This is a genomic window from Mucilaginibacter sp. (genome assembly GCF_041660805.1).
Classification (GTDB): Bacteria; Bacteroidota; Bacteroidia; order Sphingobacteriales; family Sphingobacteriaceae; genus Mucilaginibacter.
This window is the reverse complement of the sequence record NZ_JBAZVP010000007.1, coordinates 173014-215259: the sequence shown is the minus strand read 5'-3', so window position 1 is coordinate 215259 and position 42246 is coordinate 173014. Positions and strand designations below refer to the sequence as shown.

At 42.1% G+C, this 42246-nt stretch carries 38 protein-coding genes (1 of these 38 only partly in view); 12 read left to right on the top strand and 26 right to left on the bottom strand.

Annotation, left to right across the window (positions count from 1 at the left end; all coding sequences use genetic code 11):
* Both WC743_RS12430 and WC743_RS12425 read right to left on the bottom strand, forming a co-directional pair.
* Window positions 1–775, bottom strand: a 775-nt coding sequence (locus WC743_RS12430) for a c-type cytochrome (RefSeq protein WP_373012330.1), incomplete at its 3' end; no start/stop codon positions are given.
* A gap of 253 nt (window positions 776–1028) precedes the next feature.
* Window positions 1029–2009: a deoxyhypusine synthase family protein gene (locus tag WC743_RS12425; protein WP_373012329.1), complete on the bottom strand. Its 981-nt coding sequence runs from the start codon at window positions 2007–2009 to the stop codon at window positions 1029–1031.
* A gap of 113 nt (window positions 2010–2122) precedes the next feature.
* On the opposite strand from WC743_RS12425, the gene WC743_RS12420 reads away from it, so the two are divergent.
* The gene (locus WC743_RS12420; protein WP_373012328.1) at window positions 2123–3259 is read left to right on the top strand and encodes a polymerase; all 1137 of its coding nucleotides are present in this window, start codon (window positions 2123–2125) and stop codon (window positions 3257–3259) included.
* A gap of 60 nt (window positions 3260–3319) precedes the next feature.
* Here WC743_RS12420 and WC743_RS12415 read toward each other — a convergent pair whose 3' ends face one another.
* The gene (locus WC743_RS12415; RefSeq protein WP_373012327.1) at window positions 3320–4105 is read right to left on the bottom strand and encodes an O-methyltransferase; all 786 of its coding nucleotides are present in this window, start codon (window positions 4103–4105) and stop codon (window positions 3320–3322) included.
* 45 nt (window positions 4106–4150) lie between these two features.
* Here WC743_RS12415 and WC743_RS12410 point away from each other — a divergent pair, with 45 nt between their 5' ends.
* The gene (locus WC743_RS12410) at window positions 4151–5008 is read left to right on the top strand and encodes a transglutaminase-like domain-containing protein (protein ID WP_373012326.1); all 858 of its coding nucleotides are present in this window, start codon (window positions 4151–4153) and stop codon (window positions 5006–5008) included.
* A gap of 386 nt (window positions 5009–5394) precedes the next feature.
* On the opposite strand, the gene WC743_RS12405 is transcribed toward WC743_RS12410, so the two are convergent.
* From WC743_RS12405 to WC743_RS12395, 3 genes are all read right to left on the bottom strand, one after another.
* On the bottom strand, window positions 5395–6312 hold the full coding sequence (locus tag WC743_RS12405) for an alpha/beta hydrolase (RefSeq protein ID WP_373012325.1): 918 nt from the start codon (window positions 6310–6312) through the stop codon (window positions 5395–5397).
* An 18-nt stretch (window positions 6313–6330) separates the two neighbouring features.
* A protein-coding gene (gene prfB / locus WC743_RS12400) for a peptide chain release factor 2 (RefSeq protein ID WP_373012324.1) occupies window positions 6331–7423 on the bottom strand; the annotation gives its coding sequence in 2 pieces (ribosomal slippage) (window positions 6331–7362 and window positions 7364–7423; 1092 coding nt in all).
* An 89-nt stretch (window positions 7424–7512) separates the two neighbouring features.
* Complete coding sequence (locus WC743_RS12395) at window positions 7513–7950, bottom strand: hypothetical protein (RefSeq protein WP_373012323.1); 438 nt, start codon at window positions 7948–7950, stop codon at window positions 7513–7515.
* A 250-nt stretch (window positions 7951–8200) separates the two neighbouring features.
* Between WC743_RS12395 and pgi the strand changes: the two genes are divergently transcribed.
* The gene (pgi, locus tag WC743_RS12390; protein WP_373012322.1) at window positions 8201–9847 is read left to right on the top strand and encodes a glucose-6-phosphate isomerase; all 1647 of its coding nucleotides are present in this window, start codon (window positions 8201–8203) and stop codon (window positions 9845–9847) included.
* Between the two features lie 94 nt (window positions 9848–9941).
* Here pgi and WC743_RS12385 read toward each other — a convergent pair whose 3' ends face one another.
* Window positions 9942–10526, bottom strand: coding sequence for a dihydrofolate reductase family protein (locus tag WC743_RS12385; protein ID WP_373012321.1), 585 nt, complete (start codon window positions 10524–10526; stop codon window positions 9942–9944).
* Window positions 10527–10535: 9 nt separating this feature from the next.
* Window positions 10536–10703, bottom strand: coding sequence for a hypothetical protein (locus WC743_RS12380; RefSeq protein ID WP_373012320.1), 168 nt, complete (start codon window positions 10701–10703; stop codon window positions 10536–10538).
* A 132-nt stretch (window positions 10704–10835) separates the two neighbouring features.
* Here WC743_RS12380 and WC743_RS12375 point away from each other — a divergent pair, with 132 nt between their 5' ends.
* A complete protein-coding gene (locus WC743_RS12375; RefSeq protein WP_373012319.1) occupies window positions 10836–11807 on the top strand; it encodes a GlxA family transcriptional regulator in 972 nt (323 codons plus the stop codon).
* Between the two features lie 242 nt (window positions 11808–12049).
* Here the strand turns inward: WC743_RS12375 and WC743_RS12370 are convergent, their stop codons facing one another.
* The 4 genes from WC743_RS12370 to WC743_RS12355 all read right to left on the bottom strand — a co-directional run bounded on the left by WC743_RS12370 (window position 12050) and on the right by WC743_RS12355 (window position 16453).
* Window positions 12050–13138 carry a glutaminyl-peptide cyclotransferase gene (locus tag WC743_RS12370; protein WP_373012318.1) on the bottom strand — a complete coding sequence of 363 codons (1089 nt, stop codon included), beginning with the start codon at window positions 13136–13138 and terminating at the stop codon, window positions 12050–12052.
* Window positions 13139–13141: 3 nt separating this feature from the next.
* On the bottom strand, window positions 13142–13510 hold the full coding sequence (locus tag WC743_RS12365; RefSeq protein WP_373012317.1) for a YraN family protein: 369 nt from the start codon (window positions 13508–13510) through the stop codon (window positions 13142–13144).
* Window positions 13510–15438 carry a DNA primase gene (gene dnaG, locus WC743_RS12360; protein ID WP_373012316.1) on the bottom strand — a complete coding sequence of 643 codons (1929 nt, stop codon included), beginning with the start codon at window positions 15436–15438 and terminating at the stop codon, window positions 13510–13512. The genes WC743_RS12365 and dnaG overlap by 1 nt, the downstream gene beginning before the upstream one ends.
* A gap of 142 nt (window positions 15439–15580) precedes the next feature.
* Window positions 15581–16453 carry a DMT family transporter gene (locus tag WC743_RS12355; RefSeq protein WP_373012315.1) on the bottom strand — a complete coding sequence of 291 codons (873 nt, stop codon included), beginning with the start codon at window positions 16451–16453 and terminating at the stop codon, window positions 15581–15583.
* A 284-nt stretch (window positions 16454–16737) separates the two neighbouring features.
* Here WC743_RS12355 and WC743_RS12350 point away from each other — a divergent pair, with 284 nt between their 5' ends.
* The 4 genes from WC743_RS12350 (at window position 16738) to WC743_RS12335 (ending at window position 19868) form a co-directional block, all read left to right on the top strand.
* On the top strand, window positions 16738–17217 hold the full coding sequence (locus tag WC743_RS12350) for a DUF6252 family protein (RefSeq protein WP_373012314.1): 480 nt from the start codon (window positions 16738–16740) through the stop codon (window positions 17215–17217).
* A 107-nt stretch (window positions 17218–17324) separates the two neighbouring features.
* The gene (locus tag WC743_RS12345; protein WP_373012313.1) at window positions 17325–17810 is read left to right on the top strand and encodes a DUF6252 family protein; all 486 of its coding nucleotides are present in this window, start codon (window positions 17325–17327) and stop codon (window positions 17808–17810) included.
* A gap of 82 nt (window positions 17811–17892) precedes the next feature.
* Entirely contained in the window at window positions 17893–19329 is a 1437-nt protein-coding gene (gene asnS, locus WC743_RS12340; RefSeq protein ID WP_373012312.1) for an asparagine--tRNA ligase, read from the top strand.
* Window positions 19330–19379: 50 nt separating this feature from the next.
* Window positions 19380–19868: a cell division protein gene (locus tag WC743_RS12335; protein ID WP_373012311.1), complete on the top strand. Its 489-nt coding sequence runs from the start codon at window positions 19380–19382 to the stop codon at window positions 19866–19868.
* Here WC743_RS12335 and WC743_RS12330 read toward each other — a convergent pair.
* The 5 genes from WC743_RS12330 to WC743_RS12310 form a co-directional block, all read right to left on the bottom strand.
* Entirely contained in the window at window positions 19853–20782 is a 930-nt protein-coding gene (locus tag WC743_RS12330; protein ID WP_373012310.1) for a hypothetical protein, read from the bottom strand. The two genes, WC743_RS12335 and WC743_RS12330, sit on opposite strands and share 16 nt — an antisense overlap.
* A gap of 80 nt (window positions 20783–20862) precedes the next feature.
* Window positions 20863–22047, bottom strand: a complete 1185-nt coding sequence (locus WC743_RS12325; RefSeq protein WP_373012309.1) for a M20 family metallopeptidase — start codon at window positions 22045–22047, stop codon at window positions 20863–20865.
* Window positions 22040–22510 (bottom strand): SPOR domain-containing protein, encoded by a 471-nt coding sequence (locus WC743_RS12320; protein ID WP_373012308.1) that lies wholly within the window; start codon window positions 22508–22510, stop codon window positions 22040–22042. Before WC743_RS12320 ends, WC743_RS12325 begins: the two co-directional genes overlap by 8 nt.
* A gap of 162 nt (window positions 22511–22672) precedes the next feature.
* Window positions 22673–25981 carry a preprotein translocase subunit SecA gene (gene secA, locus WC743_RS12315; protein WP_373012307.1) on the bottom strand — a complete coding sequence of 1103 codons (3309 nt, stop codon included), beginning with the start codon at window positions 25979–25981 and terminating at the stop codon, window positions 22673–22675.
* A gap of 266 nt (window positions 25982–26247) precedes the next feature.
* Window positions 26248–26754 carry a hypothetical protein gene (locus WC743_RS12310; protein ID WP_373012306.1) on the bottom strand — a complete coding sequence of 169 codons (507 nt, stop codon included), beginning with the start codon at window positions 26752–26754 and terminating at the stop codon, window positions 26248–26250.
* A 76-nt stretch (window positions 26755–26830) separates the two neighbouring features.
* Here WC743_RS12310 and purD point away from each other — a divergent pair, with 76 nt between their 5' ends.
* Complete coding sequence (purD, locus tag WC743_RS12305; RefSeq protein WP_373012304.1) at window positions 26831–28105, top strand: phosphoribosylamine--glycine ligase; 1275 nt, start codon at window positions 26831–26833, stop codon at window positions 28103–28105.
* An 80-nt stretch (window positions 28106–28185) separates the two neighbouring features.
* On the opposite strand, the gene WC743_RS12300 is transcribed toward purD, so the two are convergent.
* The 3 genes from WC743_RS12300 to WC743_RS12290 form a co-directional block, all read right to left on the bottom strand.
* Entirely contained in the window at window positions 28186–29316 is a 1131-nt protein-coding gene (locus WC743_RS12300; protein WP_373012303.1) for a redoxin domain-containing protein, read from the bottom strand.
* A 105-nt stretch (window positions 29317–29421) separates the two neighbouring features.
* Window positions 29422–30597, bottom strand: coding sequence for a redoxin domain-containing protein (locus WC743_RS12295; protein ID WP_373012302.1), 1176 nt, complete (start codon window positions 30595–30597; stop codon window positions 29422–29424).
* Between the two features lie 51 nt (window positions 30598–30648).
* Entirely contained in the window at window positions 30649–31830 is a 1182-nt protein-coding gene (locus WC743_RS12290; RefSeq protein WP_373012301.1) for a formimidoylglutamase, read from the bottom strand.
* 158 nt (window positions 31831–31988) lie between these two features.
* Here WC743_RS12290 and WC743_RS12285 point away from each other — a divergent pair, with 158 nt between their 5' ends.
* Window positions 31989–32954, top strand: coding sequence for an NAD-dependent epimerase/dehydratase family protein (locus tag WC743_RS12285; protein ID WP_373012300.1), 966 nt, complete (start codon window positions 31989–31991; stop codon window positions 32952–32954).
* Between the two features lie 78 nt (window positions 32955–33032).
* On the opposite strand, the gene rlmD is transcribed toward WC743_RS12285, so the two are convergent.
* The 5 genes from rlmD to kbl all read right to left on the bottom strand — a co-directional run bounded on the left by rlmD (window position 33033) and on the right by kbl (window position 38043).
* Entirely contained in the window at window positions 33033–34454 is a 1422-nt protein-coding gene (gene rlmD / locus WC743_RS12280) for a 23S rRNA (uracil(1939)-C(5))-methyltransferase RlmD (RefSeq protein ID WP_373012299.1), read from the bottom strand.
* 327 nt (window positions 34455–34781) lie between these two features.
* The gene (locus tag WC743_RS12275) at window positions 34782–35363 is read right to left on the bottom strand and encodes a TetR/AcrR family transcriptional regulator (protein WP_373012298.1); all 582 of its coding nucleotides are present in this window, start codon (window positions 35361–35363) and stop codon (window positions 34782–34784) included.
* A gap of 2 nt (window positions 35364–35365) precedes the next feature.
* Window positions 35366–35764, bottom strand: coding sequence for a Rieske (2Fe-2S) protein (locus WC743_RS12270; protein ID WP_373012297.1), 399 nt, complete (start codon window positions 35762–35764; stop codon window positions 35366–35368).
* Between the two features lie 8 nt (window positions 35765–35772).
* On the bottom strand, window positions 35773–36807 hold the full coding sequence (gene pheS / locus WC743_RS12265) for a phenylalanine--tRNA ligase subunit alpha (protein ID WP_373012296.1): 1035 nt from the start codon (window positions 36805–36807) through the stop codon (window positions 35773–35775).
* 45 nt (window positions 36808–36852) lie between these two features.
* A complete protein-coding gene (gene kbl, locus WC743_RS12260; RefSeq protein WP_373012295.1) occupies window positions 36853–38043 on the bottom strand; it encodes a glycine C-acetyltransferase in 1191 nt (396 codons plus the stop codon).
* A 132-nt stretch (window positions 38044–38175) separates the two neighbouring features.
* On the opposite strand from kbl, the gene WC743_RS12255 reads away from it, so the two are divergent.
* Window positions 38176–40653: a DUF5686 family protein gene (locus WC743_RS12255; protein ID WP_373012294.1), complete on the top strand. Its 2478-nt coding sequence runs from the start codon at window positions 38176–38178 to the stop codon at window positions 40651–40653.
* A gap of 76 nt (window positions 40654–40729) precedes the next feature.
* Here the strand turns inward: WC743_RS12255 and WC743_RS12250 are convergent, their stop codons facing one another.
* Window positions 40730–41242 carry a GNAT family N-acetyltransferase gene (locus WC743_RS12250; protein WP_373012293.1) on the bottom strand — a complete coding sequence of 171 codons (513 nt, stop codon included), beginning with the start codon at window positions 41240–41242 and terminating at the stop codon, window positions 40730–40732.
* A gap of 331 nt (window positions 41243–41573) precedes the next feature.
* Here WC743_RS12250 and WC743_RS12245 point away from each other — a divergent pair, with 331 nt between their 5' ends.
* Window positions 41574–42246: the 5' portion of a rhodanese-related sulfurtransferase gene (locus tag WC743_RS12245; RefSeq protein ID WP_373012292.1), read on the top strand. It continues 278 nt past the right edge of the window; the window shows 673 of its 951 coding nt (coding positions 1–673); the start codon lies at window positions 41574–41576; the stop codon falls past the right edge of the window.

The window sequence follows — 42246 nt, the reverse complement described above, 5'->3', positions numbered from 1 at the left end:
CGTGTAATTTGTGTGAGTACTTAATAGGCTGTACCGGTTGGTATCCCTGGTGAACGTTAGTGTTCCACATGGTTATCCAGCTCCAGCTACCTAAAGCTATAGTACCGCACAGTATCACAAAGAATACCAGTTTTTTGTTCTTAGCAAGTTTTTTGAAAGTAGCTAAGCGGTCAACAGGTGCTTTCTCTTCGCCTGTTACTTCTTCTTCAATCAATAAACCCTTGTTACGTAATAACAAACGCTCAAGCGTTGCAATTACTTTGTTTAACACCAGGATAACGATGAATGCGATAACGATAACGCCGATAAGACCAAAGATCACCAAATTGCTTGGCGGGCCAGTTTCTGCAGCAGCACCGCCACCAGCAGGAGCTTTAGCTTTTTCGGCCTGCATGTTTTTCCATTCTGTACGCACGTAAGTTATTACGTTACCTACATCGGCATCACTCAACTCAGCAAACACAGTCATGTTTGACTGGTTGTACTCGTTAAATATTTTTAATGCCTTCGGATTTTTTGCAGCGATCAATGCCTGGTTGTCCTGGATCCATTTGGTCAGGTAGGCATCATCCGTTTCTTGTGTCAGCTGTGGCCCCAGTGCCGGGCCTGTAGCACGCGTGTCTATTTTATGACACGCTGTACATTTTGCTTTAAATATCGCTTCGCCTTTTGCTGCATCTGCCTGTGCGTGGGCCGAAAACCCGCAAACAGCCAAACCGGCAATTAGTAAAATCGATCTTGTAAACTGTTTAAAAAGTAATGAGATATTTCTCATAAAGTGTATTTATGCTAAATAATTATATTATTAATGTGTGAAACTGACGTAAAGAATTATGATTTTGCCACTTTTACAGCCACAAAAGTATAATTTATTACAGTATCGCTGACAAATTTATGACACCAATATCTAATTTATAATCGTTCTAAATTATTGAGAAATGCCCTTTAAATTGAATTAAAAGGCTTTTTTTTATATTGTAAGAGGATCTTGAAAAACGAGGATTGATATAGATACTTTTAAAATTGAATTATTGTTTTAATATCCAGGCAAATATTAGCGGTACAACTATTGTTGCATCACTCTCTACAATGAATTTTGGAGTATTGATGTCAAGTTTTCCCCAGGTTATTTTTTCATTTGGTACCGCACCCGAATAAGAACCATATGAGGTAGTTGAATCTGAGATCTGGCAGAAATAACTCCAGAAAGGAATATCTGTCATTTCCATATCCTGATAAAGCATTGGCACCACACAAATAGGGAAATCGCCGGCTATACCACCGCCTATCTGGAAAAAGCCTACGCCCTTGCCGCCTGAATTTTTTGGATACCAATCAGCCAGCCATGCCATGTACTCGATACCGCTTTTCATGGTAACAGCTTTTATTTCGCCCTTAATAACGTAAGATGCAAAAATGTTCCCCATGGTTGAATCTTCCCAACCCGGCACAACAATAGGCAGGTTCTTTTCTGCAGCGGCCAGCATCCAGGAGTTTTTAGGATCAATTTCATAATATTGTTCCAACTCGCCGCTTAATAATATTTTGTACATGTATTCATGCGGAAAATAACGCTCACCATTGCTATCTGCATCTTTCCATATTTTGTAAATATGTTTTTGCAGGCGACGAAAAGCTTCTTCCTCGGGGATACAGGTATCGGTAACACGGTTGTAGTGGTTCTCTAACAGGTCCCACTCATCCTGCGGACTTAAGTCGCGGTAGTGAGGGACGCGTTTGTAATGTGAATGTGCTACCAGGTTCATGATATCTTCTTCCAGGTTTGCACCTGTACATGATATAATATCAATTTTATCCTGGCGGATCATTTCGGCAAGTGAGATACCTAACTCCGCGGTGCTCATAGCACCAGCCAGTGTCACCATCATTTTGCCGCCTTCGGTTAGGTGTGTTTCATAACCTTTAGCTGCATCCATTAGTGCCGCCGCATTAAAATGCAGGTAATTTTTTTCGATAAATTGCGATATAGGGCCTCTTTCTGTGCTCATCTTTTTAATCAATATATTGATTGCAAAAGTAGGTATTTTGTGCACATCAGAATTTTAAATTCCAAATTCGATAAAACAATTGGTTATAATATACCTTTGGCATCATTATATATATGAAAAAACTCCTTACAATTTTACTTGTTTTAATAGCTCTTCAGCCGGTACACGCACAAAGGCGCATTTTACCAAAATTTTTGTACGACATGTATTTTAGTAAGGATAGTACTAAAAAAGCAAGTTTTGTATTGTTACCGGTGTTAAGTACCGCGCCCGAGACAGGCCTGGAAATAGGCGGGTCGGCCCTTTATTCTTTTTATACCGATACCATTAGCCGCAATACACGTGTATCAAACATATTTGCTTACGGCACACTTACTACTAAGGGCCAAAGCAGGTTAAACCTAAGCACCAACTACTGGCTACCTCAAAATAAATACCACTATACAGCATCCATCGGTTACATTAATTTTCCGTTTGATTTTTATGGAGTTGGCAATAACACAAATAAGAGTGATGCCGATCGTTTAGGCCAAAAAAGGGTAAGGGTAACCTTTACCGGCGAAAAGAAATTTGGTGATAATGTTTATATAGGACTGGTAGCCGGAGGCTATGATTACCGTTTTGATGATGTTAACACTACCGGTATTTTCGCTACCGACCCAAGCATTGAAGGCAGGCATGGCGGCTCTTTTTTATATGCAGGACCAAGCCTGGTTTTTGATAGCCGTAACAACAATACTTATACTACCAAAGGTATCCACATTACCAGCTATTTAAACCTGATGAAGGGGGTGTTTAGTAACAACAGTTACAGTGGCGGCCTGTTCAACCTGGAATATGCCCAGTATTTCAAATTAGATAAACACTTTGTTTTAGCTTTTGACGTGCAGGAACAAAGCCTTACCGGCAGCCAGTCGCCGTTTTACTTATTGCCTGCCCTGGGGAGTGACGAAATGATGCGGGGTTACTACAATGGCCGTTTCCGCGACCGCAACCTGCTTGCCGGGCAAACAGAACTGCGTTACCGCGTAAGTGACCGCATAGGTGTAGTTGGCTTTTTAGGGGCGGGACAAGTATTCAACAAAAACTTTAACCTAAATGAGTTTAAACCCAACTACGGTGGCGGTCTCCGCTATTTCTTCGATACCGAAAAAGGTCTCAGCATCCGTATAGATTATGGTGTAGGTGAAAAACGCCCCGGCGAAAGCAGGCAAAGTGGTGTATATATTGGATTAGGGGAAGCGTTTTAAATGTGCAGATTTTAAATTATAGATGTGCAGATTGAGCTCATTTGCATATTTGCACATTTACTAAAATCTTATCTTAAAATCTTCCTTAGCTTGTCCGGTTTTAAAGAAAACCAGCCCAATCCAAAACAGATCTACCGTGGCACTTACCTGCGGGTGGGTTTTTATTTGTTCCCAGGCTTGTTTCATACCGTCGCTCCAGTAAATATCGTCGAAGATCAGCATGGTATCTTCATGTACCTTGGGCAGGCACCATTCAAAATATCTTAAAGTGGCATCGCGCTGGTGGTTACCATCAATGTATACAAAGTCGAGTTTTTCCTGGCTATCCAGCACACCACCAAGGGTATCATCAAAATTACCGGTGATAATGTTTATATCATTTAACCCGGCCCTTTCAAACACCTCCTTTGCTACGCCTGCGGTTTGGGGGCAACCCTCCAGCGTATACACTTTTGCATTAGGCGCTGCCTGTTGCAGGTATATTGTGGTTATACCCAAACAGGTACCCAGCTCAATAATATTAGTTGGTTGGGTAAAGGCCGCTAAACGGTACAGAAGTTTGGCCAGTTTGGGCGGTTTTAAGGCATTAATAGTAATGTCGCTAATTTTCTTCTGCTTGTTGTTGTTTACGTGCGAGCCAGCGCCAAGATCGGCAACCGTGATCATCCGGTCATCTATCAGCAGGTGATCGCGCTGTTCTTCTACTATATCATAAACTTCTTTATGCTTGTTATCATATATAACCTCATCCACCAAGCGGTATATAAACGGCGAATGTAAACCATGACGGTTTTTTGACTTAAACCTGTGCAACAGAAAATCCTTTGCAAACGTTACATTAATCATAGCTGTAAAAATATATAAACGTTTAGTATTTTAGCGGGTAGAGATATGATAAATCCCACAGAAGTAAATTCCTTAATAAAATTACTTGATGATCCGGATGGTGAGATTTATAACCACGTACATCAAAAACTACTTTCTTATGGTGTAGAGGCCATACAATACCTGGAATCGGCCTTTGAACAGGCCTTTGACAGTATACTGCAGGAACGGATTGCCAACCTGGTTCATGAAATACAATTTAGCACAGTAAAAAACGATCTACAGCTTTGGTACCAGGGGGGCTCATTTGATCTGTTACAGGGAATATTGATCATAAACCGTTACCAATACCCTGATCTTGATGAGCAGAAAGTAATAAACCAGGTAGAAGCAATAAAGCGGGATATATGGCTGCAGATGATGAATGAGGCCAGCCCTGTTGAGCAGATAAAGCTCATGAACCATGTTTTTTACAGCATACATGGCTTTAGCGGTAACACCACCAATCACCGCGACCCGCAAAACAGCTATATAAGCCAGGTACTTGACACCAAAAGAGGTAACCAGATCTCATTAGCCATTATCTATTCTATTATTGCACAAAAACTGGATATCCCGGTTTATGGCGTAAACCTGCCACAACATTTTATACTGGCATACCTTGATGAAAGCCGCGAGGCTGAGTTTGAGGGCGGTATTTTATTTTATATAAACGCCTTTAATAAGGGCTTTATTTTTGGCCGCCGGGATGTAGATATGTTCCTGAAACAACTGAACCTTAGGTTTGATAAGCAGTTTTACGAACCCTGCTCTAACGCCGATATTATTAAACGCGTGATAAGAAACCTCATTAGCGCCTATGAGCATATGGGGTCATCTGAGAAGGTGGATGAACTGAATGAGCTATTGGAGATACTGGGGTAGGTTTCAGCATTCCAAAAATAAGCATACTCTATTCTTCGGGCGTTAATTTTGCTATAGCAAACAGGGTTTAGAACACGCATCTATCACTCAAGGGGTAACCCCTATGGGGTAAAATCACTTTTTACTTTTTTCTACAAAGCGTTATCCCCTACGGGGAATAAATATTGTACTATTCAACCCAACAGGCATGCTCCGTTAGGAGCTATAGCTTTTGTAGAAAATACGCACATCAAACGTTATCCCCTAGGGGAATAAATATTGTACTATTCAACCCAACAGGCATGCTCCGTTAGGAGCTATAGCTTTGTAGAAAATATGCACGCAAATGTTTGCTCCGTCAGGAGTTACCCTTCCCTCCTATGCTAATGTTGTAAAGTGGATTTAGCTTAAATCTTACCGTTCGCTAACCAACCATTTGCATCCATCCAATCTTTAGCCCAGTTAAACCAAAGTTCTTTACTGGTTGGGTTTTTTAACCCGAAACCGTGGCCGCCGGCCTGGAACAGGTGCATCTCGGCTTTTACTTTAGCGTTCAGTAATGCTTGGTACATCAGCAAGGCGTTTTGTACCGGTACTGTATTATCATCTTCGGCATGTACCAAAAAGGTTGGCGGGGTGTTAGCTGTAACCTGTTTCTCATTTGAGTATAGGTCTATTTGTGCCTGTGGGGCATTCTTTCCGATTAGATTTTCTTTTGAACCCACATGGGCTTTCTCGCCAAAACTAATAACCGGATATATCAGCATCATAAAATCAGGGCGAACGCTAATATTATCCTTATTATCTATTACTACTTTATCAAAATGGGTTCCGGCAGTAGAGGCAAGATGCCCACCAGCCGAAAAACCGATAATGCCGATCCTTTTTGGATCAACACCCCATGTAGCAGCACCTTGCCTAACCATTTGAATGGCACGCTGTGCATCCTGCAATGGGCCTATGGTTTTATCCATCATGATATTATCACTTGGCAACCGGTATTTTACAACAAATGCCGTTACACCAATTTTGTTAAATTCAAGCGCTATGGCTTTACCCTCATGTTCGGTAGCAAGGTGAACATATCCACCGCCCGGAAATATGATAACTGCGCAGCCATTAGCCTTTTCAGGCAAATAAGGCGTAATCATTGGTATGCTAACCTTGGTTAGGCTCCCCTTATCGTTTTTCTCAATATAAGCAGCAGGTGTTGGTTTTGAATTGGGTACACCATCAGGATACAAAGGAATAGGGCTTTGAGCCTGTCCAAAAACCACTTGCGATAAAAACATCATCATGAATAAAGATAATAACCGGATATGCATAAGTATAGGTATTGATTTTTAGTTTTTCGGTCCGCCGAATTCCATTAAGTACGATTTTAAAAACTCGTTCAGGTCGCCGTCAAGTACAGCCGCCGCATTAGAGGTTTCATGATCTGTACGCAGGTCTTTCACCAGCTTATACGGATGTAAAACATAATTACGGATCTGTGAGCCCCACTCAATCTTTTTCTTATTGCCCTCTACCGCGCTTGATGCCTCGGCGCGCTTGCGCATTTCGGCTTCATATAATTGCGATTTAAGCAAGCGGATGGCGTTTTCCTTATTCTGTAATTGTGAGCGCGACTCCTGGTTCTTGATAATAATGCCCGATGGCTTGTGGTATAAACGTACGGCGGTTTCTACCTTGTTCACATTTTGCCCGCCTGCACCACCTGCACGGAAAGTTTCAAACTCTATATCGGCATCTTTAACCTCAATATCAATGGTATCATCAACGAGCGGGTAAACGTATACCGAGGCAAATGAAGTATGGCGTTTAGCATTAGAGTCAAACGGTGATATACGCACCAGGCGATGCACCCCATTTTCTCCTTTTAAATAGCCGTAAGCAAATTCGCCTTCTATTTGCAGCGTAACCGTTTTAACCCCGGCTACATCACCTTCCTGGTAATCCTGCTCTGTTACTTTGTGCCCGTTCTTTTCGGCCCACATAATATACATGCGCATTAGCATACCTGCCCAGTCGCAGCTTTCGGTACCACCGGCCCCTGCAGTTATTTGTAATACCGCGTTAAACTGGTCTTCTTCGGCACTGAGCATGTTTTTAAATTCAAGCTCTTCAACAGCGGTAACCGCCGCATTATATTGCTCAAGCATTTCTGCCTCGGTAGCATCGCCACTCTGGAAAAATTCGAACAATACGTTTGTATCGTCAACTACCGATACTACCTTCTGGAAGGCATCGGTCCATACTTTTTTTGTTTTGATAGAAGCAAGCACCTTTTCGGCTTCTTTAGGATGATCCCAAAAATTCGGGCCAACGGTTATTTCCTGCTCTTTTTGCATTGCATCGAGTTTTTTATCGATGTCAAAGATGCCTCCTCAGGGAAGTTGTTCTATCCCTCAAATCCTGAATATTTTCTTTAGTCATGTGGCAAATATATAAAAATGCAAACAGGCAAATAAAAAAGGCCTGCAATTGATTTACAACTGCAGGCCTTTTTTAATATATTCTTTTATTTATGCTATCCTCAACTGATTTAAAAGAACACTCATATCAACAACGTTGCCGTTTAGTTTTGATAGCAGAGTGCTTAAGGCAAACTCTTTGTTTTGCTCTCCTTTTGATTGCTTTATCAGTTCCTGCATTACCGGCGGAATAAGAAGGTTGGCGGTTTCTAATGCATCTTTGGAGCCAATATTATAAAAATTGTTCAGCTTATTGGCAAACTTATTAACCACACTTGTAATAAGCGGGTTATTATAAATACCTGTAAACTGAAAATATTTTACCAGGTCTTTTAATTTACCACTTTCTAACTGACTTTTTAACACCTCAATTATCGAGCTTGAGGCATCGTTCAAAACAGCTTCGCGATATTTTTCAGGGATTACCGGGTTGTTCATAACAGCCGCTTCGGCGTTATTTTTCACAAGCAAAAAGAGTTTTTCAAACATAATTTTTATGCATTAAAATCAAATTACGAATTTGGTAAAAATAGTTGTTTTATTTACCAAGACAACAAATATAATAAATATCTGTTTTGAAATCCCAAAAAAATAAACAAAATTGTTAATAATATGACAATCCGACTGGTGTATTGTAAACACTATGTAGGCGTGTAAAAACAACACTATCGGGTCATAATTTCATATTTAATTTATACCTAAAAATTAACTTACTATTTTTACAAAAAACACATCAACTATGTTGCCAAATATTGATTTTACCAGCACCCAGTCATATAAATATTTAACCAATCATTATATTGACATTCTTACCAAAAGCTTAAAGGAATTATTTGAAGCTGACAACGAGCGATTTGATAAATTCTCTTTACAATTTGAAGATATACTGTTGGATTACTCCAAGAACCGTATAGATGAAGAAACACTTGCACTGCTTATACAACTGGCCCGCGAGTGTGGTGTAAACAAGGCAATTGAAGCCATGTTCTCCGGAGAAAAGATCAATGTAACCGAAGACAGGCCGGTATTGCATGTTGCTTTACGTAACCGCAGCAATAGCCCTGTTTATGTAGATGGTAAAGATGTAATGCCCGATGTAAACCGCGTACTGCAGCATATGAAGGAATTTAGTGAGGCCATTATATCTGGCGAATGGAAAGGCTATACCGGCAAACCTATAACCGATGTAGTTAATATAGGCATTGGCGGTTCTGACCTGGGCCCGGTAATGGTAACCGAAGCTTTAAAAGCTTATAAAAACCACCTGAACCTGCACTTTGTATCAAACGTTGATGGTACGCATATAGCTGAAACTTTAAAAGGCTTAAATGCCGAGACCACCTTGTTCCTGATAGCTTCAAAAACATTCACAACGCAGGAAACTATGGGCAATGCCCACAGCGCGCGCGACTGGTTCATTGAAAATGGTGGCAAAGACGAAGATGTAGCCAAGCACTTTGCAGCTCTGTCAACTAATAGCGAAGGTGTTGAGAAATTTGGCATCGATACCAAAAACATGTTTGAGTTTTGGGATTGGGTTGGCGGCCGTTACTCATTATGGAGCGCCATTGGTTTATCTATTGCCTTAAGTGTAGGCTTTGATAATTTTGAGGAACTGCTAGCTGGCGCACATGCCATGGACGAGCATTTTAAATCGACCGAACTGGAGCAAAACCTGCCTGCTATACTGGCGTTGGTTGGCATATGGCATAATAACTTTTTTGAGGCCGAGACCGAAGCTATTCTTCCGTACGACCAGTATATGCACCGTTTTGCCGCGTATTTCCAACAGGGAGATATGGAAAGCAACGGTAAACATGTTGACCGTAATGGCAAACATGTTGATTACCAAACCGGGCCGGTTATCTGGGGCGAACCGGGTACCAATGGCCAACACGCTTTTTACCAGTTGATACACCAGGGAACTAAACTGATCCCATGTGATTTTATAGCACCTGCACAATCACACAATCCACTGGGTGAGCATCACAATATGCTGTTATCAAACTTTTTTGCCCAAACAGAAGCTTTAATGAATGGCAAAACCGAAGAAGAGGTGATTGCCGAGTTGAAAAAAGCAGGCAAAAGCGATGAAGAGATTAGTAAGATAGCACCATTTAAAGTATTTGAAGGTAACAGGCCAACCAACTCTATCCTGGTTAAAAAAATAACCCCGCGCACATTGGGCAGTTTAATAGCCATGTATGAGCACAAAATATTTGTGCAGGGCGTTATCTGGAACATTTACAGCTTTGACCAATGGGGTGTTGAACTGGGCAAACAATTAGCCGGTAAAATACTACCCGAGTTGAAGGATAATGCCGAGGTAACCTCTCATGATTCATCAACCAACGGTCTGATCAATCAGTATAAAGCCTGGAGGTAATTACAGTTTAAGTTAAACGATTTGTCATGCTGAACGATAGTGAAGCATCTATTTGCCTATAGATCTTTTTCTATTGCTTAGCATGACAGATATTTCATCCGGTTTTGACTGCCCCATACTGCATCAACACTACCCCATTTCCAAATGCTTTTGCCTGAAAAGGCTTTAGACTTAGCCTATCCCGCAGATTTTCAAACAGTGGTCTGCCCTGCTCAATCAACACGGGGTACAGCCATATATGGTATTCATCCACCAAATCCTTTCGGATAAGGGCAGTTACTAAGCTGCCGCTACCATAAACCATAATATCTTTACCCGGCTGTTGTTTAAGCTGGTTAACTTCAAGGGCAATACTTCTGTTTGCCAGCTGAGAGTTACTCCAGTTGCTCACATTTGTAAGTGTTTGTGAGAATACCACCTTTGTATAGCTATTCATCATATCTGCAAAATCAACATCCCCGCGGGCGGCATAAGGGCCTGCCTGTTGTGCGGGCCAATAACGTGCCATGGCAGTATAGGTAACCCTGCCAAGCAGTATAGTATCGGCATTGCCTAATTGTTCTGAACTAACCCTGCTCATCTCCTCATCCCAATAAGGCATATGCCAGTCCAGCTCACCGTTTGGGCCGGCCATAAAACCATTTAATGTTACATTTATTGATACAATTAACTTTCGCATCGTAACTGTTTATACGTCAGCCGGCTTATAGCAGAGCACCGTTATTCCACACTCAAATGAGGTAGACTTTATCAGTTTAAGGGGCAGCTTATTGCTCAATTCCTGATATATGGGCGTATTTGGGCCGGCTACAAAACCGTCAAGGGAAACCTGAGCCTGTAATTTTAATTTTCTCATTTTGTGTAGTTTTATTGCTGATACAAATGTATAGCAAGCACATAAATCGCATACGGTGTAAAAAGGACTTAATAGGGGTTGTTTACGACTTTTTTGTTGTCTAAATTTACTTTACCAATTAATATACCTGATATGAAACATGTATCCATCCTCATCACTAACGACGCGGTGCTGGCCAGCATAGCCGATCCGCGTATTATGTTTACAGGGGTAAATGAGTTTTTAGAGGCCGCAGGCAAACCCCCGCTATTTAATGTACAGTTGGTTGGCCTGTCTAAAGAAGTTAAACTGCACAGCGGCTTATTTTCCGTTCATACCGATGAACTGATCAGCAATATATCAAAAACCGACCTGATCATTATACCGGCAATGGGTGGTGATATGAAGGCTGCCATAAAAAAGAACGAGGAATTTATTCCGTGGATAGCTAAACAGCATTACCAGGGCGCAGAGGCGGCCAGCCTTTGCGTTGGTGCATTTTTACTGGCGGCTACAGGCATGTTAAATGGCAAAGAATGTTCAACCCATTGGCGCTTTGCAGAACAATTCAGGGAGATGTTTCCGGAGGTAACCTTAGTAGATGACCGGATTGTAACCGAGCAGCAGGGCCTGTACTCCAGCGGGGGTGCAACATCATACTGGAACCTGCTTTTATACCTTGTTGAAAAATATGCCGGCAGGGATATGGCTATTACTGCATCGAAAGTTTTCGCGCTGGAGATTGACCGCAAGAGCCAATCGCCGTTTATAATGTTTAACGGGCAGAAAACCCATGAGGATGAACCCATAAAGAAAGCACAGGAATTTATTGAAGCCAACATAGCCGAAAGGATCTCGGTAGAAGATCTTGCCCTGAAATACGCTATAGGTAAGCGCCACTTTGAGCGCCGCTTTAAAAAAGCTACCAACAATACACCTGTTGAGTATATACAAAGAGTAAAGATAGAAGCTGCCAAAAAACAGCTGGAAAGCGGCCGCAAAAATGTAAATGAGGTGATGTATGATGTTGGTTACACTGATACCAAAGCCTTCCGTACGGTATTTAAAAAGATAACCGGGCTATCCCCGGCAGAGTATCGGAATAGATATCAGAAAGCGGCATAGTGTTCCGTTCCGCAAAAAGCGGAACACTTAAGCAATGTCATTGCGAGGAGCGTAGCGACGTGGCAATCTCGTAGCCAATGCATATTCGCTTGTCGCTACGAGATTGCCGCGGCTTTCCACTACACGACCTCCGCGTAAGCCTCGCAATGACATATTTAGTTATTGGGGCATCCTGAGCTTGTCATTTATCCTTCAGAGGCCAAACGGATTTTTAAACTCGCAATGACATTGCTTAACTGCTCCTACTTTTTCACAAACTTTACCTGATATAGCTTCGGCCATTTTTTGCCGGTTACAAATATGCGATTGGCGGCTTTATCGTAAGCTATACCATTTAATACATTGTTGCCATCGTCAAAATCTTCGTAACGGGCATTTGCCGGGTATAGGTTTTTCATATCTATCCTTTGCAGTACAGCACCCGTTTTAGTATCTATTACCATAATATCATCAGTTCCATATACATTGGCATAAATTTTCCCATCAATATATTCCAGTTCATTTAATTTATTTACCGGCCCCTTGTTGTCATATACATCTATATAACCGGTTGTGTGATAATTATCTTTATCTAAAAACCAAATGCGGTTGGTGCTGTCATCCATGTAAATTCTTTTGCCATCAAAGCACATCCCCCAGCCTTCAACACCTACATTGTTATCAAATTTGCTCAGTATCTCAAAGCTGTTTTTATCGTATACATAGCCAATTTTACTTGTCCATGTTATCTGTGTTATTTTATTACCTATAACCACCATTCCCTCTGCAAAAACTTTAGGGTCAACCAGTTTCTTTTTAAGGATCCTTCCTGTTGCAAGGTCTGTTTTGGCCAAAAACGATTGCCCATCTTTTACCATTCCAGGCGGCGGATCAAGATAGCCACCACTGCTTTCGTAAAATGAACCATTTTCGAATGTTAAAGCCTCAACGTATATACTGGTATCATGCGGAAAGGTTTTTACAACCTGATAGGTCAATTGCTCGGGTGCTTTACCGGCCAGCAATACAATATTGGTGGTAACATCCTGGCTTTTACCTGCCTGATAAACTCTTCCCGTTATAATCCTCGCGCCTAACGCAACGGTATCGGTTTTAATATTTACTGCTGATGAATCTTTTGTAGCACCTACCCGGGTAGAATCAAGCAAGTAAACAATCGAATCGGCTTTAATATCACCGGGCAAGCTTACTTTGGCGCTTATTACATCACCTGCTTTGTAGGAAGTCCCGGCATCCGGACTAATGGTTAAATCGCCTGCTTGTTTACTATTATCTTTACAACCATATGCCAGCAGGGCTATTAGTGCAAAAAACGCTATTCTTTTATTCATCTTTTAAATGGCTGAAGGCCAAAAGGCATCTTCAATGTGTTTGAGTTTATAGTTGTTATTACGGTCAAAAAGTACGGATATTATATCAAAGCGCACATCTCCCTGGTGGTTCATCAAATAAATATATTCATCGGCGGCCTGTACCAGTAATTTTTGCTTGCGGGCATCTACAAAATCTTCGGGTTCGCCAAAGCCATTTCCTGTGCGGGCCTTTACTTCGGTAAAGATGATAACGCCAGCTTTGTAGGCTATCAAATCTATCTCGGCTTTGCCGAAAACCCAGTTCTCGTCCATTATTTCATAACCGGTTACCTCTAAATGCGCTTTGGCTAATGCTTCGCCTTGCCGGCCGAGATCGTTATGGATTGCCATTATTTTAATATTACCGAACCTAAGTAATCAGAAATGGTTTTCTCTACCTTTTTCATGTGCATGTATTGGTTCAGCAATATTTCCTGGTCGGCTTCTGCAGGTGTGGTCTGTAATTCTTTGCGCAGCCCTTCCAATATCTTGCCCACCTTTTGTTTTTTAAGGTGAAATATTGCACCCAGGATAGTTGCCTTCATATTGGCCTGTTCATCAGGCACCATTATTTTGTGCATTTCGTACCAGTTTTCGCTCAGTGTATATTTTGTAGCCAAAAGGGTAACTACCAAATCAACTATACCCTTATCACGATGATGGATAAAATGCTGTTCCTCGGGGAGTACGCCGTTTTCTACCTCCTGCCTGTACATTTCCATGAACTGCTTACAGGTGGCATCCTCAAATTCAACATCACTCAGCTCGGCTATCATAAACGGACCGATATAGGTATTGGCTATGCCATCCCAATCAATCATTTTATTACCATATAATAATAACAGGCGGATAATCTCTTTCTCCTGCGATGATTCATCTTTTGTTGTCTCAACTATCGGCTCATCAAAAAAGTGCGGCTCATCGGGCATCTCTTGCTGCCTTGAATTTTGCTGGCTTTGATGATCTTTCTTTGCCTTAGCCTGCCGCATTTTGTTAAGCTCGGTAAGCAGGGCACGCTCATCAATCTGTAATATATAACTACATTCTTTGATAAAAACAGATGCCTTGATAGAATCCGGGATCTTGGCAATACTTTCCACTATCTCCCTTATCACCTCCGATTTTCTAATCGGATCATTCCCCGCTTCCTTTAAAAGGATACTGGTTTTAAACAGGATGAAATCTTTCTTATTATCGTCAATGTGTTTTTTGAACACACTTGTACCAAATTTTTGTACATAGGAGTCCGGGTCATGCCCATCAGGGAAAAGTACTACTTTAACGTTCAGTCCCTCCTCCAAAATCATGTCCAGTCCGCGCAACGAGGCTTTTATACCTGCGGCATCGCCATCATAAAGTATGGTTATGTTTTTGGTGAACCTGCCTATCAATCTTATTTGTTCGCCAGTTAAAGATGTTCCTGATGATGCCACCACATTCTCGATACCCGCCTGGTGAACAGACAGCACATCGGCGTAGCCCTCCACCAAATAGCAATTATCTTCTTCGCGGATGGCTTTCTTGGCAAAATATAAACCGTATAAAACGTTTGATTTATGATAGATATCAGACTCGGGCGAGTTAACGTATTTAGGAACGTTCTTATCGTTTTTGAGTGTGCGGCCACCAAAGGCTATCACCCGGCCTGTAAAGCTGTGGATAGGGAACATTACCCGGCCGCGGTAACGGTCATACAATGAGCCATTGTCCCGTTTAACAGATAAGCCGCTATCTACTAAAAACTCCTGCTGGTAACCTTGTTTTAAGGCTTCGCCGGTAAAGGCCTCCCATTGATCGGGCGAGTAGCCCAGTTCAAATTTCTTGATGGTTTCGTTATTAAAACCACGCTCTTTAAAATAGCTTAGTCCGATGTTTTTACCTTCATCGGTCTCCAGCATGGTTTCATGAAAATATTTGGCCGCGTATCCGCTTACTATCATAAGGCTTTCGCGGCGGTTATCTTCTTCCCTGTTCTCTGATGATTCTACCGTTTCCTCAACCTCGATACCGTATTTTTTGGCCAGCCATTTCAGCGCTTCGGGATAGGTGAATTTTTCCAGTTCCATCAAAAAAGTGATGGCGCTGCCGCCTTTGCCTGTTGAAAAGTCTTTAAAAATACCTTTAGCCGGCGATACCGTAAACGACGGTGTACGCTCATTAGCAAATGGCGAAAGGCCTATATAGTTGGCTCCACGCTTTTTTAATTGTACAAATTCGCCAATCACCTCCACAATATCTGTGGCTTCCATTATACGGTCTATGGTGGGTTTGGTGATCATGTGTTAAAAAATGTGCAGCTGCAAAAGTAATTCTTAAACGGCTTAACTTGTTGTTTAAATATATAAAAAATCCAATTAAATGGCGAAAGCCCCGGCCTAACCCGTTTATAAAGAAGGATTAAAACGGAATGAAGAATAATCTTTATATGCTTTCCTTTGGAAATAACCGGGGTGATACCTTCAAAAACGTTATGGCAATCCCCGCCAGCACAATCACGCTGCCTATTATCTCATTCACCTCTAATTTCTCATTTAAAAGAAATACAGCCAGTAAACCGGCAAATACAGTTTGGCTTAATAAAGCGATAGATACCTTGGTACTCTCCAGGTACCGTAACGAATAATTAATAGTAAGCCATCCGGCTAACTGGCACAGCAAACCCATACCAATAAAACATAACCAAACCCGCAAAGGGAAATTTACAATGTTAATACTCATAAACAGGCTAATAATGAACAGGAATGCTGCGGCACCCAACATGCTGTAAAACATAAAGGTGAAAACATCAATCCCGGCCATTATATTTTTGGTGATCATGATATAGCCTGCATAAAATAAACTGGCAAGTAATGCTAACAATATACCAGCGTTAAATTCAAGATGCAAAATATGCTGATAGCCCACCAGTATTACCATGCCTAAAATGGCAACGCAAGTGCCTATCCAAAATAACCTGCCGGATAGTTTCCTGAATAGCAGGAAACTCATTAACCCGACCCAAACGGGCGCAAGGTTGGCAATAAGGGTTGATACGGTAGCGCTGATCTTTAACAACGACATATTCCAAACCGCAACATCTGCCGCGAACACTACACCGGCAATAACAGCTATAATAAGCTGTTTTCTGTTTACGCGTAGCTTATTTTTGATGATACAATAAGGTATTAAGCATAACCAGGCAATAAATACCCGGTAAAATGCCGCGCCCAGGGGTGATGTACCCGCAAGCTTAACAAATATGGGCGAAAACGATATGCATAAAATACCTATTGCGAGGCTAAGCTTTGGATTCATTAAAATTTATTGAGCTGCAAACTTAATTAAAGTATGAACCTAAATTGCCGGAATTATGGAATTAAGCTATAGTTTATTTAACCACAAAGGTTACAAAGGCTTAGAACATCATTACCCACAAAACCTTTAAATTTTTGTGTGTTTTCTTTATGGCCTCTGTGGTTAAACTAATTAGGTTATATATTCTAATCTTGAATAAAACTTAAAGTTAATTAAAACCAAAATTTTCAACACCAACTGTAGCGATGGTTAAACTTATATCGTAATGTATAAAAAATACCATTATGAAAAAGCTATCACTAATTATTCTTGCTGCGCTTCCGTTGCTGCTAACTGCTTGTTTAAAAAATAATAACTGCTGTGATGTTTACTACAACCCGTATTTTGTTGCCGAACGCAACGGTACTGGTGTTGTTGCCCAGCCAGGCTCGGCAAAGGTGGGTACCGATTCTATTTCAGTATTTGGTGTAAGCAACCAGGCCGGTGTACGTATGCGTTTTAAATTTACCGGCAAAGGCGTTTATACTTTAACCGGCAACCAGTCTAAATACTACCAGGTTATTGGTAGCGATACCGTAAGCCGTTATAATTTAGGCATTGCCCCAGGCAGCTCTGTCGAGGTTGTCGACTACGATTCTATTAACCGCATCATCGGTGGTAAATTCACGCTTAACATGACAAGGACCTTCCCGGCAACGTCAAGTACATACCCGGATAGCGTTAAGTTTACCAATGGCAAATTTGTTATTGCCCTGCCGCGATAAATTATATATCCAAAGACCGGTAAAATGCTGGTCTTTGGGTATTTAAATAAGTTACCTTGTAGCAATCTTTGATGTAACTGCGTAATGATAAAAAAAACCTTATCACAATGAAAAACCTATCACTCATTGCCCTTCTGCTGTTATCGGTACTTACATTTTCGTGCACTAAAAGAATGGACTGCTGTTTATTAGCTTATCAGCCATTCATCACCGCAGAAAAAAACAATGTTAAATGGGATGCACAAGTTGGCACAACTAAAATTGCTCCTGATTCCATTGCTATTACCGGCACCCAAACGGAGGAGCGCCTCATCATGCGGATAAAATTTGCAGGTAAAGGCACCTATACTTTAACAGGCAACCAAGCTAAATTTTTCACTACCGTTGGCCAGGATGTTATAACAAGCGACTACTACGTTGATAATGCAGCCGCAAGCACTATACAAATTACCGAATACGATTATAACCAGGCAATCATAACGGGCACTTATTCGGTCGCTCTCAAAAAGACATCGGCTGACAAATACCACCCATCTTACCCTGAAAATGTTAAATTTTTAAGCGGCAAGTTTAGCACCTACCTTAAGAATTAACCGTTCCGCCTCCCGAAGTATTGGTTTGCAGCTAACAAGTTTTGGCAAATAATTGTATTTTTGCCGCTCAAATAATATTGTTATGAGCCAGCGAATTAAAATTAAGGCATTATTAGAAAGCGGGAGAACCGATGGAGATATTACGGTAAAAGGATGGGTGCGTGCATTTCGCCAAAATCGTTTTATTGCTTTAAATGATGGCTCAACCAATAGCAACCTGCAAATTGTTGTTGATTTTGAAAACACCGACCCCGCTTTATTAAAACGCATTACCTTTGGTGCGGCGGTAAGCATCAGCGGAACATTAGCCCCCTCTTTAGGTCAGGGCCAAACCGTTGAAGTAATTGCAACAGAAATTGAAATACTGGGTGATTCAAATCCGGAGGAATTTCCACTGCAACCCAAAAAACAATCATTAGAATTTTTGCGGGAGAATGCACACCTACGTTTCCGTACCAACACTTTTGGTGCTATTTTCAGGGTGCGTAATACGCTGTCGTTCGCAGTGCATCAATTTTTACAGGATCGTGGCTTTATTTACCTGCACACCCCTGTTATCACACAATCTGACGCGGAGGGTGCCGGAGAAGCTTTCCACGTAACTAATTTTGACCTGGATAACGTACCACGTACTGATACCGGCGAAGTTGATTACAAGCAGGATTTCTTTGGTAAATCTACCAACCTAACCGTATCCGGCCAGCTGGAAGGTGAGCTGGGTGCTATGGCGCTGAGCGATATTTATACTTTCGGCCCAACATTCCGTGCGGAAAATTCAAACACTACCCGCCACCTTGCCGAGTTTTGGATGATTGAGCCGGAGATGGCTTTTTATGACCTGAAAGACAACGCCGACCTGGCCGAAGCTCTTTTAAAATATGTGATCAAGTACGCTTTAGATAAGAACAAAGAAGACCTTGAGTTTTTGAACCAGCGTTTACTTGACGAAGAAAAACAAAAACCACAGAATGAACGCTCAGAACTGGCTTTGTTAGAGAAGCTGCAGTTTTGTTTAGATAACGATTTTGAGCGCCTTACTTACACCGAGGCTATTGAGATACTGAAGGAATCGACCCCGAATAAAAAGAAAAAGTTCCAGTACCCGGTTGAAGGCTGGGGAACCGACCTGCAATCAGAACATGAACGCTATCTGGTAGAAAAACACTTTAAGAAACCGGTTATTTTAACCGATTATCCTAAAGAGATAAAATCTTTTTACATGCGCCAAAACGATGACGGAAAAACCGTTGCCGCTATGGATATCCTGTTCCCGGGCATTGGCGAAATAATAGGTGGTTCGCAGCGTGAAGAGCGACTGGAAAACCTGGAACGCCGTATGGACGAGATGGGCATCCCTAAAGATGAGCTTTGGTGGTACCTGGATACCCGCAGATTTGGTACTTGTCCGCATGCCGGTTTTGGTTTAGGCTTTGAGCGTTTGGTGCTGTTTGTTACCGGCATGGGTAACATTCGTGACGTGATCCCTTTCCCAAGGTATCCGAAGAACGCTGAATTTTAGACCGCTGATTTAACTGATTTTTATGATTACGCTGATTATTCAGAAGTAAGATGTCTAAAATAGTACTCCTCACCGAAATAAATGCGCCCGTTCAAAGGTGTTTTGACCTGGCGAGGAGTATTGATTTGCATGTAGAATCTACAAAACAAACAGGTGAAAGGGTTATAGCCGGCCGTATGAGCGGACTAATAGAATTGGGAGAGACAGTAACCTGGAGAGCAAAACATTTCGGTATATGGCAAAATCTTACCTCAAAAATAACGGGCTTTGATAGTCCTACTTATTTTGAAGATGAAATGGTAACCGGAGCTTTTAAAAGCTTCACCCACAGTCATTATTTTTCAGGAAGTGCCGGGAAAACAAATATGCTTGATACTTTCGTTTTCGAGTCTCCGCTTGGGGTATTAGGAAAATTAGCCAACTATATCTTTCTAAAAAAGTATATGACCAAGCTATTGATCGAAAGAAACAAGGTGATCAAATCGGTCGCTGAAAGTGATAAAACTTCGTTTCCTTTAGGGGCTTACTCCTTCTTATAATCCTTTTGCACTATTAAAAAACTGGCGCGTTCTTCTTTGTGGAAGGGGACATCCCAATTACCCTGATAAGTGATCTTTGTGGGGAGCAGTTCGCCTTCGAAGTTATTTAGCTCGATGTTCATCTGCACATCAAAGTCAAAAAGCATGTTACTGTACTTCATATCCACATACCGGCCCAGGATCTGAAAACTGCGGGCATCAAATATAGTCGTCATTTCCCTTATCATCACATCATCGTCAGATGTACTTGGTTTTCTAATCACTTTAAAACGATATACCGGGATGCTGTCCACATACTTTCCACGGGCAAACTCGTAGTTGTAAAATTGGCGCATATCAGTCCCAAAAATTTCTGTTTTACCACTGATGAAAGGGATGCCACTTATTTTGCGCCCGGGTGTAAATATGAGGGCCTTTAACTTCGATTTATAAGAACCATTTTTACCGCCGGAGCCAGGCAAGCCCTCCGTTTTAGTAAACCCGGAATTGTAGGCGTTTGTAAATATATAATCAAACATCTCAACCGTGTAAAGCTGATACTTGCCATTCTTTTTCAGTACTGTTCCGCTATCCTGCCGGGCTAAATATTCAGTTTTAGGGGTATTGCCGTTAAGAGTATGCTTTATTTTACGGTAGATCTTACCGTTAACCTTATTCTTTTTATCGTAGGAAAAAATTCGGTTCTCGGCAGTAAAAGAATAACGCTTCATATTCTGGAACGCTTTATAAAAGCTGGTATCGGCCAGTACGGCATCAATAAAATCCTGCGCACGCAACCTGTGCGACCGTATATTCACCGGCGAATCTATCACAATGGTGCGGATGGTATCGGGATTAAAGCGCTGTATCTGTTGCCCTTGTGAGTAGAAAGCGAAAAGTAAAAAGCAGAAAGCTAATAGTGTTTTTTTAATCATAGAAAAGTTCGTGGTTCATAGACCATAGCAAAACGTTGTACAGTTTTGCTATGGTCTATGAACTATAGGCTATTAACTAATTAATTACCTAATTGTTTAATAGCCAGGTAAGCCATAAGGCCGGTGCTTATTTTAAATGCATCTTCCTCCACATCAAACGTTGGGGTATGTACCGATGAAGTTATACCGCGTTCCTCGTTGCGTGTACCTAAGCGGTAAAAACAGCTGTCAGCCACTTGTGAGTAGTAAGCAAAGTCTTCGGCAGCCATCCATATATCAAGGTCAAGCACGTTCTCTTTACCTAAATAATCTTCGGCATGTCCACGTGTTGCGGCGGTTAGTACTTCTTCATTTATCAGGAAAGGATAACCTCTCATAATATTGAACTCGCAGCTGCCACCCATGCTTTCGGCAATACCTTCGGCCATTTTTTTCATTTTGATATGGGCCTCACCGCGCCATTTTTCATCCATCGTACGGAAGGTGCCTTCCATATAAACCTCGTTAGGGATCACATTGGTAGCACCGTTTGCTATCACTTTACCAAATGATAATACTGATGGGCTCTTAGGGTCGGCAAAGCGGCTTACCACTTGCTGCAAAGCTGTTAATATATGAGCTGTGATGATCACCGGATCAACATTTTGTTGCGGCTGCGCGCCATGGCCGCCTTTTCCTTTTACAGTAACGTAAAGCTCATCTGTACTGGCCATATATTTACCCGCACGAAAACCTACTTTACCTGCATCAATCAGTGGCATAACATGCTGACCCAACACGGCAGCAGGCTTAGGGTTTTCCAGTACGCCTGCTTTGATCATGAGGCTGGCACCACCCGGCAATTTTTCTTCTGCCGGCTGAAAGATCAGCTTTATTGTTCCACCAAATTCGCTTTTCAGTTCTGTTAATATTTTGGCAGTACCTAACAATGATGAGGTATGCGCATCATGCCCGCAGGCATGCATTACACCGGTATTTTGTGATCTATAGGGCACATCGTTTGCTTCGGTAATTGGCAAAGCGTCCATATCAGCACGCAGGGCAATTACTTTATCAGAGGGTTTATCCCCTTTTATCAGCGCTACCAAACCGGTATCGGCCATCTTGTGATACTCTAACCCAAGCTCTTCCAACTTATTGGCAACAAATACCGATGTTTCCACCTCGTGAAAGGAAAGCTCGGGATGCGAGTGCAGATGCCTGCGATTGGCCACTACCTCATTAAAAATATCTTGTGATAGCTGCTGGATCTTTTCTTTAATCATTACTGATAACCGTTTTAGGTGGATTTATTTTTTCTGATATAATAAATATGCCGGAGAATGACGGCCTTATTTCCTGCATCAACTTTTCAGCCTCAAGCCGGGTTCTGAAATCACCGGCACGTACCTTAAAATTGGGTTCCCTGTAAACAATGTAAGTGCGTAATTCCGGAAACTCCCTGTTAAATTTTGCCTGGGCATTGTAAGCCAGGTTGCGGTTAGTTCCACTATATATTTGTACCCGGTAGCCATATGATGATGAAAAATTACCGCCACCTACACTGCCTCCTCCCCGGTTAAGCGCGGCACGTTTGGCTAATAAGGTATCAAACAACGGGTCTCTTATAACCTGCACCCTACCGCGGGCCTGGCCAAAGGTTAATGCTGAAAAAAACAGGAACATAAAAAAAAAGCAATATTTGATGAGGCCTGGTTTAGCTTTATGATCAGATATTGCTTTTTTCATTTTCTTTTTATTCACAAACGCCGTCATGCCGAACTTGTTTCGGCATCCCACATGCTAAGTCGACTGTATGTTGGTCAACTTGTCCGGAGAGATCCTGAAACAAGTTCAGGATGACAATTTATATTTTAAAGCCCTCTCCTTTGGAGAGGGTTGGGTGAGGCTTTAATTTTGCCCTACGCCGTGGCAGTTCTTATATTTTTTACCGCTACCACAAGGGCAGGGATCGTTCCTGCCAATCTTTTGCTCAACTTTTACAGGCGTTGGCTTTTGCAGTTCGCGGGTATCTTCCATTGGCATGCCATTACTTTCACTAACCAATTCAGGTTTTGAAGTACGCATGTTCCTTAGATCAAGTTTAGGCTGAGGTTTTGCCTCACGTACCTGCTCCGGCTCCTGCTGAACCGGGATGCCACCTCTAAACAAGAAGCTAACCAGTTCTTTATTCACATTGGCCAACATCTGGCGGAACAATTCAAAAGCTTCAAACTTATATACCAATAACGGATCCTTTTGTTCGTAAACCGCGTTCTGTACAGATTGTTTTAATTCGTCCATTTCGCGCAGGTGCTCTTTCCAGGCATCATCAATAAGGGATAGGGTCACACTCTTTTCGAATGATTTAAACACCTCTAAACCTTTATTATCAACCGCCTTTTTAAGCGGAACGGCTACCTGCATACCATGCACACCATCAGAGAACGGAACAACAATGTTTTCAACATACTGGCCGCGGGTATCATAAACATCTTTTAATACCGGGTAAGCCTGTTGCGCAACTGCTTCTGCTTTGCGTTTGTAAAAGTCCATTACTTCGGCAAAGGTTTTATCAACCAGTGCATTCATACTAATGCCGCTAAATTCAACTTCATCAGTGCTAATATCTACCGAGAACAAACGGATAACTTCTAACTGGAAACCTTCGTAGTTGTTTGACTCTTTAAATTCAGCAACCACATCTTCAACAACATCAAAAATGGTATTGCTCAAATCAACATCAAGGCGTTCGCCAAATAAGGCATTTTTACGTTTCGCGTAAATAACGGTACGCTGTGAGTTCATCACATCATCATACTCTAACAAACGCTTACGGATACCAAAGTTGTTCTCTTCTACTTTCTTCTGCGCACGCTCAATTGATTTTGAGATCATGGAGTGCTGTATCACTTCGCCTTCTTCAATCCCCATACGTACCATCAGGTTTGAGATACGCTCTGATCCGAATAAACGCATCAGGTTATCCTCTAACGATACAAAGAACTGTGACGAACCCGGGTCACCCTGCCTACCAGCACGGCCACGCAACTGCCTGTCCACACGGCGCGATTCATGGCGCTCGGTACCTACAATGGCTAAACCACCGGCATCCTTAACACCCGCCCCTAATTTTATATCCGTACCACGGCCTGCCATGTTGGTAGCAATGGTTACTGTACTTGTTTGTCCGGCTTCGGCAACAATGTCCGCTTCCTTCTGGTGCATCTTAGCATTCAGCACGTTGTGCTTAATACCACGCAGCTTAAGCATACGGCTCAATAATTCTGAAATTTCTACCGAGGTTGTACCCACTAATACCGGGCGGCCTTCTGTAGTTAACTTCACAATTTCGTCGGCAACCGCATTATATTTTTCGCGGATGGTACGGTAAACCAAATCCTGCCTGTCTTCGCGTGATGCTGGTGTATTGGTTGGTATCTCAACCACATCCAACTTGTATATTTCCCAAAACTCACCGGCTTCGGTTACGGCAGTACCTGTCATACCACAAAGCTTGTGGTACATCCTAAAGTAGTTTTGCAGGGTGATAGTAGCAAACGTTTGTGTTGCATCCTCAACCTTAACATTTTCTTTTGCTTCAATAGCCTGGTGTAAACCATCAGAGTAACGGCGGCCATCCAAAACACGGCCTGTTTGCTCATCAACTATCTTAACCTTGCCTTCATCCAGAATATATTCGGTATCCTTTTCAAATAAGGTATATGCTTTTAACAATTGGTTAACCGAGTGGATACGCTCAGATTTTATTGAGAAATCGCGCATCAATTCATCTTTCTTCGCGATCTTTTCTTCTGCAGACAGAGAAGATTTTTCAATCTCAGAGATCTCTGTACCTACATCAGGCATCACAAAAAAGTTAGGGTCTTCACCTGATGAGGTGATCAGCTCAATACCTTTTTCAGAAAGTTCAACCTGGTTGTTTTTCTCATCTATAATAAAGAACAATTCCGCATCAACCCTGGGCATTTCCTTACCCTGATCCTGCATGTAATGGTTCTCGGTTTTTTGCAGCACGGTCCTGTTTGATCCTTCGCTCAGGAATTTGATCAGTGCTTTGCTTTTTGGCAACGCCCTGTGTGCACGTAATAAAGCCAAACCACCATCATCAATACCGGTTTTACCATCATTGATTGATTTTTTAGCTTCGTTCAATACGCCATTAACGTAGGCTTTTTGCGCGTTAACCAAACGCTCAATGCGTGGTTTTAATTCATAAAACTCATGCTCATCTCCACGTGGGATTGGGCCTGATATAATTAAAGGTGTACGGGCATCATCAATTAATACTGAATCGACCTCATCAACCATGGCATAGTGCAGTTTACGCTGTACCAGTTCTTCAGGGCTGTGCGCCATATTGTCACGCAGGTAGTCAAAACCAAACTCATTGTTGGTTCCAAAAATAATATCTGATGCATACGCTTTGCGGCGATCTTCTGAATTTGGCTCGTGTTTGTCAATACAATCAACAGAAAGTCCATGAAACTCATACAATGGGCCCATCCACTCGCTATCGCGTCGTGCCAGGTAATCATTCACGGTTACAATATGTACACCGCGGCCGGCAAGCGCGTTAAGGTATGCAGGTAACGTAGCTACCAGCGTTTTACCTTCACCCGTTGCCATCTCAGATATTTTACCCTGGTGCAATACAATACCACCAATTAGCTGTACATCATAATGAACCATATCCCAGGTAACCTCATTACCAGCAGCCAGCCAGGTGTTGTGATGGATAGCCGTATCACCTTTTATAACCACATTGCTTTTTTTGGCAGCAAGGTCGCGGTCAAACTGGGTTGCGGTAACTTCAATGGTTTTATTACCTGCAAAACGGCGGGCGGTTTCTTTTACCACGGCAAAAGCCTCTGGTAATATATTTTTTAATATTTCTTCAAGCTCTTTGTTGCGGTCTTTCTCCAGCTTATCAAGTTGAGTATAAAGGTCAACCTTTTCGCTCACATCCATATCCAGCTCTGTTTCGGTACGGTCTTTAATAGCTTGTATCTCGCTATCAATACCAGAAAGCCCCTCTGCAATGATTTCCTTAAAGTTTATGGTTTTAGCCCTAAGCTCGTCATTACTTATACCGTCAAGTTTGGCAAATTCAGCCTTTATCTTTTCCACTATGGGCAATAAAGCCTTAACGTCACGTTCTGATTTGCTTCCGAAAAGCTTACTAAAAAAGTCTAACATAATATTTTTATATAACGCACTAAACTCAAGAATTGCGCCAGTGCAATTTTAAAGTCATAATGGCAGGCAAAGTTACGGTTTTGCGCCGAAAGGAGAAAGTTATGATGTGCAAATATGCAGATGAACAGATATACTGTTTACAAGCCCTCCTATTCATTACCGTCTCATTTGATAAGACGGAATGACATTCGCCAAACATTTTTAGGCTAAAGCCGATGATGTCATTTTTATTCTCCGTTGACTGAAGTCAACGGCAATGATAAGGTTCACTTTTCTTCCTCATCGGTATCTTCATCATCAAAATCTTCAAGAAATTTATCGTCATCAAACATCAATTCTTCCAGCTTTTCCTGCTCAGGCGTACTCGTATCATAACGGATGGCCCAATTATCTGGTATATCATGTGTTTTATCAAAGCCCCTAATCCAATTAACGAAAGCCAGCCTAAAGTCTTCCACCTTGTCCCGCATCAATTGTACATAGTCGTCATTATTCATGTCAAACATTTCGGTAACGATAACGGCGTTCAGCATATCATGTACTGCAATCTTTATTACAACAGCATTTTGCATTTTTAAGGAGTAAAGGCTACTACCAGCAGCTCCTGCCACTTTTACCTGTATTAGCATAGCATTCCCAATAATTTCAGAGGCCAGGTGTTCTTTTTTTTCATCCTCCTTCAAGGCTTCAACAATAGCATTAGCCAACTCGTACATTTCTACGGCAATTTTATATACCGGCAGCTTTTGAATTTTATCTAACCTTTTCGACATTGTGTAAAAGTACTATTTAGCCACGTTTAAGTATACACCTATCGCCAACACACCAAAAATACTATCTTTGCCCCATATGAATATCCTGCTCCTTGGTTCGGGCGGAAGGGAAAGCGCCTTCGCCTGGAAAATATCGCAAAGCCTTAAATGCCATAATCTTTTTATTGCTCCCGGTAATGCCGGTACGGGTAAATATGGCACAAACGTAAACCTCCAGGTCACCGATTTTGAGGGCATTAAAGCATTTGCTTTAGCTAATGATATTAATATGGTGCTGGTAGGCCCCGAAGAACCCCTGGTTAAAGGTATTCATGATTTTTTCCTGGCAGATGAACAATTAAAAGGCATCCCGGTGATAGGTCCGCAGCGCGAAGCGGCACAGTTGGAGGGTAGTAAAGACTTTAGCAAGCAGTTTATGCAGCGCCATAATATTCCTACCGCTGCCTCAAAAACTTTCACCCGCGATACTTTGCAGGAAGGATTTGACTATTTGGCAACAGCCGGGCTCCCCGTAGTTTTAAAAGCCGACGGACTGGCAGCAGGCAAAGGCGTATTGATATGCCTTACCCTTGAAGAAGCGCGCCAGGAATTGTTGGAGATGCTTACCGAAGCCAAATTTGGCGATGCAAGTTCTATGGTGGTTATTGAGCAGTTTTTACAGGGCATTGAGTTATCTGTTTTTGTGATGACCGATGGCAATAACTATAAAATATTACCCGAAGCAAAAGATTATAAACGTATTGGCGAGGGCGACAGCGGTTTAAATACCGGTGGCATGGGTTCGGTATCGCCGGTTCCTTTTGCTGATGATGAATTTATGCAGAAGGTAGAGCAAAGGATCATCATCCCAACGGTTGAAGGTTTGAAAAAGGAAGGCATCCCCTATAAAGGGTTTATTTTTATTGGCCTGATGAATTGCTATGGCGACCCATATACCATAGAATACAACTGCCGCATGGGCGACCCTGAAACGGAAAGCGTTATGCCACGCATAGAATCAGACTTTGTTGACCTGCTTTTGGGTGTAGCCGAAGGTAACCTTAAGGATAAAGAGCTAATTATATCTAACCAGGTTGCCGCTACCGTAGTTTGCGTAGCGGGCGGTTATCCGGGTGAATATTTAAAGGATAAAGAGATTAGTGGTATTGAGAATGTTCGCGACTCCTACGTATTTCAGGCAGGCACCACGCTTGAGGGAGAAACCGTAAAAGCAACGGGCGGGCGTGTATTGGCCGTTACATCATTACAAAATAACATGTTTGATGCCCTGCAACAGGCTACCGCCGATGCCAGCCGTATTTATTACGACGGTGTATATTTCAGAAAAGATATAGGATTTGATCTGGTATAGAGAATGGTTAATTAAGTGAGTGGTTGATTGAGTTAATGAGTGATGTTTAAAGTCACTCACTTAATCAACCACTCACCAAACTATATCTTACTAAAAATCTCAGCCAGTTTTTCGTTCAGGTCTTCGCCTCTCAGGTTTTTACCTATGATCTTTCCGTTAGGATCAAGCAGAAAGTTTTGAGGGATGGCACGCACACCGTACATATCGGCGGTTTTGCTTTTCCAGAATTGCAGGTCAGATACCTGGGTCCAGTTTAAACCATCTTTTTTGATAGCGGCCAACCATGCTTTTTTAGCATCGGGGCGATCTAACGATACACCTAAAATGGTGAAGTTTTTGTCTTTATACTTATTGAATGCCATTACCACGTTAGGGTTTTCTGCACGGCAAGGGCCACACCAGGATGCCCAAAAGTCAATCAAAACATATTTCCCTCTGAAAGATGACAGGCTAACTGTTTTACCAGCAGTATCGGCTTCAGCAAACTCAGGCGCCGTTGCACCTAATGCTACTGCTTTAAGTTTTGGCAATATCTCACCAAATGCTTTACCACCGGTTGATGCTTTGATATTAGCAGATAACCCTTGATACAGAGGGGCGATATCTACATAATCTGCACTGTATGTGTACGATTGTAAAGCGTTTAAGCTAATGTATGAATCGGGATGGCTGGTTATAAATTGCTTGTTTAGCGCTTTTTCCTGTTCTTCAATTGCTTTTTCGTCCAGTTTACCTTGTTTAATAAAAGCCGGTGATTTTTGCTGCTCTTCGGTAGCTGCTTTTTGTTTGGCTTCTAATGCAGTATAAGCATCGTTAACCGGTTTCATAGCTAAACGATATTGCTCATTCTCCTGATTAGTTTTTGTACCGGTAACTGTAGCGTTAGTCATTTTATCGGCAGTGGTAACGTTAATAGTTCCCTGCTCAAAATACAAAGAATGATAGTCGCGTGTGCCGTTCATGCCCGCGCCTTTTTCGTTGAACAAGATGTATCCGTTCATTGGCGCTGCTGTGGCATCACCAGTAAAAGTAAACTTGCCATCTTTCAACACAGTTGAGTCGATAACCGTTTTGCCTTCTTTTCTGTATTGGATATATACTTTAGCAGGGGCATTAAAATTTGCCACATTACCTTGTACTGTAAATTTGCCGGTTTGGGCAAAAAGCAATGCAGGCAAGCTTGCCAATGCTGTTAAAACAATTTTTTTCATATTATGGTGCTTTAAAGCCCTAATATGAGGGATTTACGCCTAAAATCAAAACATTAGCTATAAAACTTGGCCATCTCATCAAAATGATACAATGACCGTTCGCCATTAGTTGTATTTACCCAGCAATTCGCTCAGTTTATTATCTAAATCATCGCCGCGTAGGTTTTTGGCAACTATTTTACCGGTTGGGTCTATTAAAAAGTTTTGCGGAATAGATTGCACACCGTAAACAGTGGCAGCCAGGTTGTTCCAGTATTTAAGGTCAGATACCTGTGTCCAGGTAAGGCCATCGCTTTTTATAGCCGCAAGCCAGGCGCTTTTACCATTTTCTCTATCTAATGATACACCCAGTATGGTGAAATTTTTGTCTTTATATTTATTGTAAGTTCTTACCACATTAGGGTTTTCCTGACGGCATGGGCCGCACCATGACGCCCAAAAATCAAGCAGTACATATTTGCCTTTGAAAGAGGATAGCCTAACCGGCGCGCCATTTACATCGTTCTGAATAAAATCTGGCGCCATGGCACCAATAGCCGTAAGCTTTAAGCCATCAATGGCACTTTTTAACTGACGGCCCTGCTCTGTTTTTTTCAACTCATCAGACAGCGACTCATACAGCGGTTCCACTTCCACAACATCCGGCGATGGGCCGCTAACGCTGGTTAAGGCAAGCAGGCTCAGGTAACTATTTGGATTTGCGTTGATAAAAGTTTTTAAAACCGTTTTTTGTTCAAGCTGAATGGCTTTATATTTAGCCTGCATAGAATTTTGAAACGCGGCTGATTGCTGCTGCTCTGGCTTTGCGGCCTGTGCTTCTGCAACTATCTTTTGCGCTTTATCCATCACTATCTTTAATTGCGATTTCAGTTTTTTGTTATCCTCGTTTGATGGTGAACCGCTAACATCCGCCTTAGCGGCAGAATCAGGAGAGGTGATATTGATTGTGCCTTTCTCTATATAAAAATTCAGCATGTCTGCCGATTTTGAAGGACCGCCATCCGGAAAGTTTTGTGCAATGTATTTAGCAAAACCTATTCCTTTATAATCAATAAACATTGATGCGTTAACGGGGTTCATGGCCACACCTGTAAAGGTGAACTCACCATTTACAATAGCTGCAGAATCGGTTACGTTATTGGCACCTAAACGGTACACTAAATAAGCTTTGGCAGGTGCGTTTAGCTTACCAATTTTGCTTTTAACAGTAAAAGGCTGGGCAGCCTGGCCAAATGCCAGGGCGGGTAATAAAGCAACTATGCAGAAAAAAATCTTCTTCATTTAATATCAATATGAATGTGAATAACGCTTAAACCACTAATGAATTGTAAATCAGTTTAATTTTTGATAGGTGCGCCACCAAAGATCTGGCATTTCGCCGGATGCAGCAGTCTTATAATCTTCATGCCGGCAGGGCACTAAATGGAAACGTTCGTTCTTTGAGCCGCCTGTGGGGTAAGGCACCTGCATCCACCAGCGGTCGCTTTTTTTGCTTTTTACAAATACCACCTCATGATCGTCATGCTTTAAGCTGGTTTTGTAAATAAGGTACTGCGATTTTGGGTTAAGCGGAAAATCGCGTTTGCGGTTATAAAAGCCATCAATAAAATACCATATCATTTGTGATAGCAGCATGGCGGTTTGCCCGTTGCTATCATAAGCCGGGTTAAACTCATAGAAACCTATAGAGCTTAGCTTATCATTAAAGCCGGCATAACGGCAAATTTGGCAGGCTTCTTCACCATAAAACCCGTTAGGTTTTGCATTGGCATTGCCCGCCGCGTCTGATGAGCGGATAGCCCCCATATCAAAGCTCACCATGTTAGCGTTCCGAATAATAGGTTCGGCAACAGAAATATTTGAGGCCAGCTCACCTAAGCGGTGTACATCAAAGTAAAGTTTTTCCATTACCCGCAGGCTATCCTGACTGGCAAAATAGGTTTGGTAACCCATATTGCTGTAGTTGAACAGGTAATTGGGCTCGTGCAGGAATATTTTATTGAGATAGGCTGCCGATGTGGTTTCAATACTTTCGGCAAAGCCATCATCTTCCAGGTCGAATTGTGAATCTACCACAAGCATATCAATCTTTTGCTCCAGGCTTTCGTAACCCATATATTGAGCATAAGTAAGATCCTGCCCGCCCCCTATAATAACCGGGACAATATCTTTTCTTACCAACTCATTCACTACCGTTTTTAGCGCATAGTAAGTGTCAACAACAGTTTCGCCACGGGTTATATTCCCCAGGTCTACTATCCTTGTGGTATAGCTGCCTTCATTTAGCTGATAAAGCTTTTCGCGCACATAGTCGGGCCCTAACGCGCAGCCGGAATTATTGATAGCATTGCGGTCATCCAGTACGCCAATTATGGCTATATCCGTCTTTTGTTCCAGATCTGGAAAATCAACCGAATGATGATCGATCTTATCCCCCAGCTGACTGGTAAAATATCCGTTTTTAGGAGCGATCTTTTTAAGATCTATTGGTGTAAAAAAATCGGCTAAAGACATTGTTTTTGACGTGCAAATATGCGGATATGCAAATGTGCAGATATTTTTGGATGTGTTGATAGGCAAATCTTTCATTTTTTTCATCCGCACACCTGCATATTTGCACATCTACACATCTAATCCCGCCTCCACATCTAAATATTCTGCATATTTGGAACATGATTTTAGTTACAGGCGCAACAGGTTTTTTAGGGGCCGAATTAGCAAAAGAGCTGATACAACGCGGCAATATTATCCGCTGTACCAAACGGGCAACCTCTAAAATACCTGCACTGCTTGCACCATACACCACACAAATTGATTGGGTAGATGCCGACCTGATGGATGTTTTTGCCCTGGAGAATGCTTTGGATGGCGTAACGCAGGTTTACAATTGTGCCGCATGGGTATCAATGAAACAAGCCGACAAAGACCCCATGATCCGCACCAATGTTAATGGCACGGCTAATTTGGTGAACCTGTGTGTTGAGAAAGGGATCCGTATGGTGCATACCAGCTCTGTTGCTGCCGTTGGCGAGGCTAAGCCCGGTGAAATGATAACCGAAAAGCACCACCTTGACCCAACCTTAGAAAGCGACGGCTATGCTATATCAAAACTGGAAAGCGAGATGGAAGTATGGCGCGGCATTGCCGAAGGTTTGGATGCGGTAATGGTTAACCCTACCATTATTATAGGTGCAAGCGCAGGGAGCGAAGGCAGCGGGCAAATTTTTGAGACTGTACGTAAGGGGCTAAAGTTTTATACCCAAGGAGCCATTGGCTTTGTTGATGTACTTGACGTAGCCAAATGTATGATAGCGCTGATGGAAAGCGGCATTAGTAGCAAACGTTATATTATTAATGCAGAGAATCGTAGCTACCAACAAATATTTACAGAGATAGCAAATTGCTACCATGTAAAACCACCGGCCACTTTAGCCAAGCCCTGGATGATGGAACTGGCCTGGCGCGGCGCGTCATTTGTAGCCGCATTAACAGGTAAAGCGCCTGCAATAGATAAAACAACCGCCCGTGCGGCATCAGTTACACGCAATTTTGACAACAGCGAAATAAAGAAGGATATAGGTTTTGAGTTTAAACCTTTGAGTGAATCGATCAAGGAGATTTGTGAAAGCCTCACCTAAATCTCCTCCAAAGGAGAGGACTTCAAAATACACAGGAAATTCTTTTACCCTCTCCTTTGGAGAGGGTAGGGTGAGGCCTTATCTCAATTTCAACAGCACCACATTTTCCACATGCTGGGTATGCGGGAACATATCTACCGGTTGAATTTTAACGGTATCATACTTTTCTTTGAGCACCAGCAGGTCACGGGCCTGGGTGGCGGCATTGCAGCTTACATAAACTATCTTGCTGGCCTCTATCTCCATTAAACGGGCAATCACATCTGCATGCATCCCTGCACGCGGCGGGTCGGTAATAATTACATCCGGCTTGCCGTGTTCTGCTACAAAATCTGCAACCAGCACATCTTTCATATCACCCGCAAAAAATTTGGTATTCGTGATGTTATTGATCTCAGAATTTACTTTTGCATCCTCAATAGCCGATGGCACATACTCTACACCCACCACTTCGCGTACATGGCCGGCAATAAAGTTAGCAATTGTACCAGCTCCGGTGTAAAGGTCATAAACCAGTTCGTCACCTTTAAAGTCCGCAAAGTCGCGGGTTATCTCGTATAATCGCAGGGCCTGAATAGAGTTGGTTTGGTAGAATGATTTAGGACCAACCCTGAAACGCACAACTGTTCCATTTGCGGCGGGCATTTCTTCATGAATATATTCCGGGCCTTTCCATGCTATTACATCCTGGTCAAAAATGGTATCATTCATTTTTGTGTTCAATATATATAACAATGAAGTGATCTGTGGGAAAGCGGCATCAATGTAGGTCATCAAACTATCCACCTGCTCCTGATCTGCATGGGCAAAAACTACAATAACCATGATCTCACCAGTTGATGAGGTACGGATAATCAAATTACGCAAAGCGCCTGTGTGCTGCCTAACATCATAGTAACTAATGCCCTGTTCTTTTGCGTAAGCGTTAATGCTGTTACGCAAATCATTTGATGGCTCGGCTTGCAGGTAGCAATGATTTATGTTCAGGATCTTATCAAACCTACCGGGGATGTGGAAGCCCAGGGCATCCATATCCAAGCGCTCGTCGTCGCGGCTCTCGCCGTCATATAACCAGCGTTTGTTGGAGAAAGTGTATTCCAGTTTGTTGCGGTAGTATCTATCAGCCGGGGAAGGGACTATGCTATCCATATGCCCTACCTCTATTTTAGCAATGCGGGTTAAAGCATCATGTACGGCTTTCTGCTTAAATTTCAGTTGGGCATCATAGGTCATGTGCTGCCATTTGCAGCCGCCGCAAACACCAAAATGTTCGCAAAATGCTTGTGTGCGGTATTCTGATGGTTGAATTAAGCGGGTAATTTTACCTTCGCCAAAGTTCTTTTTGCTTTTATAAACTTCAATATCTGCAATATCACCGGGGACGGCTTTTTCTATAAACAGCACAAAATCGTCGGCCTTGCCTACACCCTTGCCTTCTTCGGCAATATCAATAACCGTAACGTTCTCGAAAAACTTACTCTTTTTTGCAGATCTACTCATGAGGCTGCAAAGTTAAAGAAAGAAGCAAGAATCAAGATACAAGAATTAAGATTTAGATAGAGGCCGTGGCAAATTGCATTACAACACGATCTTTTGACCGGAAACCATTGGTAATAACTGAGAGTGGCTTAAGAAAAAAGCTTGCTGCCTACTTTAAAAACATCTCTAATAACTGATCAAATTCTACTTCGATAACAATATCAGTCATTTCAAATTGCTCATCAATAAGCTCCGAAAATTCGATTAGTTCCTGGCTCATAGCTGTATAAATTTATTATGCTAACATAATAAATTTATACCAAAAACCAAATGGGTATAGTGAAAAAATTAAATAGTTACCGCAGCCTTCACCAAATAAGGCAAGATCTCTTTTTGGAAGGATACAAAATTTTTGCGCACATCTGCATCACTTACAGAGGTGAAAGCGAAACTGAACACAATACTTTTACTGCATTTAATAAGGAAACGCAGGCGTTGCTGATAGGTATCGTGCTTTTTAACTCCGGGCAGTTGGGTAAATGATTGCATGAGCAGCTCTTCCAGCTCGTTTGACAGGTTCTTTAAAAAATCTTGCGAGTTAGTGCTTTCGCGGATAAAATCCCAGCCGATGAATTCATTGCAAACCGTGTACGATAACCGGCAGGTTTTCATGATAAGGTTGCTCAGGTGGGTTTCCTCATCCTGTTCGGGCGTGTTGGTATTAATTAATTCATTAACGCTCACCTTTATATAGTCCATCAGCAAAACGTGCAGAAGGGCTTCTTTACTGTCAAAATACTTATAAATAGTAGCCTTTGCAATCTTGGCTTTTTTGGCAATTTCGTTTACACTGGTTTTATGGTAACCGAATTTCCGGAACAGATCTTGTGCCGCCCGCTTTATACTATCTTTAATTTTATCGGCTTCCATCCTCAATTATACACAATTATCTCAAATTGTGTTGTATTCACGTTGTACGTCTTGAGCGATCTGGTTGCCGGTGCCTTAACCGGACTCCCATCTGTAAGGGAAAATTTCGCTCCGCTGCAAGGGTCAGTTACTGTAAAACCAGTATCATCTACGGTAACGGCACATTGTTTCTCGGGCTGATAGCTGCTGCAGCGGTCATAAGCTACATAACCATTAATGCCCCTATAAATTATGATGCCGGCAACACCTTGTCCGCTAATAATTATTGATCCTCCTATAGCATTCAGAGCTGCTGCATTAGGATCCGTTTTGGTAATCCGTAAATTTACCGGCACATTCGGCACAACATCACCTGTTTTCCCGCAGGAGAAAAACAGCATGCCTACCAATGCCAATATCATTACATACCTCATATAATTTCCGACTGGAACTGCTTTAAGAAACGAACATCGTTCTCAGAAAACAAACGCAGATCGCGGATCACATATTTTAAGTTGGCAATACGCTCCATACCCATACCAAAGGCAAAGCCGGTGTATTTTTTACTGTCGATGCCGCAGTTTTCCAAAACGTTAGGATCAACCATACCGCAGCCTAAAATTTCAACCCAGCCACTGTATTTACACATATTACAACCCGCACCTTTGCAAATGGTACAAGAGATATCCATCTCTGCAGATGGCTCTGTGAACGGGAAGTACGACGGGCGGAAACGTACCTGTGTACCATCGCCATAAAGCTCCTGCACAAAGTGGTAAAGCGTTTGTTTCAGATCAGAGAACGATACGTTTTCATCAACATACAAACCTTCTACCTGGTGAAAAAAGCAATGTGCACGGGCAGATATAGCCTCATTACGGTAAACGCGACCCGGCATAATAGCACGGAACGGTGGTTTGCCCTGCTCCATCATCCTCACCTGTACCGATGAGGTGTGTGTACGCAAAGCGATATCATCTGTACCCTCACCCTTGCGGATAAAGAAGGTGTCCTGCATATCGCGCGCCGGGTGCTCTTCAGGGAAATTCAATGCCGAGAAGTTATGCCAGTCGTCTTCAATCTCCGGGCCTTCTGCAACCACAAAGCCCAGGCGTTTAAAAATATCAATGATCTCGTTACGCACCAATGAAAGCGGGTGGCGCGAGCCAACCTCAAAACCATCGCCGGGAAGGGTAAGGTCTATTTCAGATTTCGGATTTACGGTTTCTGATGTAAGGCCTTCCTTTAGCTCATTATATTTTGCTTCGGCCAGTTGTTTAAACTGGTTAAGTACTTTACCAAAAACACGCTTCTCTTCGGGGCCAACGGTTTTAAATTCTTCAAAAAGATCTTTTATCAATCCTTTTGTCCCTAAAAATTTAATACGAAAAGCTTCTAGTTCATCAGCATTAGCCGGCGAAAAAGCGTTTATCTCGTTTGTATATTGATCTATCTGCGCTTGCATTTATATAACTTATTCAAAAAAATTCGATTACAAATATAACGGGTATTATTTAATCACCGCTAACTCCTTGCCCACCTTGGTAAATGCCGCAATAGCTTTATCTAAATGGTGCGTATCATGCGCTGCCGAGATCTGCACACGGATACGTGCCTTACCCTGCGGCACAACCGGGTAATAAAACCCGATAACGTAAATGCCTTCTTCCAGCATTTTGGCTGCAAACTCCTGTGCCAGCTTAGCATCATACAGCATAACCGGCACTATAGGGTGTACACCCGGTTTAATATCAAAACCGGCAGCGGTCATTTTTTCACGGAAATATTTGGTATTGGTTTCCAGTTTATCGCGCAGGTCGGTGGTTTCGCTTAGCATATCAAGCACAGCTATTGATGCACCGGTAATAGCAGGGGCCAATGTATTTGAGAACAAATACGGCCTTGAGCGTTGGCGCAACATATCAATGATCTCTTTACGGCCCGATGTAAACCCGCCCGATGCCCCGCCTAATGCTTTACCCAACGTACCGGTAATAATATCTATTTTACCCATTACATTATGGTGCTCATGCGTACCGCGGCCGGTTTTACCCATAAAGCCGCTGCAATGGCTCTCATCTATCATCACCAAAGCGTTGTACTGCTCGGCAAGTGCGCATATCTTATCAAGCTGGGCAATGGTGCCATCCATTGAAAAAGCACCATCGGTAACAATAATACGGTGGCGCAGATCTTGCGTAGCTTTCAGCTTTTCTTCCAGATCTGCCATGTCATCATGCTTATAGCGCTGGCGCTGTGCCTTACAAAGGCGAACCCCGTCAATAATAGATGCATGGTTCAACTCGTCAGATATAATGGCATCCTGCTCATTAAACAACGGCTCAAACACGCCGCCGTTGGCATCAAATGCAGCCGCGTATAAAATGGTATCTTCCGTTCCTAAAAACCCGGCTATCTTTTTTTCAAGTTCTTTATGTATATCCTGTGTACCGCAAATAAAACGTACGGATGACAGGCCGTAACCATGCGTATCCATAGTTGCTTTTGCAGCTTCAATCACTTTTGGATGGGCAGAAAGGCCCAGATAGTTGTTGGCGCAAAAGTTTATCACTTCTTTACCGCCCTGTACAGTTATATCAGCCCTTTGTGGCGAGGTAATAATTCTTTCCCTTTTATATAAGCCTGCATTTTCAATATCGGCAAGCTCCTGCTGTAAAACCGGCTGTAATGTTTTATACATATGAATAGATTTAAAGCGTCAAAATTAAACATTCAACCGCAATTGAACTGCTAATACGCAACATTTTTAATATATTACAGCTATTAACAAACATTTTAGCGTAAGAAAAGTATTAAATGTAGAAAATCAGATATGAGCAGAACTTTACTATTCATTTTTTTTATAATATCTACGTTTACTGTTTCGGCACAACAGTACATCTTGTCTGGGCGGGTTAGCGGGCAAAAAAACGAACCTGCACCTTTCACGTCTATCTATATACGCAACTCAACTTATGGCACCACTGCTAATGAGGAAGGCAGGTATATGTTTAAGCTTACCCCCGGCGTTTATAACATTGTTTACCGTTTGGTAGGCTACCGCGAAAAAATGATCCCGGTAACGATAACAGATCGTAACGACACGCTGGATGTGCAGCTTGATAATGAGATTTTCGAGTTAACAGATACGGCCAAATACAACAGCAAAACAGATAGCGGCATGGCCATTATGCGCAAAGTAATAGCAAACCGTCAAAAGCATATGAATGAGTATAAAACCTTCTCATGCGCGGTTTATATTAAAGGTGTGCAAAAGCTAACCAAAGCCCCTAAATCATTAATGGGCAGCGCGGTTATCCGCCAGCTGGACCTGGATTCAAACGGGCGCGGGATACTTTACCAATCAGAATCGCTTTCCCAATTCAATGTACAAACACCCAATAAATTTAAAGAGGTAACCATCGCCTCAAAAACAGCAGGGCAAAATCCGGCCTTTGGCTATACAAAAGCATCAGACCTGGAACTGAACCTGTACGATAACGTGATTAATATTAACGGCCTCAGCTCTCATGGCTTTGTATCGCCGGTGGCATCAAACGCGCTTTCTTATTACCATTACAAATATATGGGGTCTACCATATCAAACGGGCGTACCATCAGCAAGATACAACTGCTGCCTAAACATACCTATGACCCCGTGTTTAAAGGTAATATTTATATAGTACAGAGCGATTCGCGCCTTTACAGTGCCGACCTGATGCTAACCAATTATAATGATAACCTTAACCTGATAGATACGATACAAATAAGTCAGCAATATATACCTCTTCGTGACAGTATCTGGTTACCGGCATCAGTACAATATAGCTTTACAGGCGGTGTTTTCGGGTTTAAATTTTCCGGATACTATATAAGCATTTACAACAACTATAAGATAAACCAGAACTTTCCTGAAGGCTATTTTAATGGCGAAGTATTAAAAATTGATACTGCTGCCAATATTAAAAGCCCCGCTTATTGGAACAATATGCGCCAGGTACCTTTAACCGCCCAGGAAACCAGGGACTATAATAAAAAAGACAGTATTGCCGCCTATAAACAAACCGATGCTTATTTAGATGAGCTTCAGCATACCAAAAACAATATTAATTATCCCGGTTATTTAATTTTTGGTTACAACGCCAGTAACCGCAGTAATAAAGATTCGCTTTATGTGTTCCCTTTTTTACAAACGTTTTATTACAATACGGTTGAAGGTTTTGGTATTAACGCAAAGGTTAGATATACAAAAAAACTGGATGATTACCGTACATTCAGTGTTACACCTGCGGTACGCTATGGTTTCGTTAATAAATTGTTTAGTGCAAATATATTAACCGAGTATAAGAATGATCCATTTCACAACTCTAAATTTTGGGTAAGCTTCGGCAGCGATATACTTGATCTTAACAACGTAGGTACACGCTCTTTATACTTTAACACATTGAGTACCCTGCTGTACGAAAACAACTATGTAAAATATTATCGTTCGCAATATGGTGGCTTTGGCTACCAGCGCGAATTAGCAAATGGGGTATTATGGACAGGCAGTTTAAGTTATTCCAGCCGCTCGCAACTTTATAATAACGCTTACGGCCATATATTCAGCAGTAAAATAAGGGAATTTACTTCAAATAACCCTTTAGCGCCACCCGGTACACCGGCTAACGACAGGTCCTTTTTATTCCCGAAGAATCAGGCGTTTACTTTTAATACTGCGGTAACTTTTACATTTGATCAGCAATATATAACAAGGCCGACAGGCAAGTTTAACCTGCCATCAAAATACCCAACCCTTACCGTTAACTATCGCAAGGGGATAAAAAGTGTTTTCGGCTCTGATGTTGATTATGATTTTGCTTCGGCTGATATTTCTCAAAGTAATATCCGCATAGGTACTTCCGGATTTTCGTCCTTTAAATTAACCGGGGGCGATTATTTCAATAATAACACCCTTTATTTTATGGATTACTATCATTACTTAGGTAACCAGGGTACCACTTTTGACCCTACCTATATTGGCAGTTTCCACTTCCTGCCGTTTTATACTTACAGCACAAACGGCGCTTTTTTTGAAGCACATTACCAGCATAACTTTGCCGGTTCGGTGCTTGGTAAAATATCGTTTATCAGAAAGTTAAAGCTGGAAGAAATTATAGGTGCTAATTACTTAACCACAAAAGGCAACCCCAATTACAGAGAGCTCTATATTGGCCTCCAGCGCCTTATCTTCAGGGTTGACTATGGTGTATCATACGCCGGCAATAAAAAGTACATCCAGGGCTTCAGGATATTTTACGGGATAAGATAAATTACTTAAATGTTAAAAGCGATTTCTCTGCGAGGTGGGATAAAAACCATAATATTGTTGGCTATTTGGTTTATAGCTACTTATCACTCAATATATAGGTATTTTCCAGACCATTAATCTTCACAAAGCCATGCCTTCCAAGTATTTGGATGGATCGCAGATTCCCGGGGTCTGTATCGGCCATAATCGCCTGCAAACCTAACTGACCAAAACCATAAGCTAATACATGGGTTATTGCTTCGTGCATAAAGCCTTGACCCTGGTAATCGGGGTGCAATTCATAGCCTATTTCGGCCTGGTATTGTTCCGGTTCGAAATTCCGCAAGCCAATAGTACCCAATAACTTATCTTCGTTTTTGCGGGTAATTACCCAATAAAGGCCCTCGTTGTCATGCGTAATTTGGTTTACCTTTGCAATGAACTCCCGGACATCATTCAACGACTCCGGCAAGGGCCGGTCTAAAAAACGGTTCACACTCTCGTCTGTACGCAGGGCAAAAAGTTCATGAACATCGTCATCCTGTAATTGCCTTAACATCAGGCGTTGGGTTGTTATTGTTGGGAATGGCGTAAAATTGAGGTTAAGCATATCAGTATAAAATTAATGCCTGTTTAATTCATCATCAACCTGTTCTCCTCTGGTTTATTCAATTGAGGCTCATGAATCTCAATAATCAAAAGTAGGTTATTTTTATAGTTGATTGAAACGGGCATTATCTCCTGCTGCGTTAAGAAAACCACTTTGAAGTTTTTTAGCCAATATGGCGGGATTGAACGTTTGAGAATAGGTAGCCCCTGACGGGGCAAATGCTATTAAAAGCGATTCCCCTGTACTCTAAACTTTCAACTTTATACTTTTAACTCAAAACCTTATATTTGCGCCTCATTTAACACTGTTTGCAGCAGTATCAATGAATGCTATGACAAAATACAATACACTCCTTTACTATTGTTACGCAACAATAGCCGATGGCGAGCAATTTGCTGCCGATCATTTAAATTTCTGTAAAAGTTTAGGCTTAACCGGGCGCATTATTGTTGCTAACGAAGGCTTGAACGGTACCGTTTCCGGCACTGCCGAATCTTGTAAAACTTACATGGATACCGTTCATGCCGATGAGCGTTTTGCCGGCATCGATTTTAAGATCGACGAGGTTGAAGAGCCTTCGTTTGTTAAAATGCACGTGCGTTACAAATCAGAAATTGTACACTCCGGTCTGCGCGATCCTAACATGATCAACCCGCAAAAACAAACGGGTAAGCATTTGCATCCCAAAGAGTTTTTGGCCATGAAAGACCGCGATGATGTGGTAATATTGGATGTGCGCTCTAACTATGAGCACTCACTGGGCAAGTTCAAAAATGCCGTTACACTGGATATTGATAATTTTCGCGATTTCCCGGCCATGATCAATGAGCTGGCTCAATATAAAGACAAAAAAATACTAACTTATTGTACAGGCGGTATTAAATGCGAAAAAGCATCGGCCCTGTTACTGCATGAAGGTTTTAGCGATGTTTACCAGCTGCATGGCGGTATTATTAAATATGGCAAAGAAACCGGCGGCGAAGATTTTGAAGGCAAATGCTATG

What these genes read in the sequence shown, in the direction of transcription:
- WC743_RS12385 (WP_373012321.1), bottom strand. Translation starts at nt 10,526, where the DNA reads ATGCGAAAGTTAATTGTATCAATAAATGTAACATTAAATGGTTTTATG.
- WC743_RS12350 (WP_373012314.1), top strand. Translation starts at nt 16,738, where the DNA reads ATGAAAAAGCTATCACTAATTATTCTTGCTGCGCTTCCGTTGCTGCTA.
- WC743_RS12375 (WP_373012319.1), top strand. Translation starts at nt 10,836, where the DNA reads ATGAAACATGTATCCATCCTCATCACTAACGACGCGGTGCTGGCCAGC.
- asnS (WP_373012312.1), top strand. Translation starts at nt 17,893, where the DNA reads ATGAGCCAGCGAATTAAAATTAAGGCATTATTAGAAAGCGGGAGAACC.
- WC743_RS12365 (WP_373012317.1), bottom strand. Translation starts at nt 13,510, where the DNA reads ATGGCAATCCATAACGATCTCGGCCGGCAAGGCGAAGCATTAGCCAAA.
- WC743_RS12325 (WP_373012309.1), bottom strand. Translation starts at nt 22,047, where the DNA reads ATGATTAAAGAAAAGATCCAGCAGCTATCACAAGATATTTTTAATGAG.
- purD (WP_373012304.1), top strand. Translation starts at nt 26,831, where the DNA reads ATGAATATCCTGCTCCTTGGTTCGGGCGGAAGGGAAAGCGCCTTCGCC.
- WC743_RS12270 (WP_373012297.1), bottom strand. Translation starts at nt 35,764, where the DNA reads ATGATATTGGCATTGGTAGGCATGCTGTTTTTCTCCTGCGGGAAAACA.
- WC743_RS12395 (WP_373012323.1), bottom strand. Translation starts at nt 7,950, where the DNA reads ATGTTTGAAAAACTCTTTTTGCTTGTGAAAAATAACGCCGAAGCGGCT.
- WC743_RS12330 (WP_373012310.1), bottom strand. Translation starts at nt 20,782, where the DNA reads ATGATTAAAAAAACACTATTAGCTTTCTGCTTTTTACTTTTCGCTTTC.
- WC743_RS12415 (WP_373012327.1), bottom strand. Translation starts at nt 4,105, where the DNA reads ATGATTAATGTAACGTTTGCAAAGGATTTTCTGTTGCACAGGTTTAAG.
- pheS (WP_373012296.1), bottom strand. Translation starts at nt 36,807, where the DNA reads ATGCAAGCGCAGATAGATCAATATACAAACGAGATAAACGCTTTTTCG.
- WC743_RS12275 (WP_373012298.1), bottom strand. Translation starts at nt 35,363, where the DNA reads ATGGAAGCCGATAAAATTAAAGATAGTATAAAGCGGGCGGCACAAGAT.
- WC743_RS12295 (WP_373012302.1), bottom strand. Translation starts at nt 30,597, where the DNA reads ATGAAGAAGATTTTTTTCTGCATAGTTGCTTTATTACCCGCCCTGGCA.
- WC743_RS12410 (WP_373012326.1), top strand. Translation starts at nt 4,151, where the DNA reads ATGATAAATCCCACAGAAGTAAATTCCTTAATAAAATTACTTGATGAT.
- WC743_RS12370 (WP_373012318.1), bottom strand. Translation starts at nt 13,138, where the DNA reads ATGAATAAAAGAATAGCGTTTTTTGCACTAATAGCCCTGCTGGCATAT.
- WC743_RS12285 (WP_373012300.1), top strand. Translation starts at nt 31,989, where the DNA reads ATGATTTTAGTTACAGGCGCAACAGGTTTTTTAGGGGCCGAATTAGCA.
- dnaG (WP_373012316.1), bottom strand. Translation starts at nt 15,438, where the DNA reads ATGATCACCAAACCCACCATAGACCGTATAATGGAAGCCACAGATATT.
- WC743_RS12405 (WP_373012325.1), bottom strand. Translation starts at nt 6,312, where the DNA reads ATGCATATCCGGTTATTATCTTTATTCATGATGATGTTTTTATCGCAA.
- WC743_RS12335 (WP_373012311.1), top strand. Translation starts at nt 19,380, where the DNA reads ATGTCTAAAATAGTACTCCTCACCGAAATAAATGCGCCCGTTCAAAGG.
- pgi (WP_373012322.1), top strand. Translation starts at nt 8,201, where the DNA reads ATGTTGCCAAATATTGATTTTACCAGCACCCAGTCATATAAATATTTA.
- WC743_RS12255 (WP_373012294.1), top strand. Translation starts at nt 38,176, where the DNA reads ATGAGCAGAACTTTACTATTCATTTTTTTTATAATATCTACGTTTACT.
- WC743_RS12250 (WP_373012293.1), bottom strand. Translation starts at nt 41,242, where the DNA reads ATGCTTAACCTCAATTTTACGCCATTCCCAACAATAACAACCCAACGC.
- WC743_RS12420 (WP_373012328.1), top strand. Translation starts at nt 2,123, where the DNA reads ATGAAAAAACTCCTTACAATTTTACTTGTTTTAATAGCTCTTCAGCCG.
- kbl (WP_373012295.1), bottom strand. Translation starts at nt 38,043, where the DNA reads ATGTATAAAACATTACAGCCGGTTTTACAGCAGGAGCTTGCCGATATT.
- secA (WP_373012307.1), bottom strand. Translation starts at nt 25,981, where the DNA reads ATGTTAGACTTTTTTAGTAAGCTTTTCGGAAGCAAATCAGAACGTGAC.
- WC743_RS12290 (WP_373012301.1), bottom strand. Translation starts at nt 31,830, where the DNA reads ATGTCTTTAGCCGATTTTTTTACACCAATAGATCTTAAAAAGATCGCT.
- WC743_RS12300 (WP_373012303.1), bottom strand. Translation starts at nt 29,316, where the DNA reads ATGAAAAAAATTGTTTTAACAGCATTGGCAAGCTTGCCTGCATTGCTT.
- WC743_RS12355 (WP_373012315.1), bottom strand. Translation starts at nt 16,453, where the DNA reads ATGAATCCAAAGCTTAGCCTCGCAATAGGTATTTTATGCATATCGTTT.
- WC743_RS12345 (WP_373012313.1), top strand. Translation starts at nt 17,325, where the DNA reads ATGAAAAACCTATCACTCATTGCCCTTCTGCTGTTATCGGTACTTACA.
- WC743_RS12320 (WP_373012308.1), bottom strand. Translation starts at nt 22,510, where the DNA reads ATGAAAAAAGCAATATCTGATCATAAAGCTAAACCAGGCCTCATCAAA.
- WC743_RS12425 (WP_373012329.1), bottom strand. Translation starts at nt 2,009, where the DNA reads ATGAGCACAGAAAGAGGCCCTATATCGCAATTTATCGAAAAAAATTAC.
- WC743_RS12380 (WP_373012320.1), bottom strand. Translation starts at nt 10,703, where the DNA reads ATGAGAAAATTAAAATTACAGGCTCAGGTTTCCCTTGACGGTTTTGTA.
- rlmD (WP_373012299.1), bottom strand. Translation starts at nt 34,454, where the DNA reads ATGAGTAGATCTGCAAAAAAGAGTAAGTTTTTCGAGAACGTTACGGTT.
- WC743_RS12310 (WP_373012306.1), bottom strand. Translation starts at nt 26,754, where the DNA reads ATGTCGAAAAGGTTAGATAAAATTCAAAAGCTGCCGGTATATAAAATT.